Origin of the sequence: Polymorphobacter megasporae, assembly GCF_018982885.2 — a bacterium.
Classification (GTDB): Bacteria; Pseudomonadota; Alphaproteobacteria; order Sphingomonadales; family Sphingomonadaceae; genus Polymorphobacter_B; species Polymorphobacter_B megasporae.
The window spans coordinates 3,413,266-3,470,936 of sequence record NZ_CP081848.1 but is presented as its reverse complement, the minus strand read 5'-3'; the positions used below and the strand labels follow the sequence as shown (position 1 = coordinate 3,470,936).

At 66.6% G+C, this 57,671-nt stretch carries 49 protein-coding genes (1 of these 49 running past the window's edge); 28 read left to right on the top strand and 21 right to left on the bottom strand.

Features of this window, described 5'->3' with window-relative positions; translation table 11 throughout:
* From KTC28_RS16245 to KTC28_RS16220, 6 genes are all read right to left on the bottom strand, one after another.
* A protein-coding gene (locus KTC28_RS16245) for a PAAR domain-containing protein (protein ID WP_216709874.1) crosses the window boundary here: on the bottom strand, positions 1–186 show its 5' portion. Its footprint begins 102 nt before the window's first position; the window shows 186 of its 288 coding nt (coding positions 1–186); it begins with the start codon at positions 184–186; its stop codon lies beyond the left edge, outside the window.
* A gap of 11 nt (positions 187–197) precedes the next feature.
* Positions 198–1,766: a type VI secretion system-associated FHA domain protein TagH gene (gene tagH, locus KTC28_RS16240; RefSeq protein ID WP_216709873.1), complete on the bottom strand. Its 1,569-nt coding sequence runs from the start codon at positions 1,764–1,766 to the stop codon at positions 198–200.
* Positions 1,763–2,353 (bottom strand): DUF6931 family protein, encoded by a 591-nt coding sequence (locus KTC28_RS16235; RefSeq protein ID WP_216709872.1) that lies wholly within the window; start codon positions 2,351–2,353, stop codon positions 1,763–1,765. The genes tagH and KTC28_RS16235 overlap by 4 nt, the downstream gene beginning before the upstream one ends.
* 22 nt (positions 2,354–2,375) lie before the next feature.
* Positions 2,376–4,502, bottom strand: coding sequence for a type VI secretion system Vgr family protein (locus tag KTC28_RS16230; protein WP_216709871.1), 2,127 nt, complete (start codon positions 4,500–4,502; stop codon positions 2,376–2,378).
* 70 nt (positions 4,503–4,572) lie between these two features.
* Positions 4,573–6,357 carry an ATP-binding response regulator gene (locus KTC28_RS16225; protein ID WP_216709870.1) on the bottom strand — a complete coding sequence of 595 codons (1,785 nt, stop codon included), beginning with the start codon at positions 6,355–6,357 and terminating at the stop codon, positions 4,573–4,575.
* A complete protein-coding gene (locus tag KTC28_RS16220; protein ID WP_216709869.1) occupies positions 6,354–6,950 on the bottom strand; it encodes a response regulator transcription factor in 597 nt (198 codons plus the stop codon). Before KTC28_RS16220 ends, KTC28_RS16225 begins: the two co-directional genes overlap by 4 nt.
* A gap of 131 nt (positions 6,951–7,081) precedes the next feature.
* On the opposite strand from KTC28_RS16220, the gene KTC28_RS16215 reads away from it, so the two are divergent.
* From KTC28_RS16215 to KTC28_RS16170, 10 genes are all read left to right on the top strand, one after another.
* The gene (locus KTC28_RS16215) at positions 7,082–8,074 is read left to right on the top strand and encodes a PEPxxWA-CTERM sorting domain-containing protein (RefSeq protein ID WP_216709868.1); all 993 of its coding nucleotides are present in this window, start codon (positions 7,082–7,084) and stop codon (positions 8,072–8,074) included.
* 516 nt (positions 8,075–8,590) lie between these two features.
* Positions 8,591–8,680, top strand: a complete 90-nt coding sequence (locus tag KTC28_RS16210; RefSeq protein WP_216709867.1) for a potassium-transporting ATPase subunit F — start codon at positions 8,591–8,593, stop codon at positions 8,678–8,680.
* Between the two features lie 16 nt (positions 8,681–8,696).
* Complete coding sequence (gene kdpA / locus KTC28_RS16205) at positions 8,697–10,406, top strand: potassium-transporting ATPase subunit KdpA (protein WP_216709866.1); 1,710 nt, start codon at positions 8,697–8,699, stop codon at positions 10,404–10,406.
* A 14-nt stretch (positions 10,407–10,420) separates the two neighbouring features.
* On the top strand, positions 10,421–12,430 hold the full coding sequence (gene kdpB, locus KTC28_RS16200) for a potassium-transporting ATPase subunit KdpB (protein WP_216709865.1): 2,010 nt from the start codon (positions 10,421–10,423) through the stop codon (positions 12,428–12,430).
* A gap of 11 nt (positions 12,431–12,441) precedes the next feature.
* The gene (gene kdpC / locus KTC28_RS16195) at positions 12,442–13,032 is read left to right on the top strand and encodes a potassium-transporting ATPase subunit KdpC (RefSeq protein WP_216709864.1); all 591 of its coding nucleotides are present in this window, start codon (positions 12,442–12,444) and stop codon (positions 13,030–13,032) included.
* Complete coding sequence (locus KTC28_RS16190; protein WP_216709863.1) at positions 13,029–15,710, top strand: DUF4118 domain-containing protein; 2,682 nt, start codon at positions 13,029–13,031, stop codon at positions 15,708–15,710. Before kdpC ends, KTC28_RS16190 begins: the two co-directional genes overlap by 4 nt.
* Positions 15,707–16,378, top strand: a complete 672-nt coding sequence (locus tag KTC28_RS16185) for a response regulator (RefSeq protein WP_216709862.1) — start codon at positions 15,707–15,709, stop codon at positions 16,376–16,378. Before KTC28_RS16190 ends, KTC28_RS16185 begins: the two co-directional genes overlap by 4 nt.
* A complete protein-coding gene (locus tag KTC28_RS16180) occupies positions 16,375–17,172 on the top strand; it encodes a kinase (RefSeq protein ID WP_439650104.1) in 798 nt (265 codons plus the stop codon). Before KTC28_RS16185 ends, KTC28_RS16180 begins: the two co-directional genes overlap by 4 nt.
* A 75-nt stretch (positions 17,173–17,247) precedes the next feature.
* A complete protein-coding gene (locus KTC28_RS16175) occupies positions 17,248–18,924 on the top strand; it encodes a tetratricopeptide repeat-containing sulfotransferase family protein (RefSeq protein ID WP_216709861.1) in 1,677 nt (558 codons plus the stop codon).
* A 113-nt stretch (positions 18,925–19,037) separates the two neighbouring features.
* Positions 19,038–21,566: a TonB-dependent receptor gene (locus tag KTC28_RS16170; RefSeq protein ID WP_216709860.1), complete on the top strand. Its 2,529-nt coding sequence runs from the start codon at positions 19,038–19,040 to the stop codon at positions 21,564–21,566.
* 25 nt (positions 21,567–21,591) lie between these two features.
* On the opposite strand, the gene KTC28_RS16165 is transcribed toward KTC28_RS16170, so the two are convergent.
* Entirely contained in the window at positions 21,592–22,203 is a 612-nt protein-coding gene (locus KTC28_RS16165) for a TetR/AcrR family transcriptional regulator (RefSeq protein ID WP_216709859.1), read from the bottom strand.
* Positions 22,204–22,371: 168 nt separating this feature from the next.
* Positions 22,372–23,856, bottom strand: a complete 1,485-nt coding sequence (locus KTC28_RS16160; protein ID WP_216709858.1) for an ArnT family glycosyltransferase — start codon at positions 23,854–23,856, stop codon at positions 22,372–22,374.
* A gap of 174 nt (positions 23,857–24,030) precedes the next feature.
* Between KTC28_RS16160 and KTC28_RS16155 the strand changes: the two genes are divergently transcribed.
* Genes KTC28_RS16155 through KTC28_RS16145 form a run of 3 tightly spaced genes read left to right on the top strand, consistent with a single transcriptional unit; the run spans position 24,031 to position 26,120 of the window.
* Complete coding sequence (locus tag KTC28_RS16155; RefSeq protein ID WP_216709857.1) at positions 24,031–24,726, top strand: class I SAM-dependent methyltransferase; 696 nt, start codon at positions 24,031–24,033, stop codon at positions 24,724–24,726.
* A 3-nt stretch (positions 24,727–24,729) separates the two neighbouring features.
* Positions 24,730–25,116, top strand: a complete 387-nt coding sequence (locus KTC28_RS16150) for a GtrA family protein (RefSeq protein WP_216709856.1) — start codon at positions 24,730–24,732, stop codon at positions 25,114–25,116.
* Positions 25,113–26,120, top strand: a complete 1,008-nt coding sequence (locus tag KTC28_RS16145; RefSeq protein WP_216709855.1) for a glycosyltransferase family 2 protein — start codon at positions 25,113–25,115, stop codon at positions 26,118–26,120. The genes KTC28_RS16150 and KTC28_RS16145 overlap by 4 nt, the downstream gene beginning before the upstream one ends.
* Positions 26,121–26,130: 10 nt before the next feature.
* Here KTC28_RS16145 and KTC28_RS16140 read toward each other — a convergent pair whose 3' ends face one another.
* On the bottom strand, positions 26,131–27,507 hold the full coding sequence (locus KTC28_RS16140) for a glutamine synthetase family protein (RefSeq protein ID WP_216709854.1): 1,377 nt from the start codon (positions 27,505–27,507) through the stop codon (positions 26,131–26,133).
* An 18-nt stretch (positions 27,508–27,525) separates the two neighbouring features.
* Entirely contained in the window at positions 27,526–28,131 is a 606-nt protein-coding gene (locus KTC28_RS16135; protein ID WP_216709853.1) for a LysE family translocator, read from the bottom strand.
* A gap of 108 nt (positions 28,132–28,239) precedes the next feature.
* Here KTC28_RS16135 and KTC28_RS16130 point away from each other — a divergent pair, with 108 nt between their 5' ends.
* Entirely contained in the window at positions 28,240–28,659 is a 420-nt protein-coding gene (locus tag KTC28_RS16130) for an Lrp/AsnC family transcriptional regulator (protein WP_255602097.1), read from the top strand.
* Positions 28,656–29,810 carry a chromate efflux transporter gene (chrA, locus tag KTC28_RS16125; protein WP_216709851.1) on the top strand — a complete coding sequence of 385 codons (1,155 nt, stop codon included), beginning with the start codon at positions 28,656–28,658 and terminating at the stop codon, positions 29,808–29,810. Before KTC28_RS16130 ends, chrA begins: the two co-directional genes overlap by 4 nt.
* A 1-nt stretch (position 29,811) precedes the next feature.
* Here the strand turns inward: chrA and KTC28_RS16120 are convergent, their stop codons facing one another.
* Together KTC28_RS16120 and KTC28_RS16115 are read right to left on the bottom strand one after the other, a co-directional pair.
* Complete coding sequence (locus KTC28_RS16120; RefSeq protein WP_216709850.1) at positions 29,812–30,699, bottom strand: DMT family transporter; 888 nt, start codon at positions 30,697–30,699, stop codon at positions 29,812–29,814.
* A gap of 249 nt (positions 30,700–30,948) precedes the next feature.
* Positions 30,949–32,409, bottom strand: coding sequence for an exopolysaccharide biosynthesis polyprenyl glycosylphosphotransferase (locus tag KTC28_RS16115; RefSeq protein ID WP_216709849.1), 1,461 nt, complete (start codon positions 32,407–32,409; stop codon positions 30,949–30,951).
* 248 nt (positions 32,410–32,657) lie between these two features.
* Here KTC28_RS16115 and pgm point away from each other — a divergent pair, with 248 nt between their 5' ends.
* The gene (gene pgm / locus KTC28_RS16110; RefSeq protein ID WP_216709848.1) at positions 32,658–34,241 is read left to right on the top strand and encodes a phosphoglucomutase (alpha-D-glucose-1,6-bisphosphate-dependent); all 1,584 of its coding nucleotides are present in this window, start codon (positions 32,658–32,660) and stop codon (positions 34,239–34,241) included.
* Between the two features lie 26 nt (positions 34,242–34,267).
* On the opposite strand, the gene pyrC is transcribed toward pgm, so the two are convergent.
* The gene (gene pyrC, locus KTC28_RS16105; protein ID WP_216709847.1) at positions 34,268–35,284 is read right to left on the bottom strand and encodes a dihydroorotase; all 1,017 of its coding nucleotides are present in this window, start codon (positions 35,282–35,284) and stop codon (positions 34,268–34,270) included.
* A 108-nt stretch (positions 35,285–35,392) separates the two neighbouring features.
* On the opposite strand from pyrC, the gene KTC28_RS16100 reads away from it, so the two are divergent.
* From KTC28_RS16100 to KTC28_RS16080, 5 genes are all read left to right on the top strand, one after another.
* On the top strand, positions 35,393–36,691 hold the full coding sequence (locus tag KTC28_RS16100; RefSeq protein ID WP_216709846.1) for a cytochrome P450: 1,299 nt from the start codon (positions 35,393–35,395) through the stop codon (positions 36,689–36,691).
* A gap of 14 nt (positions 36,692–36,705) precedes the next feature.
* The gene (locus KTC28_RS16095; RefSeq protein ID WP_216709845.1) at positions 36,706–37,026 is read left to right on the top strand and encodes a 2Fe-2S iron-sulfur cluster-binding protein; all 321 of its coding nucleotides are present in this window, start codon (positions 36,706–36,708) and stop codon (positions 37,024–37,026) included.
* A gap of 274 nt (positions 37,027–37,300) precedes the next feature.
* The gene (locus tag KTC28_RS16090) at positions 37,301–38,929 is read left to right on the top strand and encodes a GMC family oxidoreductase (protein ID WP_216709844.1); all 1,629 of its coding nucleotides are present in this window, start codon (positions 37,301–37,303) and stop codon (positions 38,927–38,929) included.
* Positions 38,930–39,029: 100 nt separating this feature from the next.
* A complete protein-coding gene (locus KTC28_RS16085; protein WP_216709843.1) occupies positions 39,030–39,464 on the top strand; it encodes an ABA4-like family protein in 435 nt (144 codons plus the stop codon).
* On the top strand, positions 39,461–41,344 hold the full coding sequence (locus tag KTC28_RS16080) for a flavin-containing monooxygenase (RefSeq protein ID WP_216709842.1): 1,884 nt from the start codon (positions 39,461–39,463) through the stop codon (positions 41,342–41,344). The genes KTC28_RS16085 and KTC28_RS16080 overlap by 4 nt, the downstream gene beginning before the upstream one ends.
* Position 41,345: 1 nt before the next feature.
* Here KTC28_RS16080 and KTC28_RS16075 read toward each other — a convergent pair whose 3' ends face one another.
* From KTC28_RS16075 to KTC28_RS16065, 3 genes are all read right to left on the bottom strand, one after another.
* A complete protein-coding gene (locus KTC28_RS16075; protein WP_216709841.1) occupies positions 41,346–41,594 on the bottom strand; it encodes a hypothetical protein in 249 nt (82 codons plus the stop codon).
* Between the two features lie 61 nt (positions 41,595–41,655).
* Positions 41,656–41,916, bottom strand: coding sequence for a translation initiation factor IF-1 (gene infA, locus KTC28_RS16070; RefSeq protein WP_179870797.1), 261 nt, complete (start codon positions 41,914–41,916; stop codon positions 41,656–41,658).
* An 8-nt stretch (positions 41,917–41,924) separates the two neighbouring features.
* Positions 41,925–42,131, bottom strand: coding sequence for a cold-shock protein (locus KTC28_RS16065; protein WP_179870798.1), 207 nt, complete (start codon positions 42,129–42,131; stop codon positions 41,925–41,927).
* Between the two features lie 182 nt (positions 42,132–42,313).
* Between KTC28_RS16065 and KTC28_RS16060 the strand changes: the two genes are divergently transcribed.
* A complete protein-coding gene (locus KTC28_RS16060; RefSeq protein ID WP_216709840.1) occupies positions 42,314–42,625 on the top strand; it encodes a DUF952 domain-containing protein in 312 nt (103 codons plus the stop codon).
* Here KTC28_RS16060 and KTC28_RS16055 read toward each other — a convergent pair.
* Positions 42,594–43,205 (bottom strand): glutathione S-transferase family protein, encoded by a 612-nt coding sequence (locus KTC28_RS16055; RefSeq protein ID WP_216709839.1) that lies wholly within the window; start codon positions 43,203–43,205, stop codon positions 42,594–42,596. The two genes, KTC28_RS16060 and KTC28_RS16055, sit on opposite strands and share 32 nt — an antisense overlap.
* Positions 43,206–43,322: 117 nt before the next feature.
* Between KTC28_RS16055 and KTC28_RS16050 the strand changes: the two genes are divergently transcribed.
* The 3 genes from KTC28_RS16050 (at position 43,323) to KTC28_RS16040 (ending at position 47,192) form a co-directional block, all read left to right on the top strand.
* Positions 43,323–44,792: a Do family serine endopeptidase gene (locus tag KTC28_RS16050; protein ID WP_255602095.1), complete on the top strand. Its 1,470-nt coding sequence runs from the start codon at positions 43,323–43,325 to the stop codon at positions 44,790–44,792.
* A 229-nt stretch (positions 44,793–45,021) separates the two neighbouring features.
* On the top strand, positions 45,022–46,194 hold the full coding sequence (locus tag KTC28_RS16045; RefSeq protein WP_216709837.1) for a hypothetical protein: 1,173 nt from the start codon (positions 45,022–45,024) through the stop codon (positions 46,192–46,194).
* A 128-nt stretch (positions 46,195–46,322) separates the two neighbouring features.
* Positions 46,323–47,192 carry a transporter family protein gene (locus KTC28_RS16040; protein WP_216709836.1) on the top strand — a complete coding sequence of 290 codons (870 nt, stop codon included), beginning with the start codon at positions 46,323–46,325 and terminating at the stop codon, positions 47,190–47,192.
* A gap of 28 nt (positions 47,193–47,220) precedes the next feature.
* Here the strand turns inward: KTC28_RS16040 and KTC28_RS16035 are convergent, their stop codons facing one another.
* The 4 genes from KTC28_RS16035 to KTC28_RS16020 form a co-directional block, all read right to left on the bottom strand.
* Positions 47,221–48,189: a LysR family transcriptional regulator gene (locus tag KTC28_RS16035; protein WP_216709835.1), complete on the bottom strand. Its 969-nt coding sequence runs from the start codon at positions 48,187–48,189 to the stop codon at positions 47,221–47,223.
* 355 nt (positions 48,190–48,544) lie between these two features.
* Positions 48,545–50,563 (bottom strand): hybrid sensor histidine kinase/response regulator, encoded by a 2,019-nt coding sequence (locus KTC28_RS16030; RefSeq protein WP_216709834.1) that lies wholly within the window; start codon positions 50,561–50,563, stop codon positions 48,545–48,547.
* Positions 50,560–52,047, bottom strand: coding sequence for a DUF7125 family protein (locus tag KTC28_RS16025; protein WP_216709833.1), 1,488 nt, complete (start codon positions 52,045–52,047; stop codon positions 50,560–50,562). The genes KTC28_RS16030 and KTC28_RS16025 overlap by 4 nt, the downstream gene beginning before the upstream one ends.
* Positions 52,048–52,216: 169 nt before the next feature.
* On the bottom strand, positions 52,217–52,555 hold the full coding sequence (locus KTC28_RS16020) for a hypothetical protein (RefSeq protein WP_216709832.1): 339 nt from the start codon (positions 52,553–52,555) through the stop codon (positions 52,217–52,219).
* 215 nt (positions 52,556–52,770) lie between these two features.
* On the opposite strand from KTC28_RS16020, the gene KTC28_RS16015 reads away from it, so the two are divergent.
* From KTC28_RS16015 to KTC28_RS16005, 3 genes are all read left to right on the top strand, one after another.
* Complete coding sequence (locus KTC28_RS16015) at positions 52,771–54,549, top strand: SLC13 family permease (RefSeq protein ID WP_216709831.1); 1,779 nt, start codon at positions 52,771–52,773, stop codon at positions 54,547–54,549.
* Positions 54,550–54,598: 49 nt separating this feature from the next.
* The gene (locus tag KTC28_RS16010; protein WP_216709830.1) at positions 54,599–56,359 is read left to right on the top strand and encodes a chloride channel protein; all 1,761 of its coding nucleotides are present in this window, start codon (positions 54,599–54,601) and stop codon (positions 56,357–56,359) included.
* Between the two features lie 657 nt (positions 56,360–57,016).
* Positions 57,017–57,181, top strand: coding sequence for a tyrosine-type recombinase/integrase (locus KTC28_RS16005; RefSeq protein WP_216709829.1), 165 nt, complete (start codon positions 57,017–57,019; stop codon positions 57,179–57,181).
* Positions 57,182–57,671: the final 490 nt, after the last annotated feature.

The window sequence follows — 57,671 nt, the reverse complement described above, 5'->3', positions numbered from 1 at the left end:
CAGCGACCCCTTGGCGATCATGTCGGGGGGGCCGACGCAGACCGCCATGTCGGTGACGCGCGCCTGCGGCAGCATTCCGGTGATGACAGTGAAACAGCCGAGGATGATCGGGCCACCGACGTGCGGGACCGGGCCGGTGAACATCGGGCAGACGTGCATGTCGGTGATGCGGGATGCCGGCGGCATGGTCCAAGTCCTTACGGATTATCGGCTTTCTTGATATTGCGTTCGTAGGCCTTGCGGAAGTTCTTGGCGAACAAATCAAGGTACGCCGCCTCGCTTTCGTGCGCCAGCGCCTTGTATTCGCCCTCGAACGCGCGCCACAGCGCTGCCTCGCGACTGCCGGGCAGCAGGCCGCCCTTTGCCGTCACCCGTGCCTTGATTGCATCGGGGGAGAAGCGCTCGACGGTTGCGCCCAATGCCTCCTGCATCGCTGCGATCATCGCGACCTCGTGCGCCTGCAGATCTTCGAACGCCCCCTGGACCGCGAGCGGGCCGGGGAGGAACCCGGGGTCGGGCGAGCCGACGAGCTGCTTGAGCGCCTGTTCGGGCGACCGCGTCCATTTCAAGGGGTTGTTGCCCGCCCGCTGGAACGTCGTGACCTGCGCGCCGACCCCGAACTGGTGGCGGATACGCGCGCGCGCGTCGAGCAGGCGGATCAAGCCATCGGCGGTCTGGCGGAGTAACCGTGCGGCGGACTCGATCACCGCGACGGGGGTCGCTTCGCCAAGATCGGTCGGCTTGAGTCCGGCGGCGGCGAGGAAACGCGCGAACAGCGCATCTGCTGCTGGACTGGCGGGTGCTGGCGACGGCGGCGGGGCCGCAGCAGCGACCGGCTCGACCGCGACGGCTGCAGGAACATCGGGCGTGGCGGCGGTGGCGAAGTCGAGCGTGTCGAACTTGTGCAACTGCGCCCACGGATCGGCAGCTACGGGCGCAGCAGGGGCCGGTGCCGACGACGGGGATGGAGCTCCGAACGGATTGGCTGCGGCGGCGGGTTGCGCCGTGCCGAACGGATCGCCCGTGGGAGCCGGTGCCGCAAACGGATTCGACGGCTGCGGTGCCGGCGCGGCGACCCCGAATGGATCGGGAGCTGGGATGGCGCCGAATGGCGACGGCGCTGCGGCGGGCGCGCCGAATGGGCTCGGCGCAGGTGCCCCAGTGCCGAACGGATTGGGCGCTCCCGCAAACGGGGTGGGGGCAACGGGTGCGCTGAGTCCGAATGGGTCGGAGGCGGCAGGCGGCGGTGCCGGCGGGAAAGCTCCCGACGGCGGCGCGAAGGCGTTCATCAGCGGATCGCCGCCCGACTGGAATAGGGGCTTCGGCGGCTCGCGGCCGAACTTGTTGGTGTCGGCGGCCTTGGCACCGCCGGCCGAGCCGCTTCCCCAGTCGAGACCGCCGCCGAACGGGTCGGACGCGCCTCCGCTCGATCCGTTCGACACCGCGCTCCCGCCGCCGGTCACTGCAGCGCGGATTTCGTATTGGCCGATGGTGATCAGGTCGCCGTCGCGCATCACATGCGGCGCCGTCAGCCGTGAGCCGCCGTTGACGAAGACGCCGTTGGTGCTGCGATCGGTGAGAATGTACCGGCCGTCGGCGTAATCGATTTCAGCATGGAGCGACGAGATGTGATTGCGCGTGTCGGGCAGCGTCCAGTCGGCATGCGCCGCGCGTCCGATGACCAGACCATGTTCGTCCAAAACCATCGCCGTCGGATCGCCCGAGGTCAGCGACGCGACATTTTCGATCGTTAACCGCAACGTCATCCCTGCAGTGCCTCGCCCGCCGCCGCTTTTTCACCGAGATCGATATTCGCCGCCAGCCGTTGATCGAACGCCACGGCACCCTCGCCGAACGCCGTCATCAATACCGCACCCGCGACCGCTTGGCCGAACGCGCCCGGGGCGGGGGCGACGCCCTGTTCTTGTGCCTGGGGCGCGATGCTCCCCCCCGACAGGAAGACTGACAGGCACGCTGCGCCTTCGGCCGAGGCCCAGCCGACGATCTGACCGGCTTCATAAGCGATCCTGCGATTGGTGTCCGAAGGGTCGGCGAGCCAGCGGTTGACCGCCTTCTTGGCGACAAGCCGCTCAGGCTGTCCGGATGCGGGCATGGTGTTCAGGCACGCCGAAACCCAGCGGATCGCCTCCATGCGCGGCAGGCACTGCGCGAGGAAGCGCGCCGCCTGAGACAGGTCGACCTGTCGCAAGGCGGCGAATGCCTGCGGTGGCGGCTGATCGTACAGCGCCGCGAGATCGACAAGACCATCGAGCACGGCGGCAACCTGCCCCGCGCGGGTCCACTTCACGCGGCGCCATGCCCGCGGCACGGTCGCTGCATCGGCGTTGCTCATTCTTCCACCCCCGAATGCATCGTTAGTTGATCATGACGATGCCGCCCTTGACGATGTGTATCGCGGTCGCCTCCTGCTGCACCATCAGGCCCTTGGTCTCGAGCATGATCGATCCTTCGATCTTGACCATCAACGATTTCATCTCGATCTGGAACGGGTCCATCCTGAACGAGCTCGCCCCGCACGTGAGCTCGATCGACTGCAGCGCCTCGGTCTTGTGATTGCCGAGGTCGACCTTGATGTCGACATCGCCCAGCGACACCGTCAATTTGTCGTTGCCCAAGCTGACGGTCGCTTCGCGATTCCCCATCTTGAGCGTCGTCTTCTCGTCGCCGGTCTTGATCGTCTTGACGTCATCACCTGCGATTTCGGTGGTTCGCTTGCCCGCGGTGATTGTCCGCGTGACGTCGCCCTGGTCGACGGTGTGGGTGACGCTGCCCGACTGGATCGTCGTCGCTTCGTCGCCCTTGATCGTCGTCGTCCGCTTGCCGGTGGTGACCGTCATCGTCTCGTCGCCCTTGTGGATGACGGTGGTCCGGTTGCCGTTCAGCAGGTCGCGCGTTTCGTCACCTTGGTCGACGACCCACTTCAGGTCTTTCTGGGCGTGGAAGGAGAAGAGTTCGCTGTCCTTCTTGTCGTCGATCTTGATCTCGTTATAGCCGCCGCCGCCCTTTGAGCTGTTCGTCTTGATGCCCTGGATCGTGTTGTCGGCAGCGGTGCCGAACGGCGGCAGGTTCGAGCCATTATAGACCGCGCCGGTGATGATCGGCCGGTCGGGATCCCCGTCGAGGAACTCGACGATAACTTCGTGGCCGATGCGCGGGACCATGAATGACCCGAAGCCCGACCCTGCGCCCGACTGTCCGACGCGGACCCAGATGCTGCCGGTATCGTCGGATGGTGTTTCCTTATCCCAGAAGAACTTGACCTTCACCCGGCCGTATTTGTCGGTGTAGATTTCCTCGCCCGAAGGGCCGATCACGACCGCAGTCTGCGGGCCGTAGATCTTCGGGATCGGCGTCATCCGCGCCGGGCGATACTGCTTGCTGGCGGGCATCAGTTCGAGCTCGACGGTCAGCGATTCGTCGACCGTTCCCGAGCGGTCGTCGCCGCCGGTGTAGCGATGCGTCGTCGCGACGATGAGGAATTCGTCGTCGGTTGCGGTTGTGCCGCCCGCATTTGCCGTCGTGGCCCGGGTGTAATCGATCTTGATCGTCTTGCCGATCGCCGCGGCAAACAGCGTGCCCTCGGCAAACGAGCGCGACATGCGACGCTGTTCACGCTCGAGCCAGCGGTCGGCGTAGCGCGTTCCGGCGGCGACCGTCGGGTTATCGAAGCGCGCGGGGTATTCGTAAATCCCGGCGACCGCGGCGGTCGCATCGGCGGTCCCCGAGTTGAACCGCGGCGGAGGCCCCCCGAGCGTTTCGAGCACTTTTTCCTGCTTCAGCGCGACGGTCGGCGCGTCGTAATCATAATCGTCGACCGAGTAGCGGGTCGGCGCGATCGTCCGGCGCTCGACCAGCGACGTCAGCACTGCTTCGTCGGCCTGCTCGAGCGCCTGGCCGAGGTAGACCGATGCGGGGACCATCGCCGTATGATGATTTATCGCGTCCGCAAAGACGATCGTGTGCTGGCCGTCGGCGTGGACGTAATAATAATAGATGCCCTCTTTCTCGAGGTTCCGCGTCAGGAAGTCGAATTTACTTTCGCCGTACTGGACGCGGTATTCGACGGTCTCGTACGTCCCGCTCAGCGCCACCGTTTTCCACGGCCCGGCGTTGTCGGTGATGAGGTCGGTGATGCTCTTCTTGTAGTGGATCACACTCGTCTGGTTCTGCGTCCACAACAGGAGCGCCGGGCGCAGTGTCAGCCGGTAGAGAAATTGGTCGCCGGAAGCCGCCGGCCCGAGTTCGACATATTCCCACAGTACGCCATGGAACCAGCGGCTGTTGAAGTCGCTGGCATCGAACTCGACGCCGACCATCTTCGTCAGCGCGGGGTGCAGGTTGACCGGGCCGGCATAGCTCGTCGCGTCGATGACGATGGTGAACGGCTCGCTCATTCGCTCGACCGCGGTCATCCGCGTGAGGGTCAGCGGACCGACCCCATCGGGAAGATGAAGATTGCCGATTCTATTGGCCGTGGTCACGCCCGCGTCTCCCGCCCCGCCCGTCGAGCGTCACCCCACGGACGACTTGCCAATAGCAGTCGCGACCGCCTCATGACAACCGCACGGCACTTTCTCGCTCATCGAACGATTTAGTTGCGAGGTGGGCGATCAGCGCGCGCAGTCGAGCCGGCTGGAGCGGCTTGTGCATCAACGGTACGCCACGCGCGGCGGCGGCGGCGATCACGCCGGGATCGAGGTCGCCGGTGACAATGCAGCAGTTGAGTGATCGCCCAGCACAGTCCTCGAGTTGCGCGACGAGGTCGAGACCGGAAACCGTTCCCGGCAGGCGGTAATCGGTGAGGATGACGTCGTAGCAGGCTCCGCTGCGGATCAGTGCGCGCGCGGTGGCGGCGTCGGCAACCACTTCCACCTCGATACCCCATTGGCGGAGCAGCACGGCGATTGCATCACGAACCTCGGGGTCGTCGTCGATGATCAGGACGCGAAGCCCGGCGATCGGGTCGCCGGTGTCGGCGGCCAATTCATCCTGCCGCGCGACCGCGCCGTCAGCGAGCGGCTGCGTCAGCTGGAAGACGCTGCCGCGCCCGGGCTGCGACCTCATCTCGATCTGGGCGTCAAGCAGGCGCGCCGACCGGGCGGCGATCGCGAGGCCGAGCCCCATGCCCTTGCGCCGGTTGCGCTCGGGATTGCCGACCTGGATGAAGTCGTCGAAAATCCGGCCGATATCTGCGGCGGCGATGCCGATCCCGGTGTCCCAGACTTCGAAGCGAACTGCCCCGCCGCGGCGTCGCGCAGCGATCAAGACGCCGCCGTGGAGCGTATTGCGCAGCGCGTTCGACCCGAGGTTGAGCAGAATCTGTTCGAGCAGCGCCGGGTCGCTGCGAACCGCCGAGCCGTCCGACCGGTAGCGCAGGTCGAGCCCGTGCTCGGTCGCGATCGGCCGCAGATAATGATCGAGCCGGTCGAACAGCGTGTCGGTCGCGATTGTCTCGGGCTTGATCGTGATCACGCCCGCCTCGAGCCGCGAGATGTCGAGCAGCCCGCTGAACAGGCCTTCGAGCGCGTCGAGGTTGGTCTTGACGTGCCCGACGATCTCGCGCGCATCGGGCTTGAGGTCGAGCGACTGGAGCGTCGCCGAGAACAGCCCGAGTGCATACAGCGGCTGGCGCAGGTCGTGGCTCGCGGCGGCGAGGAATTGCGACTTGGCGAGGCTCGCCGTTTCGGCAGCAGCGCGAGCGGCGACCGCGACCTCGGTCTGGGCGCGCAGGGCATCGACGAGTTCGACATTCTCGTAGCGGATGCGGACCCCGGCGGCGAAGCTTTCGGCCTGGAGGCGGCACATCAGCACCAGCGCGCCGGCGAACGCTGCCAGCAGCACGCCGAACAAGTGATAGTCGGTGCCGGAGAAGGTCAGCAGCCGGATGACCATCGGGACGTAGGTCGTGAAAAGATAACCGAACAGCGCCGGTGGGTTGTACGACTGGCCGGGAACCGCGCCCGCCGTCAGCAGGATGATGACACACGCCGTCGTCGCCACCGATATCGGATCGGCCGGATGGGCGAACAGGAACATCGTCGCGCCCCAGACCACTCCCAGTGTCGTCTGGTAGATCGCGTGATGCCGCGACCAGTAAGCGGCGAAATTGACCGCGGGGATGCCTGCGGCATAGCGATGGAGCATCCGGAACTGGCGGTAGACCTGCGTGCCGACCTCGACCGCCGCCCATGCCGCGACGATCCGCCAGTCGGTGCGAAGCAACGCGGTGGCGACCATGAAGACGAGGCACGCGTTCTCGATGATGATGTTGTTGCGCGCCTGCCGATACTGCGTCTCCATCAGCTCGGCGTGGACGCGGTCGCTGCCGCCGTTCAATGGATCAAGCCGATTTCGCGGGCGCGGATAATCGCGTTGACCCGGGTCTGGACCCCCAGCGTGGCGAACAGCTCGGTCAGATGCGCGCGGACGGTGCGCTCGGCGATGTTGAGCCGAAAGCGGATTTCCTTGTTGGCGTGACCCTCGGCGAGCAAGGTCAGCACGTCGAGCTGTCGCGGCGACAGGCACGGCATTGCCGCCGCCGTCTCGGTCGCCGCGAACCCCGACCGCCCTGCCGCAACCTCGTCGATCACGGCGATCATCCGCTCGGCCGATAGGCTTTTGACGATGAAGCCGCTGGCTCCCCCGACCTGCGCGCGCATCCGCGCCGCCGCATCCTCGCGCCCCGAAATGACGAGGCGCGGCAGGTGCGGGCAGACCGCCGCGATCGCCGCAATCGTCGCGAAGCCGTCGCGGTCGGGCAATTGCAGGTCGACGATAACGAGGTCGAAATCGGGATCGGCGACGAGCCGCGCGACCCCGTCGATCGAGTTGTGCGCAAAGTCGAAACGCCAGTCGGGACGAACCTGCGCGATCATCGTCGCGAAACCGTCGACGAACAACGGATGATCGTCGATCAGCAGTAACCGCACCTGACTGTCCCCCGATCGCAAGCACTAACGGCAAAGTCGGGGCAAAGTCCACATGCCTCAATAGGCAATCGACGGCTGTCGCAGATGCCGTTAGCCGAACATGAAATCGTCGTCGTTCAAAGGGGCATAAAATGCGCGCGATGCTGTTGACTTCACTCGCCACGGTTGCACTTGTCGCATTTGCCGCGCCGACTGCCGCGCTCGCCGATGACTGCGAGACAAATCCCGACGGCTGCGGCGGCGGCGGCGGTCCGCCGCCTCAGCCGTCGCTCGGGGCGGCACAAAGCGTCAACGGTCTCTATTTCGTCTTGACCGACAGCTCCTACGATTACCGGTACGGTTTCGTGACCAACGGAACCACCGGCTTTAGCGGCGGCGGCCCGTTTCACCCGATTGGCGGCGATGGCACCGTGACCGACGGCTTCGCGGATTCGACCGTCTCGTTGCGGGCAACGAGCTCCCCCGACGATCCGTCGTCGGCAACGACTGCCACTGCCAGCGCCGCTTTTTCATCGCGCGCGAGCCTGACCAACGCGTATCTCGTCGAACTCCATGCGAGCAGCGCCGCGGCGTTTGCCGCGCTCGAACCAGCGCTTACGACGAGCGGCGCGATCGCCACCATCCACGGCCATTATTCTCTGGCGGCGACCGGCACCGCTTATTCGACGGCCAACGTTGTGACTGGCGTCGGGTTCGGCGGCGGCACCAGCCTCGACGACTTGCTGCAGAGCGGAGCCGGATCGACGTGCAACTTCACGGGGCCTCCGGGCACCGGCTGCGGTCCGGCGAATTATGACCTCGCTTTGAACTTCATCACAGGCTCGACATTTGCCAATGGTGATCCGCTGAGCATCTACGGCTTCATCTCGTTGTCGACTTCGGTTAGCGCCGGAGGGTTCGACGCCTCCGGGCTGGCCGGGACCGCGTCGGCGTTCATCGACCCGACGATCACGCTCAACTCACTCTTCAACAACCCGCTCTATTCGCTCAGCGTCGGCAACGCGATCACGCCGTATGTCGGCGGCGCAGTTCCGGAGCCCGCGAGCTGGGCGTTGATGCTCGTCGGCTTCGGCCTGACCGGCCGGGCTGCCCGGCGCGCGGCGCGGAAGACCGTCCTCGCTTAGACGAGGGGAGCGTCGGCTCCACATGATTTGATCCAGGCGAAGGCCGGAACCAATGAATTCAACCGGTTGTGTTCATGGGTTCCGGCCTGCGCCGGGATGACACCAGGCCTGACGCAGCCTTGCACCGCTCAGTCGTCGCCCAATCCAACGCTAAGTTCAAAATAAGTTCACACAAACGCGTACTGTTTTTCACTTCGCGTTTCTTGCGCGAAACGCGATCAGACGGACGTTGCCAACAATGAGAAAGAACGCGAGCCGCCCGGTGGCGGCTCGCGATCATCCTATGCCTGTTAGTCCACTGTAGGACAGGACGAACTGCGGCGATCTTTACGCCGCCTTTATGCGCCCAGCCCGCTATCGCATGGAGCGGCATGCGCCCCGCGCCTACCTCCGGCCTTCAATGTGCCGAGGAGCGTCATCGTGCAGGATTTGATCTGGATCGGCATCGCCGTCGGGCTGGCGTTGCTCAGCCTGCTCTACGTGTCGCTCGCCGACCGCGCCTGAGGGGCAATTCCCATGACATTCGCCATGTGGCTCAGCGCGGCGACCGCGCTCGGCCTTCTTTTGTATCTCGTCGCGGTGCTCACGCACCCCGAAGACTATTGATCGCCGGAGAGCGTCGATGACCTTCCAGGGCTGGCTCCTGATCGCGCTGTTTACGGCGTGCATCATCGCAATCACGAAGCCGATGGGCGCGTGGTTGTTCGCATTGTACGAGGGGCGGCGGACCCCGTTCCATGTCGTCCTCGGCCCGGTCGAGCGCGGCTTTTACGCGCTCGGCGGGATCGACCCCGACGAGGACATGACGTGGCGTCGCTATGCGGTCCACGTCCTGATCTTCAGCCTCGCCGGCGTGCTGCTGACCTATGCCTTCCAGCGGTTGCAAAACGTCCTGCCGCTCAACCCGCAAGCGTTTCCCGCGGTCGACCCGCATCTCGCGATGAACACCGCGATCAGCTTCATCACCAACACCAACTGGCAGTCGTATTCGGGTGAGTCGACGATGAGCCACCTGACGCAGATGGCGGGCCTTTCAACGCATAACTTCCTGTCGGCGGCGACCGGCATCGCGGTCGCCTTCGCGGTGATCCGCGGCTTTGCCCGTCGCGAGAGCAAGGGGCTCGGCAATTTTTGGGCCGACATGACGCGTGTCACGCTCTATCTGCTGCTCCCCGTTTGCATCGTCTATGCCGTCGTCCTCGTCGCGGGCGGCGTGCCGCAGACCTTCGCCGGGACCGCGGTCGCGACGACGCTCGAAGGCGCCAAGCAGACCCTCGCGCTCGGCCCGGTGGCGAGCCAGGAAGCGATCAAGATGCTCGGCACCAACGGTGGCGGCTTCTTCAACGCCAACTCGGCGCACCCGTTCGAAAACCCGAGCGCGTGGACCAACTTCCTCCAGATGGTGTCGATCTTCGCGCTCGGCGCCGGGCTGACGTGGACCTTCGGCAAGGCGGTCGGCAACACGCGGCAGGGCTGGGCGATCTTCGCCGCGATGCTGCTGCTGTTCCTCGCCGGGACGACGGTCGCCTATTGGGCCGAAGCCGCGGGCAACCCCAACCTCCACGCGCTCGGCCTCCATGCCGCCGACGGCAACATGGAGGGTAAGGAAGTTCGCTTCGGCATCGCCGCGTCGGCATTGTTCGCCACCGTCACCACCGACGCGTCTTGCGGCGCGGTCAACGCGATGCACGACAGCTTCACCGCGCTCGGCGGGATGGTGCCGCTGTTCAACATCCAGCTCGGCGAGATCATCTTCGGCGGCGTCGGGTCGGGGCTGTACGGCTTCCTGATCTACTGCATCGTCGCGGTCTTCGTCGCCGGGCTGATGGTCGGACGATCGCCGGAGTATGTCGGCAAGAAGATCGAGAGCCGCGAGGTCAAGCTCGCCGTCCTCGCGATCGCCGTCCTGCCGCTGATCATCCTGTCGTGCACCGGCATCGCCGCAATCGTCCCCGCCGGGCTCGCCGGCCTCAACAACAAGGGCCCGCACGGCTATTCGGAGATCCTCTACGCCTTCTCGTCGGCCGTCGGGAACAACGGGTCGGCGTTCGCCGGGCTGACCGCGAGCACGCCGTTCTACGATGGGTTGCTCGCCGTCGCGATGTGGTTCGGGCGCTTCTTCGTGATCATCCCAGTCCTCGCGATCGCCGGCAGCCTCGCTGCCAAGCGCGTCGTCCCTGAATCGTCGGGCTCGTTCCCGACGACCGGCCCGCTCTGGGTCGGCCTGCTGATCGGGATCATCCTGATCCTGGGCGGCCTGACCTTCCTGCCGTCGCTCGCGCTCGGACCCATCGCCGATGAACTGGCGATGGTTCACGGCCAGCTGTTTTAATCGGAGTCACGTCAATGGCCCGCGCCGTCGCCCCCTCATTGTTCACGCCTGCCCTGATCGGCCCGGCGGTGATCGATGCCTTCCGCAAGCTCAACCCCGCGCAGCTCGTGCGCAATCCGGTGATGTTCACCACCGGCGTCGTCGCGCTGCTGCTGACGATCCTGCTGTTCGCCGGTGGCACCGGCCTCGCGGTCGGCTTCCAGATTCAGCTCGTCGTCTGGCTGTGGCTGACTGTCCTGTTTGGCAACTTCGCCGAAGCCATCGCCGAGGGGCGCGGCAAGGCGCAGGCCGCCTCGCTCCGCCAGACCAAGGGCGAATTGACCGCCAAGCGCGTCTCGGGCGAACAAGTCGCGGCATCGGCGCTTAAGGTCGGCGATCTTGTGCTCGTCGACACCGGCGACCTGATCCCCGCCGACGGCGAAGTCGTCGAGGGCGTCGCCTCGGTCAACGAAGCCGCGATCACCGGCGAAAGCGCCCCCGTCATCCGCGAGGCCGGCGGCGACCGCTCGGCGGTCACGGCGGGGACGCGCGTCATCTCCGACAAGATCACCGTCCGTGTCACCGCCGGTCCGGGCGAAGGCTTCCTCGACCGCATGATCGCGCTCGTCGAAGGCGCGTCACGGCAGAAAACGCCGAACGAGATCGCGCTGACGATCCTGCTCGTCGGGCTGACGATCATCTTCCTGATCGCGGTCGGGACGATCCCGCTGTTCGCGACCTATGCCGGGGGAGCGGTGTCGGTGGTGCTACTCGCAGCGCTGCTGATCACGCTGATCCCGACGACGATCGCGGCCTTGCTGTCGGCGATCGGCATCGCCGGGATGGACCGGCTCGTCCGCTTCAACGTGCTGGCGAAGTCGGGCCGCGCGGTCGAAGCGGCGGGCGATATCGACGTGCTGCTGCTCGACAAGACCGGGACGATTACCGTCGGCGACCGCCAGGCGACCGAGTTCCGCAGCGTCGCCGGCGTCCAGATGGGCGAACTCGCCGAGGCGGCGTATCTGTCGAGCCTCGCCGACGAAACTCCCGAGGGTCGCTCGATCGTCGTCCTCGCCCGCGAGAAGCACGGGCAGTCGGCGACGATGCCGGTCGGGGCTGAAGTCGTGCCGTTCTCGGCGTCGACCCGGCTGTCAGGGCTCAAGTTCGGCGCGACCTTCATCGAGAAGGGCGCAGTCGACTCGGTCCTCAACAAGCTCCCCGACAGCGCCTCGGCGAGCGAGCTGCGCCGGATCACCGACGAGATCGCGCGGTCGGGCGGCACCCCGCTCGCCGTCGTCCGCGACGGGCGCATCCTCGGCGCGGTCCATCTGAAGGACATCATCAAGGCGGGTATCCGCGAGCGCTTCGTCGAGCTGCGCCGGATGGGTATCCGCACGGTGATGATCACCGGCGATAACCCGCTGACTGCCGCGAGTATCGCCGCCGAGGCCGGGGTCGACGACTTTCTCGCGCAGGCGACGCCGGAGGACAAGCTCGCGCTGATCCGCAAGGAGCAGACCGGCGGCAAGCTCGTCGCGATGTGCGGCGACGGCACCAACGACGCTCCGGCGCTCGCACAGGCCGATGTCGGGGTGACGATGAACACCGGGACGCAGGCGGCGCGCGAGGCGGGCAACATGGTCGACCTCGACAGCGACCCAACCAAGCTGATCGAGATCGTCGGGCTCGGCAAGCAACTGCTGATGACGCGGGGAGCGCTGACGACCTTCTCGATCGCCAACGACGTCGCCAAGTATTTCGCGATCCTGCCGGCGATCTTCGTCGTGCTGTATCCGGGTCTCGCGGTGCTCAACGTCATGGGGCTGGCGTCGCCGCAGAGCGCGATCCTGTCGGCGATCATCTTCAACGCGCTGATCATCCCGGCGCTGGTGCCGCTGGCATTGAAGGGCGTGAAATACCGCCCGGCGGGGGCGGGGACGCTGCTCGCGCGCAATCTCGCGGTCTATGGGCTGGGCGGTATCGTCGCGCCGTTCATCGGCATCAAGCTGATCGACATCGCCGTTTCCGGCCTCGGTCTGGTCTAAGGAAGTTCACCATGAACGCTGATTTCCGTTCCGCAATCCGCCCTGCGCTGGTCATGCTGGTGCTGTTCACCATCCTGACCGGGCTGGCCTACCCCGCGCTCATCCTCGGCATCGGCCAGCTGGTGTTCCCGAGCCAAGCGAACGGAAGCCTCGTCCGCGACGGTGATCGGGTCGTCGGCTCCGAGCTGATCGGGCAGAATTTTGCCGCGCCGAAATACTTCCACGGACGCCCGTCGGCGGCGGGCAAGGGGTATGACGGGCAAGCGTCGTCGGGGTCGAACCTCGGCCCGACGTCGAAGGCGCTGGTCGATCGCGTCCGCGCTGACGTCAAGGCCGCGCGCGCCGACGGCCTGACCGGCGACGTCCCCGGCGACCTGCTGACGACCTCGGCGTCCGGGCTCGACCCGCACATCTCGCCGGCGTCGGCAAGGGTCCAGATCGCCCGCGTCGCCAAGGCGCGCGGGATGACCGAGCCGCAGGTGCAGGCGATCGTCGAGGGTGCTGTCGAGGCTCCGCTCGCGGGGATTCTCGGTGAACCGCGGGTCAACGTGCTGATGCTCAATCGACAGCTCGATGCGTCGGGCGCTAAACCCGCCGGGTGACCGCCCGCGATCCCGACCGCCCGGCTCCCGAGGCCTTCCTGCGCGCCGCCGCGCAGGAAGGCCGCGGCCGTTTGAAGGTCTTCCTCGGCGCAGCCCCCGGCGTCGGCAAAACCTATGAGATGCTGACTGATGCCGCGGCGCGGGTCCGCGAAGGGGTCGACGTCGTCATCGGCGTCGTCGAGACCCACGGCCGTGCCGAGACCGAGGCGCTGACCCGGCCGTTCGAGATCATGCCGCGCCGCCATACCGAAGGCTCGGTCCGCGCGCTCGACGAGATGGACATCGACGCGATCCTCGCGCGCCGCCCGCGCCTCGTGCTGGTCGACGAACTCGCGCACACCAACGCCCCGGGGTCGCGCCACCCCAAGCGCTACCAGGACGTCGACGAACTCCTCGCCGCCGGGATCGACGTCTTCTCGACGGTCAACGTCCAGCACATCGAGAGCCTAAACGACGTCGTCGCTTCGTTCACCCGGGTCCGGGTGCGCGAGACGGTGCCCGACCGGATGCTCGACGACGCCGATATCGAGGTCGTCGATATTCCCCCCGACGAGCTGATCGAGCGATTGAAGGCGGGCAAGGTCTATGTCCCCGACGAAGCCGCACGCGCGCTCGGGCATTTCTTTTCGCGGACCAATCTCCAGGCGTTGCGTGAGCTGGCGCTGCGGCGTGCGGCGCAGGCGGTCGATGCCGAGATGCTCGGCGACCTGCGCGCGCGGGCGCTCGCGGGGACCTTCGCGGCGGGCGAGCGCGTTCTCGTCGCGGTCGACGCCGCCGCCAGCGCCGCCGAACTCGTCCGCGCCGCCAAACGCTTGGCCGATGCCCTGCGCGCGCCATGGACCGCTCTCCACGTCGAGACCGAGCGGACCCGCCGCCTCGATGCTGCCGGGCAGTCGCGGCTGGCGGCGACGCTGGCGCTCGCGGTCCAGCTCGGCGGCGGGACCGCGACAATCCCCGCGGCGAACGTCGTCGACGGGCTGTGCGACTTTGCTGCCGAGGCGCGGATCACGCAGATCGTCGTCGGCAAATCGCTCCGATCGTGGTGGTTCGAGCGACGCTACGGCTCGGTCGTCGACGCGCTGGTCCGCGGCATCGACGGCGTCGCGGTCCACGTCCTGCCGACCGGCAAGGGCGCCGCACAAGCCACCGCACCGCGGCGAACGATCACCCGCCCGATGGACTATCTATTGACGCTCCTGATGGTCGCGGGCGTCACCGGCATCGCCGAGATCGTCACTGGGCCGAAGACGGTCAACAGCGTCGACATGATGTACCTCGTCCCGGTGCTGACCGCCGCGACGATCTGGGGGCTACGCGCCGGGGTCTTCGCCGGGGTGCTGTCGGCGCTGGCGTACAACTTCTTCTTTCTTCCGCCGCTCTACACCTTCACGATCGCCGATCCGGCGAACCTCGTCACCGTCCTCGTCCTGCTGGTCGTCGCGGTGATCGTCAGCCAGCTTGCAGCGCGGACGCGGGTCCAGGCCGATCTTGCCGCGTCGGGCGCGCGCGCCAATGCCGCGCTCGCGGGCTTCTCGCGGCAGTTGACCGGGGTGACGACGGTGCCCGAACTGGCGCAGTCGATCTGCGCCGAGATCGCGCGGTTGTTCGACGTCCGCGCGGTGATGATGCTGCCCAAGCGCGGTGACCTGATTCTCATCGCGGCGGTGCCCCCCGGCGACGAGCTCGGCGCGGTCGAGCTCGCGGCGGCGCGCTGGGTCGCCGACAAGGGGCGTCCGGCGGGGCGCGGGTCGGACACGCTGACGGCAGCCGACTGGCTGTTCCACCCGCTCAACACCGGGCGCGGGACGATCGCGGTGATCGGCATGGCGCGCGACGACGGGCGCGATCCGCTGCGTCCCGACAGCCTCGCGCTGCTGACCAGCGTCCTCGACCAGTCGGCGCTCGCGCTCGACCGCATCCAGCTTGAGGCCGAGATGGCCGATGTCGCCCAACTCCGCGAGCGCGACCGCCTTCGCGCGACGCTGCTCGCGAGCGTCAGCCACGACCTGCGGACCCCGCTGACGAGCATCGTCGCCGCCGCGAACGAACTTCGCGCGACCGCGGCGACGACGTCGAACACCCCGTTGTTCGACACGCTCGACGCCGAGACCCAGCGGCTTCGGCGCTTCGTCGCCAATCTGCTCGACATGGCGCGGATCGAGGCGGGGGCGCTCAACCTAAATATCCAGCCCACCGACCTGACCGATGCGGTTGCGGGCGCGGTCCACGACGTCCGCCGCGCGCTCGCCGACCATCCGATCGCCCTTGCCGTGCCGCCCGACCTGCCGCTGGTACGGATCGACCCGCAGCTGTTTCACCACTGCCTGATCAACCTGCTCGACAATGCCGGCAAATATGCCGACCCGGGGACCACCGTGACGATCGCCGCGACGCGCCGCTACGACGGCATCGAGCTAACCGTGACCGACGAGGGGCCGGGCTTGCCGCCGGGGAGCGAGGCGCGCATCTTCGACACGTTCCTGCGCGTCGAGGGGTCCGACCGGACCAAGGACGGCACCGGGCTCGGCCTCGCGATCGTAAAGGGCTTTGCCGAGGCGATGGGGCTGACCGTGGCCGCCGGCACGCGCAGCGATCCCCGTGGCGCACGCTTCGCGGTCCAGTTCCCCGAGGCGCTGCTCGTCCGTGCCCCCGCCGTCGCGACCGAGGCCGCAGAATGAGCGCGGCGACGATCCTCGTCGTCGACGACGAAGCCGCGATCCGGCGGCTGGTGCGCGGTACGCTGGCCCGCGCCGGGTACGACGTCGTCGAGGCCGATACCGCGCGCGCGGCGCTCAACGCGATGACGATCGACAAGCCCGACCTCGTCCTGCTCGACCTCGGCCTGCCCGACCGCGACGGGCTCGAACTCATTCCGCTGATCAAGGGCAAGGCGGCGCTGATCGTCGTCTCGGCGCGCGACCAGACCGGCGAGAAGGTCGCCGCGCTCGACCTCGGCGCCGACGATTTCGTCACTAAGCCGTTCGATAGCGACGAACTCCTCGCGCGCATCCGCACCGGCCTGCGCCACCGGCTGGCGAGCGAGGCCGAGGCCGAGGTCGTCACCGTTGGACCGATCACGATCGACCTCGCGCTCCGCCGGGTCCGCCGCGGCGAGGAGGAGGTGCGGCTGACGCCGAAGGAATATATCTTCCTCGCCGAACTCGCCAAGCATCCCGGGCGCGTTCTGACCCACCGCCAACTGCTCCGCGCCGGCTGGGGGCCGGCGCACGACGACGACGTCGAATACCTCCGCGTCGTCGTCCGCAGCCTGCGGCAGAAGCTGGGACCTGAGGGGATGACGCTGATCCGCAGCGAGCTTGGCGTCGGCTACCGGTTGGGCGGTTGACCGCCGCCGACCTTGTCGAGACGGTCGTTCGCGGAGCGCTGGACGATGTCACCCGCCGCCCCTTGGTGATCGGCGTCTGCGGCGCGCAGGGGAGCGGCAAGTCGACCGTGGCGACAGCGGTGGTCGCGCGGCTATCCCTAAGCGGGCTCCGGGCGGCGACGCTGTCGCTCGACGACTTGTACCTGACTCGCGCCGATCGCTTGCACCTAGCCGCGACGGTCCATCCGCTTCTTGCGACGCGGGGCGTGCCAGGAACCCATGATACCGCACTCGGACTGGCGTTGCTTGCCGCGCTCGACTTGGGCGCGGCAGTCCGCTTGCCGCGCTTCGACAAGGCGAGCGATGACCGCGCACCCGAGGGTGACTGGACGCCGATCGCTCCCGCGCTCGACGTCCTGATCTTCGAGGGTTGGTGTGTCGGCGCGATGCCGCAACCTGCCGCCGACCTCGGCGCGCCGGTCAACCCGCTCGAACGTGACGACGACCCAGACGGTCGCTGGCGGGCGTACGTCAACGCCTCGCTTGCGGGCCCCGGCTACCGCGCGTTATTTGCCCGGATCGACCGGCTGATCCTGCTTGCTTCGCCGGGGTTCGAGGTCGTCCGCGATTGGCGCGTCGAGCAGGAACGTCGTGGAGCAGCGGTCATGACCGATGCCGAAGTCGCGCGCTTCGTCGCGCACTACGAGCGGCTGACGCGGCACATTCTCGCCGAGATGCCCGACCGCGCCGACGTCGTCATCCGCCTCGCGCCCGACCGCTCGGTCACCTTCGCCGAGCGCGGTTCGACAAGTTGAGCCGAGGACGCGCTTCGAAGCCAGGTGGCTGCGGTCGCCATTGACAGTATCGCCGCATCCCGGGAGTTATCGGCGATGGCAAACTTGCGACCACTGACCGCGGAGGCGTGGCAGGACCGCGGCGACCGCGCCATCGCCGCTGGCGACCGCGCTGGTGGAGATGCCGCGCACTGCCACGCGGTCGCAGCATCGGTACACGACAGCGAACTGATCGATGCAGCGATGGCGCTGGCCGAGGCACGGCTTGCAGTCGCCGAGCGGATCCTGAGACCCCGGCTCAAGCGGCGGCCGACCGACGTCGCGGCGATGCGGATGCTCGCCGAACTTGCCGGGAGGTTGGGGCGCTACCGCGATGCCGAGACGCTGCTGCGCCGCGCGCTCGACCTCGCGCCGTCGTTTCGCGAGGCGCGGTTCAATCTCGCGACGATCCTCCATCGGCGCACCCGCTCGACAGAGGCATTGGACGAAATCGCCCGGCTGCTCGCGCTCGACCCCGGCAATCCGAGCTATCGCAACCTGCGCGCGGCGGCGCTCGCCCGGCTCGGCAACTTCGACGCGGCGCTGACGGTCTATGCGACGCTGCTCGTCGATCATCCGCGCCAGCCGAAGGGGTGGATGAGCTATGGCCATGCGCTCAAGACCGTCGGGCGGCAGGGAGAGGCGATCGCGGCGTATCACGAGGCGATCGCGCAGGCCCCGGCGCTCGGCGAGGCGTATTGGAGCCTCGCCAACCTCAAGACCGTCGCATTTTCGGACGAGGACGTCGCCGCGATGACGCTCGCGCTGGCCGATGCGCGGCTCGCGGCCGAGGACCGGCTCCACCTCCACTTCGCACTCGGCAAGGCGCTCGGCGACCGTGGCGACCCTGCGGCGAGCTTCGCGCAATACGTTGAGGGCAACGCCATTCGTGCAGGCCAGCTCAAATACGATGCCGCCGAGACGACCGCCGCGGTGGCCCGGGCGCGCGCCTTCTTTACCGCCGAGATGTTCGCCGCCCGCGCCGGGCAGGGCGACCCCGCCACCGACCCGATCTTCATCATCGGCATGCCGCGGTCGGGCTCGACGCTGATCGAGCAGATCCTGAGCAGCCACCCAGCGGTCGAAGGCACGTCCGAACTTCCCGACATTCCGGCGCTGGCGTGGCAGGTCGGCGAGCGCGACGGGGCGAGCAGCGTGACGGCATATCCCGAGGCGCTGGCGACCACAGACCTCGCCGCTCTCGGGGCCGATTATCTCGCGCGGGCGAAGGTCCAGCGGAAGACCGCGCGACCGCTGTTCATCGACAAGCTGCCGAACAACTGGCTCCACGCCGGGATGATCCGGCTGATCCTGCCGAACGCAAAGGTCATCGATGCGCGACGGAGCCCAATGGCGTGCGGCTGGTCGAACTTCACCCAGCATTTCGCGCGGGGGCAGGGGTTCAGCTATTCGCTCGCCGATATGGGGGCGTACTATCGCGACTATGTCGGGCTGATGGACCATTTCGACGCGGTTCAGCCGCGCGCGATCCACCGCCTCGACCACGAAGCTCTCGTTGCCGATCCCGAGCGCGAGGTTCGGCGGCTACTCGACTATTGTGGCCTCGATTTTGACCCGGCGTGCCTGCGCTTCTGGGAGACCGAGCGCGCGATTCGGACGCCGAGTTCAGAACAGGTCCGCCGCCCGATCAGCGCCGCCGGGCTCGACCAGTGGCGCGTGTACGACCAATGGCTCGGCCCCTTGCGCGAAGCACTCGGACCGCTCGCCGACTGACCGACTGACGCGAAAATGCAACAGTCGCGCAACCGTTTTGCCGCGATGCAGCACGCCGCTTGACGTCGGCGATGCCGGGGACGACCCTTCGATCGCAGCCGGGGGATTGGTTCATGCTTAACAACGAGCCTAGATTGATCGTCGCGATGCTGCTGGCGACGACCGCGCTCGGCGCGCCAGCACTGGCGCAGGACGCTCCGGCGCAGGTCGCTGCCGCCGACATTCCCGTCGCCGACGAGATCATCGTCACCGCGCAGAAGCGTTCCGAGAATTTGCAGAACGTGCCCATCAGCATCCAGGTGCTCGGCACCAAGAAGCTCGACCAGCTCGATGTGTCGAATTTCAACGACTTTACCAAGTTGCTGCCGAGTGTGACGTTCCAGACACTCCAGCCCGGGCAGACCACGGTCTATATCCGCGGCGTCGCCAGCGGTGGCGACGGCAACCATTCGGGCCCGCTGCCGAGCGTCGGCGTCTATCTCGACGAGCAGCCGGTGACAACGATCGGCGGCACGCTCGACATCCACATCTACGACATCGCCCGGATCGAGGCGCTCGCCGGGCCGCAGGGCACATTGTATGGCGCGTCGTCGGAAGCGGGGACGATCCGTATTATCACCAACAAGCCCGATCCGGGCGGTTGGGCTGGGGCGATCGACGTCGAGGGCAATACCGTTTCGCACGGCGGGATCGGTGGCAAGGTCGAGGGTTTCGTCAACGCGCCGTTGACCGACCGGTCGGCTCTGCGCGTCGTCGGCTGGTACCAGCACAACGCCGGCTTCATCGACAATGTCGCGGGGACGCGCACCTTCCTCCCCGCGAGCGACGGCAGCGTCATCACCAAGAACAATGCCGCCTTCGTCAAGAACAACTACAACACCGTCGACATTGCCGGGGGCCGCGCCGCGCTCAAGATCGACCTCGACGATAATTGGACGATCGAGCCGACGGTGTTCGGCCAGACCCAGATCAACCACGGCGCGTTCGGCTTCGACCCGAGCCTCGGCGACCTCAAGGTCCAGCATTTCTCGCCCGAATATTATCGCGACCGCTTCATTCAGGCGGCGCTGACAGTCACCGGCAAGATCGGCAATTTCGACCTGACCTATGCGGGGGCGTATCTCGACCGCAAGATCCACAGCTCGCAGGACTATACCGACTATGCCGAGCAGTATGATTCGCTCTACGCCGGATCGGGAGGCATCGCCCAGTATTTCAGCTTCCACGACGCCTCGGGAAAGATAATCGACCCGTCGCAAACGATCGTCGGGGCCGACCATTTCACCAAGGTCAGCCAGGAACTGCGCCTTGCGTCGCCGGTCGACCAGCCGTTCCGCATCGTCGGCGGGCTGTTCTATCAGCGCCAGACGCACCTGATCCATCAGGACTATCAGGTCGCCGGTCTCGCCGCCGACGTCTCGGTCAACGGCCATCCGGGGACCCTGTGGCTGACCCAGCAGGACCGCGTCGACCGCGACTATGCGGTGTTCGGCGAGGCGAGCTACGACGTCGTTCCCGCCGTTACGCTGACCGCTGGCGGACGTTTCTTCAAGTACGACAACAGCCTGATCGGTTTCTTCGGCTTCGGCCGTAATCCGGCCGCGACCGCTGACAATGGCATTCCGTACAACGCCGCGGGCAGCTCAAAGACCGGCGTCGCCGGCTGTTATACTTCGACCGGCGCGTCGGTCCGCGATAATCCGACGGGCACGATCCTGCCTGCGAACGTCCCCGGCGGGCCGTGCACCAACCTCGGTGACTTCAAGAACGGCACCGTCGTCCCGAAGGACGCGAGCGACACCGGCTTCACGTGGAAGGGTAACGCGACGTGGCGGATCGACTCCGATCACCTCGTCTATGCCACCGCGTCGCGCGGATTCCGCCCCGGCGGCATCAACCGCCGCGCCGGCATCGCGCCCTACGCCTCGGACTTCCTGACCAACTACGAGCTCGGCTTCAAGACCAGCTGGTTCGACCGCGCGGTCCGTTTCAACGGCGCGTTCTTCTGGCAGGACTGGGACAAGTTCCAGTTCGCCTTCCTCGGCGCGAACAGCTTCACCGAGGTCCACAACGGGCCGAACGCGCGGATCAAGGGGATCGAGGCCGATCTCAACTGGATCGCCGCGCCGGGCCTGACCTTCGTCGCAGCGGGCGCGTATACCGACGCCAAGACGCGCAAGAACCTCTGCGGCATCGACGACCCGACCTACACCTGCAGCGCCGACAGCGGGAACTACATCGCCGCACCGGCGGGAACCCGCCTGCCGATCACGCCGCAGTTCAAGATCAACGGCACCGCGCGGTACGAAGCGCCGCTCAACGAGACACTCAAGGGGCATGTCCAGGCGGTCGTCGCTCACCAGAGTTCCGCGGCTTCCGATATCCGGTCGGTGGCGTTCACCCCGACCGCGGTCGCCTATGATCCCGCAACCTCGCTCGGGCGGCTTTCGGCGTACACGACCGTCGATTTCGCGGTCGGCGTCAACTGGCCGTTCCTGTCGGCGGAGATCGTCGTCGAGAATGCCTTCGACGAGCGTGCGCAGCTGTCGCGCTACGCCGAATGCGGCTCATGCACGATCCGCCCGTACATCGTCACCAACAACCCGCGGACGATCGGCCTGCGGCTGGGGCATAATTTCTAGCCGGCACCGATGTGACGCCAGCGATTCACGCCGCGCGGGCTTGAGCCGATAGGACGTGCTCGACCTGGCGTTCGATGATGCGACGGGCGTTCTCCGGGCTCAGCGCCTGCACCAGCCGCAGGCGTTGCCACGTTTCGGGGCTGACCAGTAGGTCGAGCGCTTCGAACCCGTCGGCGTCATCGACGAAGGCATTGTCCACGACCATCGCAAGCCGCGCCCGCATGACCGCGCGGATCCGGCCATGCTCCTCGTAGATCGATGCCGACCGGTGCCGGTGGACGTCGGCGGCGCGCATATACGGCAGAAGCTGTTCGTAGGTGCTAAGACGGCGGTCGATCAATTCGTCGAGCTGTCCGCGCCAGCCGACCGCCGAAAATGGGATCAGCCAGACCTGATAAATCTGGGCAAGCCGCATCTGCATCGCCTGGAACAGGCTTTCCATGTCGCGGAAGTGCCGAAAGACGCTGCGTAGGCCGACACCCGCGCGCGCCGCGACTTCCTCGGCGCTCGGGCTGATCGCGCCCGCCGCGACAAGGTCGAGCATCGCGGTGACGATGCTGTCGCGCGACCGTTCGGACCGGCGATGGCGGCCGTCGGTGGCGCGCGCGGGAACGGCGGAAGCCGGCGACGACGCCATCAGGCGATGACCGACGTGGGGCGCGCTGCCGGCATCTTGGGCACGTCCGCACATAACTGAGACGAGCCCCGCGGCCCATAGTTTATCGAAAGCTGCATGAACCTCCCTCCCGAAGGTCGAGGATCAATGCAGTGCGGAACATCGGTCGTCCAGTCTTGATACGGTCGCTCAGTGCTCGGCAAGGATGCAGCCCGCCCCCGACCAGACCACCCGCCCGTATTCCGCGACGTGATCGCGGACGGCGGGGTCGCAGCTCCCGAAGGATCGCGCGCCGCCAAGCCGATCGAAGTCGGTGGCCTGACTGACCGTCACTCCCGCCTGCGCCGCCGCAAGCGCATAAAAGCGCAGCGTCGGAGCGTAATGGGTCATCCCGGCGTCGTTCGCAAAGCCGGTGTCGACGACGATCAGCGGAACCATCTTGCGCTCACTCGCCGCTGCAATCAGCGTTCCAAAGTCACGAGGCGGCGTCGCCGGAATAAACGGCCTGGTATAGCGATGCCGGACGGCGTCGACCGCACACAGGACAACGACGGCGGCGAGGGCGATCTGGACGCCGGTCCGGACGGCAGGGGGAAAGCGCCGCGCGCCGTGGATGAGGCCAAGTCCGGCGAGCGCGATCGCGGTGGCGACAAAAGGCATGGCGGGGACGAGATACCAGGCGATCTTGGTCGCGGCGCTCGAGTAGACGATCAGGACGCAGGATATCTGGCACAAGGCGAAGATCGCCAGCCGTCGTGGCGGCCCGGCGGCGAGCAGCGGCAAGGCAATGATCGCTGGCCATAATTTGCCCGGGAAATAGATCGTCAGTTCACGGACGTAGAACCATTTGCTCCCGGCATGCTGGTCGAGGGCAGTTTCGAAGCGGCCGCCGAGTTCGTTCAAGGCGACGGCGGCGAGGTAACCGTCCCCCGCCGACCCCCGCAGCCAGTAGAACACACCGCCGATGACCCCGGCGGTCGCGGCGACGATGGCATAGTCGGCGATCTTTCGGGGCAGTGTCCAGAACCCGAAGACCAGCGCATAGACCGCGATGCCGACCCCGGGGATGATCCCGGCGATGCCTTTCGTCAAAATTGCGAGCCCCACGAGCACACCTGCGCCGAGGGCGAGCCCCGCCGCCGGGCGATTTCGCTCGATCAGATCGAACAGGGCGAAGCCGTAGGCGGTCGTGAATAATGTCAGGATCGCGTCGTAATCCCCGGTCTGGCCGGCATGGTAGCCGTAGAACGACGGTGCCGCCGCGAGCAGCGTCCCGGCGGCGATGCCGCAGCCGAACGAGCCGGTGATCCGGCGAACGGCGAAGACCACCAGCGCTACCGTGGCGCACGCCGCCAGCGCCGCCGGCAGGCGTGCGGCAAGGGGCGTCGGGCCGAGCAACTCCATCGACCACGCCATCAGGTTGATCGCCAGCGGTGGCTTGGTGTTCCACAAGTCGGGCCGATAACCGTACGTCGTAATGAAATGCCGGCCGCTGTGCATCATCTCATAAGCGTTGACCGCAAGGCGTGACTCGTCCCACGCCTGGAGCGGAGCCCAGCCGAGATCGAGCAGCTGGAATATCGCCACCGCGACGGCGAACGCGACGAGCACGACGACGGTCGCGACACGCGACAGTCCGGCCCGGCGATCGGTCGGCGCGAGGGTGGGGGGCATGGCGATCCTGTCCGGGGACGAGTGCGGGGGCGAGAACGCAACAAGCTCGCGTCGCTTAGCGGGGTCACCACGCGAAGTCACGCCGATGCTGCAGTGCAACCGTGACAACGTTAGCCCCGCCGCCTATACGCTGGCGGCAGGCGCGGCCGGGGCCGCGAATGCGGGAGTGACGCGATGGACCGGTCCGAGTTCGATCAGTACGCCGACGAGTATCTCGCGCAGCACCAGGCCAACATCGCCGTCACCGGCGAGAACCCCGAATTCTTCGCTCGCTACAAGATCGCACTGACTCGGCAATTCGCGGACGCCGCGCGGCTGGCGGTCCGCCGCACGCTCGACTTCGGCTCGGGGATCGGCGCGTCGGTGCCGTGGTTCCGCCACTATTTCGACGGTGCCGAACTGACCTGTGCCGACGCCTCGCCGCGCAGCCTCGCGCTGAGCCAGTCGCGCTTTCCCGGCGGGGGGGAGCGCTATCTCGAGGTCGATGGCGACGCGCTTCCGCTGGACGACGCGAGCGTCGACCTCGGCTTCTCGGCATGCGTCTTCCACCACATCGGCCATGACGAGCACGTCGGCTGGCTGCGCGAGCTGCGCCGTGTCATCGCGCCCGACGGCCGCCTCGTGATCTTCGAGCACAACCCGTATAACCCACTCACCGTCCGCGCGGTCAACACCTGCCCGTTCGACGCCAACGCCCGGCTGATCACCGCGCGCAAGCTCGCGGCGGCGATGGTTGCCGCGGGCTGGAAGACGGTCGAGACGCGCTACCATTTGTTCTTCCCCCACGCGCTTGCGGCGCTGCGCCCGGTCGAGCCGGCGCTGGCGTGGCTGCCGCTCGGCGGCCAGTATTCGCTCGTCGCGAGCCGATAGCGCGTGCAGCTTCTCCGCTTCCTGACGGTCGGCGTCGCCAACACGCTGCTGACGCTCGCGATCATCTACTTGCTGATGCACCTTGGCGTCGATTACCGGGTCGCCAATGCGGTCGGCTATCTCGTCGGCTTCGTCGTGTCGTTCGTCCTCAACCGCAACTGGACCTTCGCCCATGAAGGCCACTGGGTCGCAAGCCTCGCGCGCTGGCTCGTCGTTGCCGCGGTCGCGTATGGCGGCAACCTCCTGACCGTCGTGGTTCTCCACCAGTGGCTCGGGGTCGATGCGCGGCTGGCGCAGCTCGGCGGGATGCCGGTCTACACCCTGATCTCCTACGCCGGAGGGCGCTTTTTCGCCTTCACGCCGTCGCCGATGTCCGAGGAGACGCGATGACGCTTCGAGCCGCCCCGTCGCTCGATATTGTCGTCCCCTGCTATAATGAGGAGGAGGTGCTCCCCGAGACGGCACGCCAGCTCACCGCGCTGCTCGACAGCCTGCTCGCGGCGGGGAACGTCACCTCCGCGCAGGTGCATTTCGTCGACGACGGCTCGCGCGACCGGACGTGGGCGCTCATCGAGCAACTCCACCAGGCCGACCCGCGGCTGTGCGGGATTAAGCTGTCGCGCAACCGCGGCCACCAGAATGCGCTGATGGCGGGGCTCGGCGCCTCGACCGCCGCCGTCGTCGTGTCGATCGACGCCGACCTCCAGGACGATCCGGCGATCATCGCCGACATGGTCGATGCCTATCGCGGCGGCGCCGAGATCGTCCTCGGCGTGCGCAGCGACCGTGGCACCGACAGCGCGTTCAAGCGGCTGACCGGGCAGGGGTTTTACCGCTTCCTCAAAGGTATGGGGGTCGAGATCGTCTACGACCATGCCGACTACCGGCTGATGAGCCGCCGCGCGTTGAACGCCCTCGCGCAATATACCGAGACCAACCTGTTCCTCCGCGCGCTCATCCCCCAGCTCGGTTTCAGCGTGGCAACGGTCCCCTACCGCCGCGCCGAACGATTTGCCGGTGAGTCCAAATACCCACTGAGCAAGATGCTCGCCTTCGCCCTCGACGGGCTGACGTCGTTCTCGACCCGCCCGCTGCGGCTGATCACATTGCTCGGCTTCCTCGTCTCGACCGTGTCGTTCGCGCTCGGCCTATGGGCGCTGTCGGTCGCAGTGTTCACCACCCAGGGCGTTCCCGGCTGGGCGTCGACCGTCGTGCCGATCTATTTGATCTGCGGGGTCCAGCTCCTGTGCATCGGCATCATCGGCGAATATGTCGGCAAGATTTATTTCGAGACCAAGCGCCGCCCGCGCTTCATCATCGACCAGATGCTCGGGGACGACGAGGTGGTCGTGCAGTCGGCGAAAATGTCTGCCATCCACACGATGGCCGACTGAACCCCGGCCGTCACGCCGACCGGAGCACCCAGTCATAGTCGAGCGGGGTCACGACGGCGGTGTAGCGCTCGTGCTCGACGCGCTTGACCGTGGCGAACATCTCGACCGCCTCCTCGCCGAAATAGTCGATGAGGACCTCGGACCGGGCAAGGCGTTCGATTGCATACGCCCAGTCGGTCGGTAGCCGCTCACCGGTCTCGCCGTAGCCGTCGCCCGCGATCGGCGGTCCCGGATCGGCGCGGCGGGTCAGGCCGTCGTGCATGCCGGCGAGCACCGCCGCGACCGCGAGATACGGGTTCGCGTCGGCCCCGGCGACGCGATGCTCGACATGGCGGCTCGGCGGCGGCCCGGCGGGGATACGCAGCGGGACGGTGCGGTTGTTGAGCCCCCAGCCGGCGCGGACCGGAGCATAGCTGTTGCGGCGGAAGCGGCGGTAGCTGTTCGCGTTCGGCGCGAAGATCGCCATGCCGTCGGCGATCAGGTCTGCCGCTCCGCCGACCGCGTGGCGCATGGCGGGCGTTCCGGTCAGCGCCGGGTCGGCGAAGATGTTCGCCCCGTGAGCGTCGTCGATGCTGACGTGGATGTGGAGCCCGCTGCCCGAGCGGTCGGGGTAGGGCTTGGCCATGAAGGTCGCGACCTGCCCTCGCGCCGTCGCGCACCCCTTGGCGGCGAGCTTGAAGCGGACCGCGTCGTCGCACGCCGCGAGCGCATCGGGCTTGTGCGCGAGGGTCAGTTCGAACTGGCCGGGGGCATATTCGGAGATCGCCGCGCCCGCCGGCACCCCCATCGCGTCGCAAGCCGCCCACAGGTCGCGGAGGAACCCGGCGTCGGCGTCGAGCTGGTCTATCCCATAAACTCGCGGGTGGGGATCGCGGCGGCCGTCGGGACCGGGCGGAGGCTGGATGCCGCCGTCTGCGGTCCGTGTCGCGTCGAGCAGGTAGAATTCGAGCTCGCACGCGACGACCGGGGTCAGGCCGTCGGCGGCGAAGCGTGCGAGGACGCTGCGGAGGATTTCGCGCGGGTCGAGCGCGCATGGACGGCCGTCGAGCTCGTGCATCCCAAGCATCACGCTCGCGCTGTCGTCGCCCTGCCACAAGGCGCGGGCGAGGCTCCCCGGCACCGGCCACGCCGAGCGGTCGGCGTCGCCGTCGGCCCAGACCATCCCCGATTCTTCGATGTCGAGCCCGGTGATGTCGACCACCAGCACCGATCCCGGCAGGTAGCGGCCGATGTCATAGGCGCTCTCGATTTCATGCCGCCGCAGCCGCTTGCCGCGCGGGACGCCGCTCAAGTTAGTGTAGAACAGGTCGAAGAACGCCACGCCCGGGTTCGCCGCGAGAAAGGCAGCGAGCTCGGCGGGATTTGCGGCAGTGGCGGGGCGGGTCATCGCCCCGGCGTACCCGCGCTAATGCCCGAATACCACCGGATAGAGCGTGGCGACCAGCGTCAGCGCGGCGACGACGTTGAACACACGGAGCCGCCGCGGGTCGCTGAGGAAGCGCCGGAGCGATACCCCCATCGCCGCCCACAGCCCGACGCTCGGCAGGTTGATCGCGCCGAAGACGAGCGCGACGATCAGCAATCCGACGCGCGGATTGTCCGCCGGGATGTACGCCGACACCGCGGTCAGCGCCATCGTCCACGCCTTCGGGTTGATCCACTGGAACAGCGCCGCCTGGACGAAGGTCATCGGCTTGCCGCCAGCCTTGCCCGCGACGAGCGGCTTCGGCACCGCGGTCGCGATCTTCCATGCGAGGTAAAGGAGGTAGGCGATGCTCAGCCATTTGATTGCGACCAGCGCGCCGGGGACCAGCCCGATCACCGTCACCAGCCCCGCGCCGACGAGGACGATCATCAGCGTGAAGCCGATCACGACGCCGAGCATGTGAGGGACCGTCCGGGCGAAGCCGAAGTTGGTCCCCGACGCCATCAGCATCAGGTTGTTCGGCCCTGGCGTGATCGACGAGACGAGCGCGAAGGCGACGAGGGCGAGGAACAGCGATTGTGTCATGGTCCGCGCAGTATAAGCGAAGGCGTAACGAACGTCATTGCGAAGATCGTTGTGAATACGCTATCTCTGCAACTTATGACCGATATTGACCCGATAAACCGCAAGATATTGCGTACATTGTCCGAGGATGGACGGATCAGCAATCTCGACCTTGCGAGCAAAGTCGGGCTGTCGCCGTCGGCGTGCCTGCGCCGGGTGCAGGATCTCGAGCGGTCGGGGACGATCACCGGCTACCGCGCGGTGATCGATCCAGCAGCGCGCGGAGCGGGTTTCCTCGCCTATCTCACCATCGGGCTCGCGACGCATACCAAGGCGGCGCAGGCGGGGTTCGAGGCGGCGATCGCCGACGCCCCCGAGGTTCGCGAATGCCACAACGTCACCGGCGGCATCGAATATCTGCTCCGCGTCGAGGTCCGCGACCTTGCCGCGTACAAGTATTTCCACACCGAGGTTCTCGGCGTGATCCCGGGCCTCGCGAGCATAACCTCCTACATCGTCATGGATTCTCCGAAGGACGAGCGGGCGTGATCGAGGTCTTTATCGCCTTCCTGCGCCTCGGCTTGACCTCGTTCGGCGGGCCGGTGGCGCACCTCGGCTATTTCCGCCGGGCGTTCGTCGGGCGGTGGCTCGACGAGGCGCGGTTCGCTGAGATCGTCGGCTTGTGCTCGTTCCTCCCCGGGCCGACGTCGAGCCAGGTCGGCGTTGCGATCGGACTCGACCGCGCGGGGGTGAAGGGAGCCTTCGCGGCGTGGCTCGGCTTCACCCTGCCGTCGGCGATCCTGATGATAGCGTTCGCCTTTGTCGCTGGCAGCCTGCACGGCCCGGTCGCGGCGGCGGCGATCCACGGGCTCAAGCTCGCGGCGGTGGCGATCGTCGCGCAGGCGGTCGTCGGCATGGCGCGGAGCCTGACGCCCGACCTCAAGCGGCTCGGTATCGCGGTCGTCGCGGTGGCGATCGTCGCAGTTGCCGGGCGCTTCGGGCAGCTTGCGGCGATCGCGGCGGGAGCGCTGCTGGGCTTAATCCTGACACGCGAATCCGAAGCGCACTCGCTTGACGTGACCGCACCGCGCCGCTTCCCGGTGTCGCGCCGGACCGGAGGTGTGTGCCTCGCGGTCTTCGCGATTTTGCTCGCCGGACTGCCACTCCTCCGCGCCGCCACCGGCGACTTGGGCGTCGCGGTCGCCGACAGTTTCTACCGGTCGGGCGCGCTGGTTTTCGGCGGCGGTCACGTCGTCCTGCCGCTGCTCCGCGCCGAGGTCGTGCCCCCTGGCTGGATCGGCGGCGACGCGTTCCTCAGCGGCTACGGCGCGGCGCAGGCGTTACCGGGGCCGCTGTTCGCTTTCGCGGCGTATCTCGGCGCGGTGATCGGCGGGGCGGGGGTCGCGGTGCTGGCGCTCGTCGCGCTGTTCGCGCCGGGGATGCTGCTGCTGTTTGGCGCGCTGCCGTTCTGGTCGGCGCTCTCCGCCCAGCCGCTGGCGCGCGCGGCGCTGCGCGGGACCAACGCCGCGGTCGTCGGCATTCTCGCGAGCGCGCTATACGACCCGGTCGGGACCGGAGCGATCGGGTCGTGGCGCGACGCGGTGATCGCGGTCGCCGGGTTTGCCGCGCTGACCTTCGCCAAGGCGCCTCCGCTCGCGGTGGTCGCGGCAACCGTGGGCGCGGCGGTCATATTCGGCTGACTTATGGATGCTCGGTGCGGATCAGCATCGGAGTCACCGGCGTCCGCCGCAGCGCGACGATCAGCACGCCGGTCAGCGCGAGCACCGTCCCCGCGATCATCCGCGCATCGAGCCGGTCGCCGGTCAGCATCACCCCGAACGAGATCGTCGCCAGCGGCGTCATCAGCGTCAGCGGCGCGAGCAGGTTCGCCTCATAGCGCGCGATCAGCCCGTAATAGGTCGTGTGCGCGATCAGGCTGACGACATACGCCGAGAACAGCATCGTCAGGACGAACGGCCAGCCAACGGCGACCGCGCTCGCGACCTGGCCGTGCTCGAACAGCGCCGACGCCACGGCGAGCGGGGCGAACGAGACGAGCGCGACCCACGCCTGGAAGCGCAGCGGCGCGACATTCTCCATCTGCTTCATCAGGATCGCGCCGAGCGACCCGGCGGCGGCGCAGGCGACGATGAACCACAACCCGGTCGACATCGCGATCCCGTTCGGGTTCCACACGACGAGGATGACGCCGGCGAGCGTCAGGCTGATCCCGAGCCCCCGCCGCCAGTGGATCCGCTCGCCGAGGATGACGACCGACAACAAGGTCGTGAACGGGACGCCGAGTTGGATGACCACCGCCGACGCCGACGGTGTTGCCGTCTGCAGCCCGATAAACAGCAAAGCGAAGTTGCCCGCTCCCATCAGTAGCCCGACCGCGACGATCCGCCAGAACGGGCGCGGCACCGGGCGGAGCCACGGCAGGGTGACGACCGCGACCATGACAAAGCGCAGCGCGGCGAAGAACAGCGGCGGGACGTGCCACTGCCCGACGACGATCTTCGACACGACGTTGCTCAGGCCCCACGTCAGGCAGACGGCGACGAGGAGGAGGAAATCGCGGGGGCGCATCGGGAGGGTCCTACGCGTGCTGTTACGGCGGCGAAACCCGTGGTGTGATTATCACGCGTGAAGGGGCGTCGTTGGAGCGGGGGGAGTGGATAGAAGCGACCCCTCTCTAAATTGTCATCCCCGCGAAAGCGGGGACCCAAAGTCACCGACGGCAGTGAGCTTGGGTCCCCGCGTTCGCGGGGATGACAAGATTGAGATCGGCTACGATTAAATGGATCGGGCGGCGACCGCGCAAAGCGCTCCTCGTCCTCAATAAGCCCCCGATTGGAACAGGAACACCGCCGCCGTCCGCGCGATGATCTGGATGTCGAGCGCGGGGGTCCAGCGGTCGATATATTCGATGTCGCTTTCGACGCGGTTGACGATGTCCTTTTCCTCCTCGGTGTTGCCGCGGAAGCCGCGGACCTGGGCGAGGCCGGTGATGCCGGGAAGGACGCGGTGGCGCGCCGGGTAGCGCTTGACGACTTCCTCGTACAGCCGCGCGTCGGCCTTTGCGCCATAGGCATGCGGACGCGGGCCGACGAGCGACATCTGCCCGAACAGCACGTTGACCAGCTGCGGCAGCTCGTCAATGCTCGTCTTGCGCAGGAACGCGCCAACCTTGGTCACCCGGCTGTCGTTCCGCGTCACCAGTTTGTCGGCATTCGCATCGGCGCTGGCGACATACATGCTGCGGAACTTGAGCATGTCGAACGCCTCGTTGTTCATGCCCCGGCGCTTCTGGCGGAACAGCATCGGCCCCGGCGAATCGAGCTTGATGATCAGGCCGACGATCAGCAGCGGCAGACCGATGATCAGCAGGCCGATCGCGGCGGCGGTGCGGTCGAACACGACCTTGGCGAGTGCCTGACCGCCGGTCATGCGGCGGCGATACAGCGACAGCGTCGGCCGCCCGCCGACATAGGTGACCGACTGCTTCGCATTCTCGAGGTCGAGCGTCGCCGGTGCCATCGAGATGTTGACGCTGATCTGTTCGAGCGACTGGACGACATCGTCGATCCGCGATCCCGCCGACCACGGCAGGTCGATGATCACGGTGTCGATCTTCTTCGCCTTGATCTGGCTGACGAAGTCGTCGAGGTCGTGGCCGACGACCATGCCGTTGTAGCTGGTCTTGCCGCCGCGATTGCGCCGGTCGGACATCAGCAGCACCTTGGCGACCGGCCCCGAGCCGTTCTCGATCAGCGAGATCAAGGCTTCGGTCTTTTCGGTGCAGCCATAGATCGCGATGCGCTCGCCGAGCGACCCCTCGCGCGACCGCTCGGCAATTCGATACCGCGCGACCGCGCCCGTCACGCTGATCGTCACGATGCCGGCGACGAAGGTGGTGAAGACCCAGGCCCGCGAGGTGACCTTGAGTTCGGCGAGCATGAAGCCGACGACCATCGTGATGATGCTCGCCTTCGTCCAGTCGTAGAATGCCTGCTTGAGCCGGTCGGTCCGGACGACCTGCGCCTCGATCGACCGGTGATATAGCGACAGCAGCGCGAAGGCGGCGATCCAGCCGACCGCAATCGGAAGATGCGACGTCCCCGGCAGCCGCCCGCCGAGGTCGGTCGACGCCATCGACACGACAACGACAGCGAGCCACAGCAGCTCGGCGACCATCCAGAGATCAAGGGCGACGTTCCAGCTGAGATGGCCCTCGACGGCCGGCTCCGCGTCGGGCGGAGACTCTTTTGCGAGACGTTGGTCAAAGATTACGCCCAAGCCGCCGTCCTTCGCTACACACCGATACACGCCGATGCCATATTGCAGGCACCGAGCCAATTTGGCTTGCGCCCAGAAGGTTAAGGTCTGGTATTAAACGGCAGGGAAACCGCCGCGTTAACGTTCATTTCCCAACAGTCATTACGTTGTCGATGTGCGGAACGCTCCAGAAACGATATTCGCGCGCCAGTTGTTCGGGAGCGGCTGTGCTCTTTCGCCGCGGCCACCGGTCACGTAAAGGGTGGCGCATGACAGCTCCGATCGACATCGCCGCCCTGCTTGCCGCGTATTCCGCGCAGGTTCCCGATCCGGCGATCCCGGCCCAGCGCGTCGCCTTCGGCACCTCGGGTCATCGCGGCTCGGCGTTCGATACCGCGTTCAACGAGGCGCATATCCTCGCCGTGACGCAGGCGGTGTGCGACTGGCGCAGCAGCGAAGGACTCGACGGGCCGCTGTTCGTCGGGCGCGATACCCATGCGCTGTCCGAACCCGCGTTGGCCTCGGCGCTCGAGGTGTTTGCGGGCAACGGCGTGACGGTGATGGTCGATTCCGCGGGCGGCTACACCCCGACCCCGGTGATCAGCCACGCAATCCTGACGTATAATGCCGGGCGCAGCGATCACCTCGCCGACGGCGTCGTCATCACCCCGTCGCACAACCCGCCGCGCGACGGCGGCTTCAAATATAACGGCCCCGACGGCGGCCCCGCCGACACCAACGCGACCGGATGGATCGAACGCCGCGCGAACGACCTGCTGGCGGCGAAGCTTGTGGGGGTCCGCCGCGCCGCGCCCGCCGGAACGCCGTTCGACTACGTCGGCCATTATGTCGGCGACCTCGGCAACGTTATCGACATGGACGTCATCGCGCGGTCGGGAATCCGCATCGGCGTCGATCCGCTCGGCGGGGCGGGGGTCGGCTATTGGGGGCCGATCGCCGAGCGCTACGGGCTCGACCTGACAGTGGTCAACACGGTCGTCGACCCGGCGTTCGGCTTCATGCCACCCGATTGGGACGGCAAGATCCGGATGGACTGCTCGTCGCCGTTCGCGATGGCCGGGCTGATCGGGATGAAGGACCGATACGATATCGCCTTCGCCAACGATCCCGACGCCGACCGCCACGGCATCGTCACCCCGGCGGGGCTGATGAACCCGAACCATTATCTCAGCGCTGCGATCGATTATTTGCTTGAGGCGCGGCCCGGCTGGAGCGCGACCGCCGCGGTCGGCAAGACCGTCGTCACCAGCGCGATGCTCGACCGCGTCGCCGCCGCGCACGGCCGGAAGGTCGTCGAGGTGCCGGTCGGCTTCAAATGGTTCGTCGGCGGACTGCGCGATGGCACCATCGCGTTTGCGGGCGAGGAGAGCGCGGGGGCGTCGTTCCTCCGCCGCGACGGCAGCGTCTGGACGACCGACAAGGACGGGCTGATCCTCGGCCTCGCCGCCGCCGAGATGACCGCCGCGACCGGCGAGAGTCCGAGCACACGCTATGCGCGGCTGACCGCGGCACTCGGCGAGCCGTTCTACGCCCGCACCGACGCCCCCGCGAGCCCGGCGCAAAAGGCCGCGTTCAAGACGCTCGACGTCGCCGCGTTCGAGGGCAACCTCGCGGGCGATCCCGTCACCGCCGTCACCACCACCGCCCCCGGCAACGGCGCGGCGTTCGGCGGGGTCAAGGTCGCCACCGCCAACGGCTGGTTCGCCGCCCGCCCGTCGGGAACCGAGAACGTCTACAAGATCTATGCCGAAAGCTTCGTCGACGCTGGACATCTCGCGCGAGTCCAGGACGAGGCGCAGGCGAAGATGGCGCGGGTGTTCGCCACCGCTTAGATGCTCCCCCGAAGACGGGGGAGGATTTAGACGGCGATCCGCCACGCCAGCGTCTCGCCCGCATGGAACGGTACCAGCTCGCCGAACCGCTCCGGCACCACCACCGCCGCGCGCTCAAGCGTCATCCGCGCCTCGTTCACCGGCAGGCGGTAGAATGCCGGACCGTTGAGCGAGGCGAAGGCCTCGAGCCGGTCGAGCGCCCCCTCCTCGTCGAACACCGCGGCATAGCTTTCGATCGCGAACGGCGCATTGAACACCCCCGCACACCCGCACGCGGCTTCCTTGGTGTCGAGCGCGTGCGGGGCCGAATCCGTGCCGAGGAAGAACTTTGCACTCCCCGACGTCGCCGCCGCGCGCAGCGCCAGCCGGTGCGTCTCGCGCTTCAATATCGGCAGGCAGTACAGATGCGGGCGGATGCCCCCGGCGAATAGCGCGTTGCGGCTGTGGTGGAGGTGGTGCGGGGTGATCGTCGCGGCGACGTTGGGGCCGCTCGCGGTGACGAAGTCGGCGGCTTCGCGCGTCGTGATATGTTCGAGGACGACCCGCAGCTCGGGCAGGCGCGCGACGAGCGGGGTCAGGATGCGGTCGATGAACACCGCCTCGCGGTCGAAGATGTCGATGTCGGCGCTGGTGACCTCGCCGTGGATTAGCAGCGGCAACTCGGCATCGGCCATCGCTTCGAGCACCGGCATGATCGCGGCGATATCGGTAACCCCGGCGGCGGAGTTGGTCGTCGCGTTCGCCGGGTACAGCTTGGCGGCGGTGAACACGCCCGCAGCGGCACCCGCGATCAGGTCGGCGGCGTCGGTGGTGTCGGTCAGGTACGCGGTCATCAGCGGGGTGAAGCCCGGCGCGGCGGCGGCGATGCGTTCGCGGTATTCGCGGGCGAGCACGGTGGTCGTCACCGGGGTCTTGAGGTTGGGCATGACGATCGCGCGGGCGAACTGCGCCGCGGTGAAGCGGGCGACAGCGGCCAGCATCGCGCCGTCGCGGAGGTGGACGTGCCAATCGTCGGGGCGGGGGATCGTGATGCGGTCAGTCATCGGCATTGGTTAGGGTCTCGGCCGCTCCGGCGATAGTCCATTGCGCTTTGCGTAGTGGTAGTGCACGTTCCTGAGTGAGACTCGATAACGGGCGCTTGGGAGACGGACATGGCGACACGGGCGATCGATTTCGCGGCGGCGCGCGCAAACGAGCCGCCGCACCTCGCTGCGGCGCGCGCGCGGGCGTATGCGATGCCGCTCGACGATTTCGACATGCTCGACCCCGATCTGTGGGTGAACGACACGCACTGGCCTTATTTCGAGCGGTTGCGCGACGAGGACCCGGTCCATTATCACGCCAACGGGCGCTTCGGGCCGTATTGGTCGGTCACGCGCTACGCCGACATCATGGCGGTCGACACCAATCATGCCCAATTCTCGTCGGACGCGCACCTCGGCGGGATCACCGCGAAGGACATGGACAAGGATTTCATCCTGCCGATGTTCATCGCGATGGATCAGCCCAAGCACGACGTCCAGCGCAAGGCGGTGTCGCCGATCGTCTCGCCGGGCAATCTCGCCAACCTCGAAGTCCTGATCCGCGAGCGCGCGCAGGCGATCTTCGACGGGCTGCCGCGCGGCGAGGTGTTCGACTGGGTCGACCGCGTCTCGATCGAGCTGACGACGCAGATGCTCGCGACGCTGTTCGACTTCCCATGGGAGGACCGCCGCCTGCTGACCTATTGGTCCGACATGGCGACCGCCGACGAGACGATTCCGGGCAACCCGACCAAGGCCGAGCGCGAGGCGATCATGCTCGAATGCCTGATCTATTTCACCGGCCTGTGGAATCAGCGGGTCAACCCGGTCGAGGGGGCAGCGCCGGGCAACGACCTCGTCTCGATGCTCGCGCACAATCCGGCGACGCGTGACATGATCCCGATGGAATATCTCGGCAATCTGCTGCTGCTGATCGTCGGCGGCAATGACACGACGCGCAATTCGATCACCGGTGGGCTGACCTTCATGGCGGCCAACCCCGGCCAGTGGGCCAAGCTCAAGGCGAACCCGGCGCTGATCGAGTCGGCGGTGAGCGAGATCATCCGCTATCAGACCCCTCTCGCGCACATGCGCCGGACCGCGCTGGTCGACGTCGAACTGGGCGGCAAGACCATCCGCAAGGGCGACCGCGTTGTCATGTGGTACGTCTCGGGCAACCGCGACGAACGCTCGATCGCCGACCCCGACAGCTTCATCGTCGACCGCGCCCGCCCGCGCCAGCATTTGTCGTTCGGCTTCGGCATCCACCGCTGCGTCGGCAACCGGCTGGCGGAAATGCAGCTCAAGATCGTTTGGGAGGAGATTCTCAAGCGCTTCCCCACGATCGAGATCATGGGACCGCCGGCGCGGGTTCCGTCGGCGTTCGTCAAAGGCTATGCCAGCCTGCCGGTCCGCATTCCGGCCTGAAGCGAGGACGAGCATTGGCGAAGATCACCTACGTCGCGGCCGACGGTAGCGCGCGGACGCTCGAGGTCGAGGACGGCTACTCGCTGATGGAGGCTGCGGTCTCGAACGGCATCCCCGGGATCGACGGCGATTGCGGCGGCAACTGCGCGTGCGCGACGTGCCATGTCCATGTCGACGCCGCGTGGCTCGTGCTGGCGGGGACGAAGTCGGACATGGAGGAGTCGATGCTCGACTTCGCCGAGGGGGTCACCGCCGACAGCCGCCTCGCGTGCCAGATCTACGCGTCGCCCGCGCTTGATGGGATGATCGTCCGGACGCCGGTTTCGCAACACTGAGCGGCGTCGCGTCGAAATAGGAAAATCACGGAAGTCAGGTTAGAGCCGTCATCCCGGCGAAGGCCGGGACCCACTGTCGAGCGCAACGCGAATTTCGGAGCTTGCCACGACCGTGGGTCCCGGCCTTCGCCGGGATGACGGCTGAGGGGGGATTGCTCCCCGCCGACGGTCAATCGCCCCCGCAACCATGGCCATCTGGGGGTCTAGCCTCGCCGCACAACCTCCCGCATACTCGCCCCGTCGACCGGCAAAAGCCGGCGTGGGGAGAGAGCGCATGGAAGTCGATTACATCATCGTCGGCGCGGGCAGTGCGGGGTGCGTCCTCGCCAATCGGCTGACCGAGGACGGCACCGCGACCGTCCTGCTGCTCGAGGCGGGCGGCAAGGACTCGAGCCCGATGATCCATATCCCGGTCGGCTACGCGCGCACGCTCAAGGACCCCAAGGTCAATTGGCTATACCAGACCGAGGAGGACCCCGGCAGCGGCGGGCGTCCGCACGTCTGGCCGCGCGGCAAGGTGCTCGGCGGATCGTCGTCGATCAACGGGCTGCTCTATGTCCGCGGGCAGGCGGCGGATTACGACAATTGGGCGCAGTCGGGGTGCACCGGCTGGAGCCACACCGACGTCCTGCCGTACTTCAAGCGCGCCGAGCATAATGAGCGCTTGAGCGACGACCACCACGGCACCGACGGGCCACTGAACGTCTCCGACATCACCGAGCACCACCCGGTTTCGGACGCGGTCATCGCTGCCGGGACCGAGGCGGGGCTGCCGTTCAACGACGACGTCAACGGCGCTAGCCAGGACGGCATCAGCTATTTCCAGCTGACCGTGAAGAATGGCCGCCGCTGGTCGGCGGCGATGGCGTATCTCCGCCCCGCGCTCGACCGGGCAAACCTGACCGTCGTCACCGAAGCGCACGCCGAGCGCGTCATTATCGACAACGGCCGCGCGACCGGGGTTCGCTTCCGCAAGGACGGCGCGAGCGTCAAGGCGACCGCGCGGCGCGAGGTGATCCTGAGCGGCGGTGCCGTCAACTCGCCGCAACTGCTTGAACTGTCGGGGATCGGCGATCCCGAGGTGCTGCGCGCCGCCGGGATCGATGTCCGCGTCGCTGCCCCCGGGGTCGGGACGAATTTGCAGGACCATTATGTCGTGTCGATGCAGTACCGGCTGAACAACTGCGTTTCGGTCAACGAGCTCAGCCGCGGCTGGCGCTTGGTCCGCGAGGCGGCGCGCTATGCCGCGTCGCGCAAGGGGCTGCTCACCATGTCGGCGGCGCATGTCCAGGCGTATGTCAGGACGCGGCCGGGGCTCGACGGGCCCGACGTGCAGTTCCACATCCTGCCCGCGACGGTCGACGTCGAGAAGTTCGTCGCGAAGCAGATCTGGGAGCTCGAGAAAAAGCCCGGCCTGACCTTCGCCGCGTGTCAGCTTCGCCCCGAAAGCCGGGGGACGATCCACGTCAAGTCCGCCGACCCGTTCGCCCCGCCGTCGATCCGCCCGAACTATCTCGCCGACCGGCTCGACCAGGACACGATCGTTGCCGGCCTGCGCTGGGGGCGGGTGATCGCCGGGCAGCAGGCGCTGTCGCCGTACATGGGCGACGAACTGCTGCCGGGGACTGCGGTCGAGTCCGACGCCGACCTGCTCGAATTCGCCCGCCAGTCGGGGAGCACGATCTACCACCCGGTCGGGACCTGCGCGATGGGCCGCGCGGGCGACCCCCGCGCCGTCGTCGACCCCGAATTGCGGGTGCGCGGGGTCGAGGGGCTGCGTGTGGTCGATGCCTCGGTCATGCCGCGGCTGGTCAGCGGGAACACCAACGCGCCGACGATCATGATCGCGGAGAAAGCGAGCGACATGATCCGGGCAAGCGCGCGGGCAAGGATGGCAGCGTGACTTCTCTGAATTGTCATCCCCGCGAACGCGGGGACTTAAAGTCGCTGCCGTTGGTGACCTTGGGTCGCCGCGATCGCGGGGATGACAATTAGGCGTGACGATGCCCCTCGACCTCCTCTTCCGCATCGCCTCGACGATCGCGCTTGCCGGGTGGATTATCCTCGCCCTCGCTCCGTTGCAGCGTCCGCTCGCAGTGCTGGTGGCGCGCACCCTCGCAGCGGTCCTGTGCGGCGGTTATCTCGCGGTCCTGATCCACGCGCTGAGCAATGGTCCGCCGATCCCGGGGGCGAGCTTTAATTCGCTCGACGGGGTGATGGCGCTGCTCAAGACGCGCGAAGCGTTCCTCGCGGGCTGGGTGCATTACCTCGCGTTCGACCTGTTCATCGGGGCGTGGGAGGCAGAGACCGCGCCCGCCGCGCGCGTGCCCCACTGGCTGCTGCTGGTCTGCCTCGCGCTGACCTTCCTCGCCGGGCCGATCGGGCTGCTGACTTATCTCGTGCTGCGCGCGGCGCGGCAAAGGAGCCGCGGATTATGACCGACGCAGACATCGATGCCGCGCTCGAAGGCGCGCATATCCCGTCGCTGCTCGTGGCGATCGCGCATCTGACCGGCAATGCCGATCACCTCCGCGACTTCGACCGCCCGGTGTACGAGTTCTTTGGCGACGGGCAGGGCAATCTTCCCCCCGAGCAGCAGGCACGCGCGCGGTCGCTCGCGGCGGAGGCGATGCGTGCGCATCGCGACCGCGGCGCGAAGCTGCCGCCCCGTCCGTCCGAGGCGGCGATCCGCGCCTGCATGGATTTCATCGCCGGGGCCGACATTCCCGAGCCGTACGTCCCGTTCCTGATCGAGGAACTCGCGCTCGATGGTCCCGAGGCGCGCGAGCTGCGCGTGACGATCGATGCCCCCGCCGCAGCCAAGGCCGACTTCCCCGTCGTCGTCATCGGCGCGGGCATGTCGGGGCTGCTGATGGGGCTCTCGCTCGTTCAGGCCGGGCTGCCGTTCACGATCGTCGAGGCGAACGCCGACGTCGGCGGGACGTGGCTGGCGAACCAGTATCCGGGAGTCCGCGTCGACACGCCCAATCACCTCTACAGCTATTCGTTCGCGGACGATCACGCTTGGCCGAAGTTGTATTCGACCGGTGATGTCCTCCATGGCTATTTCGCGAAAGTCGCGGATGCCCACGGCCTCCGCGAGCACATCCGCTTCAACACAAAGGTCGAGGCGGCGACTTGGGACGCGGCGGCGTCGGTCTGGCGCGTCCGGCTGAGCAGCGGCGACGTGCTCACCGCGCGCGCGGTCGTCAGCGCGGTCGGGCAGTTGAACGTCCCCAAATATCCCGACCTGCCCGGCATCGGCGACTTTGCCGGACCGGCGTTCCATTCGGCGCGCTGGGATCACGGGGTCGACCTGACCGGCAAGCGTGTCGCGGTGATCGGCACCGGCGCGAGTGCGTTCCAGTTCGTCCCTGAAATTGCAGGCGACGTCGGCCATCTCAGCGTCTTCCAGCGGACCCCGCCGTGGCTGGGGCCGACTCCGGACTATCACGACGCGGTGCCGGCGGCGACGCAGTGGCTGATCGACCATGTCCCGTTCTACGCCAACTGGTGGCGCTTCTGGCTGTTCTGGATGCTGACCGACGGCATCCTCGGTGCGGTGACGCGCGACGCCGAGTGGGCGGGCGAGGGGGCGATTTCGGCGGTCAACGACGAACTGCGGCAGGCACTGACCGGCTATATCGCGAGCCAAGTCGAGGACCGTCCCGACCTGCTGCCGAAGCTGATCCCCGCCTATCCGCCGGGGGCGAAGCGGATGCTGCGCGACAACGGCGTCTGGATCGGCGCGCTCAAGCGCCCGAACGTCGACCTGATCGACGAGCCCGTCGCACGGATCGTGCCCGAGGGAGTCGAACTGGCGAGCGGGTGCGTGGTCGGCGCCGACGTGCTGATCTACGGCACAGGATTCCACGCGAGCGATTTCCTGATGCCGATGACGGTGATGGGGGAGGGCGGGCGCGACCTCCACGCGACGTGGGACGGCGATGCGCGCGCGTATCTCGGGATGACGATGCCGGGCTTCCCGAACTTCTTCACGATCTATGGGCCGAACACCAACATCGTCGTCAACGGCAGCATCATCTTCTTCTCGGAATGCTCGGTGACGTACATCCTCGGCGCGCTCAAGCTGCTGATCGAGACGGATGCGAAGGCGATGACGCCGAAGCAAGATGTCCACGACGCGTTCAATACGCGGGTCGATGCGGCGAACGCGGAGATGGCGTGGGGGTCGCCCGGCGTGTCGAGCTGGTACAAGTCGAAGTCGGGGCGGGTGTCGCAGAACTGGCCGTTCGCGCTGGTCGATTACTGGAACGCGACGCGGGCACCCGATCCGGCGGATTTCGAACTGCGCTAAATTAGCGGCGCTTTTCCTGGACGCGGAGGCTCGACCCATCCGGCATGCGGACGAGGACGTGGTCGCTGAAGCGATTGATCACCGGGGCTTCGACGTCGCGGCTCGACACGCTGCCGGTGCGGTAGTCGGTCTCGCGGAAGGGCACGATGCGGTAATCGAGCGCGCGGTCCTCGATCAGCTTGGCGTCGGCGATCTCGATTTCGGCAACGTCGGTTACCGGTACGGCGTTCGTGACGATGGCGTCGCTCATGGCACGAACCCTCGGAGAAAGAGTGTGCCCCGGGGCATTGCTGCCCCGGGGCGGGTTATCGTCAGCGGCGGAAGAAGCGGCGCTGGTTCATCGGCGGATTGACCGTCTTTTCGCGGAACACGATACGCCCCTTGTCGAGGTCGTAGGCGGTCATTTCGACATGGACCCGGTCGCCAACGATCGAGCGGATACGATTCTTGCGCATCTTGCCCGCCGTGTAGGCGATGATCTCATGGTCGTTTTCAAGCTTCACGCGGAACCGGCCATCGGGCAGGATCTCGGCGATCGTGCCCTCGACCTTGAGTGCTTCTTCCTTCGCCATACGGGCTGTTAAGCCAGCTGGAGGTTGACGGCCGAGCTGCGGCCCTGGCGGTCGTTCTCGACGTCGAAGCTGACCTTCTGGCCTTCGTTGAGACCGTTGAGGCCCGAACGCTCGACTGCCGAAACGTGGACGAAGACGTCCTTGGAAGCGCCGTCCGGAGCGATGAAGCCATAGCCCTTGGCGCTGTTGAAGAATTTGACGGTACCGATCGCCATGTAGAAAAGTCCTTAGATCGTTCAAGAGGTCCGGACGCAAAACCGCGCCCGAACGCCTCGGCAGCAAGAAAACGAAAGAGGGGGCGTGAAGCGCCGCTCGACGGTTGCAGGCAACTTCGGCTGGCTGCTATGTGCGCGCTTTGCCGGGCAAATGCAAGGCAGAGCGTAAATCGGGACTAACCATGCTCGTCTACAAGATTTTGCGCAGCCCCGAATGGGTGGCGTTCGAGCGCGACGGGGTGTTCGCCGGATCGGCCGACGATCTCCGCGACGGCTACATCCATATGTCGACCGACGCCCAGACGGCGGGGACCATGGCGAAGTATTTCGCCGGCGAGGCGGTGACGGTGGTGACGCTCGACACCGACGCGCTCGGCGACGCGCTGCGCTGGGAGGAGTCGCGCGGCGGCATGCTGTTCCCGCATTTATACCGCGCGCTCGACCGCCGCGACGTGATCGCGGTCAGCGACGCTCCGCCGCCACCGCCCGCGTGAAGCCATCGCGCGCCTGCAGCCGCGCCCAATAGGCGATCAGCGACGGCGCGAGCCCGGCGAGCAGATCGAGGCGCTCGGCGAGAAGCAATGCATAGCCCACCGAGATATCGGCGGCGGTAAAGCGCCCGGCGCAGAGATAGTCGCGGGTTTCGAGCGCTGCGGCGGCGAGCACCGTCCGCTTGGCGAACCACTTGGCATAATCGTCCGCCGCCGCCTGCAGCCCCTTCGCGGGTTCGAACACCCGATAGCGAAGCACGAGCGTCTGCGGAAACGTCAATGTCGCCTCGCCGTGGTGGAGCCAGTTGAGATACGCGCCATAATTCGGCTCGTCCGGCGTCACCGCGAGCGAGGTCGAACCGTATTTCGTGACGAGATATTCGCAGATTGCCGCCGACTCCGTCATCGCCGCCGGCCCGTCTGTAAAGAACGGGATCGTCCCCAGCGGATTGATGTCGAGGTAGCCGGGAACCGTGAAGCGCGGCGGGAACGGCATCGTCTCGAGGGAGTAGTCGAGGCCGAGCTCCTCGAGCGTCCACAACGCGCGAAACGATCGCGCCCCGGCGCAATGGTAGAGTTTCATCTGGCAGCCCCTCGCGCAGTTCATTGCGGCTTCAGCGATCTAGTCCCACATGCACAGCGAGGAAATCCTCGCTCGCGTGCGGGGGAGTATCGAGAACGCGGAGAGACTATGCGACCGATGATGCGAACTGCAATCCTGCTTGGCGGGGGCGCTATCGGTGGACTGGCCCTTGCGCTCGGGATCGAGAACGGCGTCGGTCACGCGCCCGTCAGCGCCGATGTCCTCGCGCCGCCGCCAGCCGTCGCCGTCACGCGTGCCGCCCCCGCCGACCTTGGCCAGGTCCAGCTGTCATTCGCCCCCGTCGCCAAGCGCGCCGCCCCGGCGGTCGTTAACGTCTACTCCGCTCGCGTCAATCGCAGCCGCGCGACGATGATGGACGACCCGTTCTTCCGGCAATTCTTCGGTGGCGGCGCGCCGCAACCGCGTGTCGAGCAGTCGCTCGGGTCGGGCGTCATCGTCCAGTCCGACGGGTTGATCGTCACCAACAACCACGTCGTCGCCGGTGCCGACGAAATCCTCGTCGGGCTCGCCGACCGCCGCGAATATAAGGCGAAGCTGGTGTTCGCCGACGCCAAGTCCGACCTCGCCTTGCTACGGATCGACACCAAGGGCGCGAAGCTGCCGGTGATCAAGCTCGGCGACAGCGACCGCGCCGAGGTCGGCGATGTCGTCCTCGCGGTCGGCAATCCGTTCGGCGTCGGCCAGACGGTCACCCACGGCATCGTCTCGGCGGTCGCGCGCACCGGCGTCGGCGTGTCGGACTATCAGTTCTTCATCCAGACCGACGCGGCGATCAATCCGGGCAATTCGGGCGGCGCGCTGCTCGACCTGCGCGGCGACCTCGTCGGCATCAACACCGCGATCTACTCGCGCAGCGGCGGGTCGCAGGGCATCGGCTTCGCGATCCCGGCAAACATCGTCCGCGTCTTCCTTGCAGCCGCGGGGACCGGCAAGCTCGTCACCGGCTGGATCGGCGCCGAGGGCGAGACCGTCACCGCCGACAGCGCGCGGCTGGCCGGGCTCGACCGTCCGGGCGGGGTGCTGGTGACCGCGGTCACGCCGGGGTCGCCCGCCGCGAACGCAGGGATCAAGGTCGGCGACGTGATCTCCGGGATCGACGGCAAGGACGTCGCCGATCCGGGGATGCTGCGCTACCGCATCGCGACGCAGGGGGTGGGGACCAAGCTCGATGTGACGCTGCTCCGCGCCGGGAAGACCGAGCGGGTCGCGCTGACGCTGGCCAAGCCGCCCGAGAACCCGCCGCGCGCGCTGTCGACGGTCGGCGGCGACAACCTGCTGACCGGGGTAACCGTCGGCAACCTGTCGCCCGCCTTCGCGCAGGAACTCGGCGCTGGGCTGCCCGAGCGCGGCGTCGTCGTCACCGCGATCGACCCGGGCGCTCCCGCTGCGCGCTTTGGTTACCTTCAGCCGGGCGACGTGATCGAGGCGCTCAATGGCGTGACGGTCGGAACCGTCGCGGCGATTCCGCAAGCTGCGCGCTCGGCCCCGGCGAGCGTCCGCATCAACCGCGGCGGTCAAAGATCGGAGTGCGGAGTGGTGCAAGGGCAGTTGGCCTGCCGGTCGTAAAGGAAGCGTGGCCCTATTATTCCCGCGCAAGCGGGGACCCGCCGACGATACTCGCGAGTTGATGTGCATCTCGCGCCGAGCGCACGCCCTGTGCGTGGCACGATTGGACCGATATATACGTAGGGTCATAGCGATACCCTATCGAACCGATAGCGCTTAGGTATTTCCGCCGGTCGAGGCATCGGCCTACCCATCATCGCAGGACATGGAACCTGATGGGAATATAGCTATGAATTTAAAGACATTGGCCCTCGCTTTCGCCGTACTGGCGCCGGTTGCTGCCGGAGCGACGACGACCGACGACATTCGGTCGATCCAAAGCGAAGCCGCCAAGGAATCGGGCCGCCAAGCTTATACGATCGGTCACGGTACCAAGTTCAAGCCGACCGATCACGTCTTCGTGAAAAGCGCGCTAGCAATCGATTTTACCTTCCGTAAGGCGAGCGTCACGCTGCCGCTTTACCGCGGCATCGGTCCGAGCGGCGAGCCGACGTTCTTCATCATCACCGAATCGTCCGACTTTGACGTCGCTCGTTCGATGGGTATCAACTACGCCCCCAAGCTCGCCAAGGGCGCGCAGTCGGACGGCGCGATGCAGGTGACGATCGTCAAGGGCGTCGTGCATCTGCCGGGTGACGTCGACTTCTCGCCGGTCTATGCGGTTGCTCCCGGCGCCGGCGACAAGCCGTTCCCCCCCAGCTTCGCAACGCCGGGTGCGCTCGGTGATGCGAACTACTCGTCGCTCGCGGTTCTGCCGAGCGGTGTCGTCCTCAATATCCAGGTCGTTGCCAACGCGAGCGGGCAGCACGACCGGGCGGTCGCCGTCGATCTCAAGAAGCGGACGATCACGATGTCGCTCCTCGACGGAATGCACGACGGCAAGCAGTGGTTCTACCACATGGTGACCGACGTCTCGGCGGCTGTGCCGTCGGTGCTGGAGAAGGGGGTTTATGCGCCCCGCCTCGAAAAGCTGCCGACGTTCGGGAGCTCGACGCCCGAGGACAATTCGGCTTTGCTGGGCTTCTCGCCGGTGCTCAACGGGCCGCGTGATGCGAACTCGAACCAGTCGCAGGGTTTCGAGATGTCGCTCGCCAACGGTGGCGTCGATCCGATCAACGTCTTCCCGGTCGGGCCGCAGAATGACGACCGGTCGGCATCGAACAACTACAGCCCGATGTGGGACGCCCACGTCAGCCAGTGGACCGCCGCCGCAATTCGTGATGGCAAGGTTCGCCGCATCGTCTCGTTTGCCGATCTCAAGGAACTGATCGGCGCGGGTCTGGTCGAAAGCGCATTCATCAACCCCCCCGGTTCGGGCAATGCGTTCGTCGGCGGCCTTCGCCCGACGCGTGCGATCGTCAATTGCCCGGTCATCGCCCAGCCTGAGCTCGCCTCTCGCTGAGTCGCCTTCAGGGCCGGGCGCCCCCTCCCGGCCCTGATTGCCATCCCACACGCCACTCGCGGACGGCCTGCCGAATGCGGTGCGGCGTACCCGGCGGCAATTGCAAAGGCTCGAGCATGATTCCGTCGGTGAAAATCCCGAAACCGGCACTAACCCGCCGCGTCGCCTTCCTCGCTGCCCTCGCAGTTCTGCCCGTAGCGGCCGCAGCGCAGGAGGCCCCCTCGCTCGCCGCGTCCGCCGATCCGGCCTGGTCGCCATTGAGCTCGACCGCATTCGGTTCGGAATTGTTTGAAAAATGGATCCCGGTGCCCAACGGCGATGGCGGCGCTCCCCGGCAGGGCTGGCTAGCGACCGCCGATGGCTTCTTCACCCGTGAAGTCCACCTCGCCTATGACTACACCGATGCCAAGGGTCCGGACACGCACGAGGGTCTCGCCCGCTTCAACTATCCGCTGTCGCGGCGCCTGTGGGCTGGCCTTGAGGTCCCGTTCTATCAAGAGTCGGGAGGCCGCAGCAATTTTGGCGACATCACGCTGACGACGCAGCTGATGATCGCGGAAACCAAGAACCTGTCGATCAACACCGGCGTCGGCTGGCGGCTCCCGACGGGGTCGAGCCGCCTCGGGAACTCAGTGTTCGCGGCGCAACCGCAGATTAATTTCTGGAGCGACGTCGGCAAGGGCTTCTCGCTCCGCGGCCGGGTTGCCTACGAGTTCGCCGATGGCCGCCTCCCCGATTCCTTCGCGCTCAACGCGGCGGTCGGCCGGACGATCACGCCGCACAGTGACGCTCCCTTCGGCGACCTTACACTCTATGTCGCGGGTAACTGGCGCGAGCCCACCACCGGCGTCGGCAAAAGCTTCGTCAGCATCACCCCGGGTATGCGGACCCACGTCGGCGGAAACCTGTTCCTGCTTTCCGGCGTCGAGTTCCCCGTCACGGACAACCGCAACTCATTCCGGGAAAAATACATCGTTCAGCTCGTTCAGGGCTTCTGACCGTCGGCGGTTGAATAATCGAGGCGTGTCAAACCGGAACGCGGCGGCGGCGATGGGGCAGTGCGACACCACCAGGGCAGACTCGTGCGCGGGTTTCCCGATGGTACTCGACCGCCTTGTCCCGCCCTCGTGGCCACACGAAGGCGCGAGCCTCGGCAACGAAGGCGCCGACCGCAGGTGAATGCGGTCGGCCGCGAACGGTGACAAGCTGGACGCGACGCTGGAAGCTCGGCTCGATGAGCGGTTTTACGACAAGGCTCGGATCGGTCACGCTGAACTCGGGCAAAAACCCGAGGCCGACCCCGGCCTTGATCATCCCCTGGACCCAGTCGTCGCGTTCGCTGGTGAAGACCTGATTTAATTTCACTCCCATCGCGGCAAATTCGAGCTTGGCGATGTCGGCATATTCGCAGCTCGCCCGATTGACGTATTTTTCGCCGTGCAAATCCTTGCCCGTGACGGCGAGCCGATCCGTCAGCGGATGATCCTCCGGTAGCGCGATGACGAAGCTTTCTTCGAACAACTCGACCGCGTGGAAGCGGTGGTCGAGCTTTTCCGGCATCCCGAACAGCGCCAGATCGAGCTCGCCGCCGGTCAGCATGTCGATCAGCGACTGCGCCGTGCAATCTTGTACGCAGAAACTCACGGTCGGATAGTCGTGGCGAAACTTAATGATGAGGTCGCAGATAATCGCCGGCCCGACAGTGCACATCGCCCCAATTCTGAGCGGAACCGAACCCAGCCGACGATAGGCGTCGGCGGCAAGCTTTGCAGTCGCAGTCTGCTCGGCGGCGGCTGCGAGGAAGGGCGACATGATGCGCCCGAGCTCGGTCAGATGCGTATTTCCCCGCTCGCGATGGAACAGCGGGCCGCCGAATTCAGCCTCGAGTGCCTGGATGGCCCGGGTCAGCGAGGGCTGAGACACGTTGCATTGCTTCGCGGCACGCGTGAAATTCAGCGTTCGTGCCACGGCTAAGAAGTAGCGAACCTGCTGCATTTCCACGCGCTTTACCTTCTATCGCAGGCGCAGCGAGCGGCGTGCCGAATTGGAAAGACCCCGCCCGCAATCGTCGCCAGCTTTTTGCACGAGTTAACTTTAGACCACCGACGCATGCCGTGCTTAGCACTTTGGCAGTAGAGCGTCTCGATAAGGCCAAGTCCGCCGCGGGTGCGCGAAAGCGTACGTGGTATCTTCCGTCCGGTTCGCGCTCATGCCGCCAATAATTCGCCCATCATCATGGCAGCTTTCGGCAGGGTGCACCGCCGAGTTACACACGATAACATATCGACCTCGACGATCGGAGGGTCGAGCAAGTAACCGTCAACGCATTCGAGTGCGCGTCGCTGAGAAGCTAAGATGCAGGCTGCGCCCGGTCGCCGACAACGTCGAGCAGGGCTGCGGCGAGCTCCGACTGCCGGAACGGCTTGGCGAGGACGCGTATTCCCGCCACTTCATACGCGTCGCCGATATATCCAGTGACGATCAGGAGCGGGAGGTCGGGCCATTTCTGATAGACCTGCTCAGCCAATTGCGCGCCGCTCATCCGCGGCATCTTGAAGTCGGTGATCAGCACGTCCGGCATCAGCCCGGCGTTAAGCTTTTCCAGCGCTTCGGAGCCACCCGCAGATTCGGTCACGCCGTGGCCCATGTCCTTGAGCATCGCCTTCGTTGCGCGCCGAACCACGTCCTCATCGTCAACGAGCAAAATGCTCAACGGCGACATGGCGATATCCGCTGCGTCACCCGATGGGCGCCGAATGCCGGGAGCATCGGCATCGGCCAGCGCGAGATAGAAAGACGCAGTCGTGCCCGTGCCAGGCGTGCTTTCCAGTTTGAACGCTCCGCCAAGCTGCGCCGCAAGGCCGTGGACCATCGACAGGCCGAGACCGGTTCCGCGACCCTGTTCCTTGGTCGAGTAAAATGGCTCGACCGCACGCGCCAATATTGCTGGATCCATCCCCATGCCGGTGTCGGCGACCGCCAGGTGAATATACTGGCCGGGCGTCAGCCCGGCGATGGTCTCGCGCGCTGCGTCGATTATCTCGATCGTTATCGTGATCTTGCCGCCTTCAGGCATCGCATCGCGCGAGTTGATGCAAAGGTTCAGGATCGCGAGCTCGAGCTGATTGGGATCGGCGAGCGCAAGGGGAAGGTCATGCCCGGCCTCCACGATCAATTCGCTCGTCGCGCCGATCGAACTGCGGATCAGATCGCTCATGCCCGTGATCAGGTCGGCGACGTCGACCGCGCGGGTTTCGAGGACCTGGCGGCGGGCAAAGCCGAGCAGGCGCTGGACGAGAACGCGCGCGCGTTCGGCGGATTGAATTGCCCCGTCGAGGAGGCGGAGCGTCCGGGCGTCGTCGCCCTGGGTCTTGCGCTGGAGAAGATCGAGCGCACCGATAATCGGGGTGAGCAGGTTGTTGAAGTCGTGCGCGACCCCGCCGGTCAACTGGCCGATCGTCTCAAGCTTCTGCGCCTGATGCAGCTGGTCGAGCGCTTGTTCGTGCGCTTCGGTGCGCTCGGCGACCCGATGTTCGAGATCGGCGGCAAGCTCGCGGAGCGCGGTTTCGGCGGCCTGCTGGGTCGCGATATTAGTATTTGTCCCGAACCAGCGGACGACGGCCCCGCTCGTGTCGCGCACCGGTCGCACCCGGGTCAGGAAGGGTTGATAGACGCCATCGCGCGAACGCAGCGGGAAGGTCATGTCGAGCTCTTCACCGCTCGCGATCGAGTGCTTCCAGCGCGTCAATACGTCGGGCAGGTACGACGGTTCATGGACCGATTGCCAGCCCCAGCCGTCCATCTCGACCGGCGTGGTCCCGGTGTAATCGTACCACTGCTGATTGTACCAGAAGATGGTGCCATCGGCGTCAGCCATCCAGCACAGGGTGGGAATCGAGTTGGCCAGCGTGCGAAATTGCTGCTCGCTCTCGTTGAGAGCGAGCAGGCGGCTGCGCGCCTCATACTGGCGGCGGCGGCCGCGCAGTGCCGAGTGCGTCAGGGTCACCAGCGTGGTCGGGTGGAACGGACGCTCGATCACGGTCACATTACCGAGCAGCTCGAGGTAGCGCGCGGCCGCAGGGTTGCGCTCGATGCCGCCGCCGCGTTCGGTTAGCAGGATGAAGGGGAAGTCGGACCACTCCGGCTGCGCTGCGAGGAAGTCGCTAAGCGGGCTCAGGTCGGTCGATCGAAGTGCTTCTTCGGTCACGAGCGCGAAGCCGGCCCCTGCCTCGATCTGCGCAACAAGGTCGGCAACCGTATCGCAGATCGCACTCGGCACCCGTGCCTCGACCAAGATGGCCTGCGCCAGCACCGCATCGCGGCCGCGCGGCGCGAGCACCAGCCCGCGTTCAGGCGCGGCGGCCGTCAAATTGAGTTATCGAGCAGGATGTTTTCCGTGCCCACGAGGATCGGCACGCCGCGCAGGACCCCCTGAAAATTCGTGAGCGGCTCGCCGAGGGTGATGCCTCGGTGGTCAATCCGGAATTCGCGGATCGAGTCCTCGTGAAACCCGGTTCGTTTCTTGACCACCGACACCGCGCGCCGGACACGGCCAGTCGCTTCGAAATAGCGGAGCAGAATCACCGTGTCGGCGAGGTATGTCACGTCGACCGGCGACTTCATGTCGCCGACAAGCCCATGTTGCGCGACGGTAAGGAATGTCGTCGCGCCCTGCCGGTTCAAATACTGGAGGAGCTCGTGCATGTGAAGGATGAGCGCATTCTCTTCCGGCATCGATGCCTGATAGCCGTTGAGGCTATCGATCACGACAGTGCGAGCCTGATTGACCTCGACGCAACGACGTACCCGCGACGTCAGTTCCCCGGGCGACAGTTCGGCGGCGTCGATCTGCTCGATCAGCAAATTCCCGCTGTTGACCATCTTCTCAAGATCGATGCCGAGGCCGAGGGCCCGCGCGAAGAGAAGGCCGAGCTCCTCGTCGAAGGCGAACATCACTGCCTTCTCGCCGCGGGCTATTGCGCCGACGACGAACGTCAGGGCGAGCAGCGATTTTCCGGTGCCTGCCGGTCCGAGGATCAGCACGCTCGACCCACGCTCCACCCCGCCGCCCAACAGGAGGTTCAGCTCAGGTGACGCGCTGGCCAGCTGATTGCGCTCGAATTCGGACTTGTGCTCGGCAGCCACCAGCCGCGGAAAAACTTCGATGCCGCCGGTGCGGATGACGAAGTCATGGTAACCGCCGCGGTAACGTTGGCCGCGATATTTGACGACGCGGAGCCGCCGCCGCTCGGCGCCGTAATCGGGGGCGAGTTCCTCCAGTCGAATGACCCCGTGAGCAACGCTGTGGACGGTCTTGTCGTTAGCATCCGTGGTCATGTCGTCGAGCAGCAGGACCGTCACGTTTTGCTTCGCGAAATAATGCTTGAGCGCGAGAATTTGCCGCCGGTAGCGTAGCGAGCCTTGAGCAAGCAGGCGGATCTCCGACAGGCTGTCAAGAACCACGCGCGACGGACGGACGCTCTCGAAAGCCTCGAAGATCCGCCGCGTCGTTTCACCGAGTTCGAGATCAGACGAATACAACAGGCTTTGCTGCTGCTGCTCGTCGAGCAGGTTCTCCGGCGGAATGAGCTCGAAAACTTCGATCCCGTCCATCGTCCAGCCATGCGACGCGGCGCTGGCGCGAAGCTCGTCTTCGGTCTCGGACAAGGTGATGTACAGGACCGTCTCGCCGCTCGCGGCTCCAGCCGCGAGGAACTGGATCGCGATCGTCGTCTTGCCGGCGCCCGGGCTTCCCTCGAGCAGGAAGATGCGCCCTCGGGCGAGACCGCCGCCGAGGACATCATCGAGGCCGGTCACTCCGGTGGCAGCGCGGTCAATTCTCGGTATGTCCATTGCCCGGGCCCCGCTCGTTCGATGTTCGTGATCGCTAAGCGAAACCATTGACTTTCGCTAGCGGTGGCCAAGCCGGAACGGCACTGCGTTCGTAATACGCGCGCCGGGCACAATTGGTTCACCGAAACTCATCGGGCACCTCTGGGTGCTGTCACGCTATCGAGATCGATCAGCGCTGTTTCTTTGTCGTCGCGGCGGTAAAATCGGGGTCTTTCTTCGCGATCCAGGCGACGAATTTGCTTACGGCATCGTTTGCCAGCAGGCCGGTCACGTCCATCCCATGCCGCTCGAGTTCGGAGTTCGTGAAGTTGGCGGTCACCGTCTGCTGGCAGATCGGGTGCATCGGCACGACATCGCGTCCGCCACGGCTTTTCGGAACGGGGTGGTGCCATACGATCGTCTTCCCGGTCGGCCGGCCACAGAGCCAGCAGGGCGCCAACACCACCGGCGTCTCGTCTTCGGAAGGACGGGCATCATCCGCGGCGTATTTTGAGTGCTTTCGAGCCATGCTGTTTTCTGGTTCCGGTATTCGGTCGGCCACCACGGACGGTGACGCCGGTAGCGTACACGTGCACCCGGTCGATACCGAGCGAGAATGACCAGCACCGCAATTGCACGTCGTCGTGCCAAGGCGCGGCATGATGACGTCGTGCCTGTACAGAGTGCAATCGCGGCGTCGATCTGTCATCTGAGGACGATGCTTCATGTCCCGCCGATGCCCCGATGACCGCTGCACAGGCGCTTTCCTTTGCCGTAATCGGCGGGGCCGTCGTCGCATTTGCCAGCGGCCGGTTCCGCTACGATGTCGTTGCGCTGGTCGCGCTGGTTATTGGCGTCCTGACGCGCGACGTACCGTATTCCCAGGCGTTTACCGGCTTCACCAGCGACGTCGTCGTGATCATCGCCTCAGCGCTCGTTATCAGTGCCGCCGTAGCGCGCTCGGGGGTCGTCGAGCTCATCGTCACGCCGGTGCTGCCATGGCTGACCACGATTCAGCGCCAGGTCCCCGCGCTCGCCGGTGCGACTGCACTCCTGTCGATGCTGACGAAGAACGTCGGTGCGCTCGCCATCCTGATGCCGACCGCGATCCGCCTCGGACGTGAGCGCAACAGCAGTGTGTCGGCGTTGCTGATGCCGATGGCGTTTATGTCGCTGCTCGGGGGGCTCGTGACACTCGCCGGCACGTCGACCAACATCATCGTCAGCCAAGTCCGCCAGGAGACGCTCGGCAAGCCGTTCCAATTCTTCGACTTCGCGCCGGTCGGCCTTGGCCTGACCGCGGTCGGCCTTCTCGTCGTCTCGGTTGCGTGGCGACTGCTGCCGCGCGACCGTACCGGCAAGGAGCCGCTGAGCGAGGTCGCGGCGCAAACCAGCTATGCGACCGAGGCGACGGTACCGGCGGGCTGGCCGGTGGCGCTCGCGACGGTCGCCGCGCTGGGGCTCGCCCAGGACGGCGTCGCTCTTGCCGCCGTGGTCGGCACCGATGGCGTGCGGCATGAGCCTGACGACGACCTGCCGCTCACTACCGGAACGGTGCTGGTGCTCGAGGCAGACGACGCCGCGCTCGACCGGCTGTTCGCCCGCGTGCCGCTCGCCGGCGCGCGCGCCGCCCGGCCGGTCGAGACCGAGTCGACGCACGAGGAGCTGCGGTCGATCGAGACCGTCGTTCAACCCGAGTCGCTGCTGATCGGCCAGTCGGCGGCGCGGACGGCGTTGCAGGACCGCTATGGTGTGAAACTTCTCGGCGTCGGCCGCAGCGGCACGCGCATCGTCGATCGCCTGCGCGATATCCGTTTCCGCGCCGGCGACGTTCTCATCCTGCAGGCGGGCGAGCGCGCGCTGCCCGACATCCTGCGCGAATTGTCGCTGCTGCCGCTCGCCGAGCGAACCGTGAAGCTGGGCAGCCGGCGGCAGCGCTTCGGACCTGCCGCGATCCTCGCCATCGCCATCATCCTCATCGCGCTCAAGATCGTGCCAGTCGCGCCGGCGTTCTTCGCGGCGGCGGTGGCGATGCTCGTCGTCGGGTCGCTGTCGATGCGCGAGGCGTACGGCGCGCTCGAGCCCGAGGTGCTCATCCTGATCGGCGCTCTGACGCCTTTAAGCGAGGCGGTGCGGCATACTGGGGGCACCGACCTGATCGCGCATGCGCTCGCAGCTGCCCTCGTCGGCGTAACGCCCATGCTCGTTCTCGGGGCGTTGATGCTCGCGTCGATGGCGTGCGCGCCGTTCCTCCACAATGCGCCGACAGTGCTCGTTCTCGGGCCGATCAGTGTCGCGGTGGCGCGCGCGCTGCACCTCAGCCCTGACCCGCTGCTGATGGCGGTCGCCACCGGGGCAGGGTGCGACTTCCTCACGCCGATCGGGCATCAGTGCAATACGCTGGTGATGGGTCCGGGCGGCTACCGCTTCGGCGACTACTGGCGGCTCGGATTGCCGCTGTCGCTGGTGGTCGTCGTGCTCGGCGTGCCGCTAATCGCGTGGTTCTGGCCGCTGACCGGCTGAGCCGCACGACGCCTTCCGCAAACGCAAGGCTTTGCCTATGGCGCACGGCATGGTGACCGTCGCTGCCCCCGTCCTTGCTCTTGGCAACCCGCTCGCGTGGGTCCGGCAGCAGTTTCGCGCGAGTGAGGCGTGGTTTATCGGCCTCGCAGTCATTGTCGGCTGCCTCGCCGGGGCGGCGACCGTGGCCCAAGGCGCGATCGCCCGCACGCTGCAGCACATCCTGTTTTCCCTGCCCTCGTCGACCCGCCTGAGCGGGGTTCCGACGCTTGGGATATTGCAGCTGCTTGTCTTGCCGATCGGCGGTGCGGTGCTGGCGGGGTTCAGTCAGCTCGTCCGGGCACGCCGCCGCCCGCTGGTCGACGCGGTCGAGGCCAACGCCCTCCACGGCGGCCGGATGACAGTGCCGGATTCGCTCGTGGTTGCCGCCCAGACGTTGATCTCGAACGGCTTCGGTGCTTCGGTCGGCCTCGAAGCGGCGTACGCCCAGACCGGCGGTGCGGCGGCCTCGTTCATCGGCCGCAGGCTCAAGCTGCGTCGGGCCGATCTCCGCGCGCTTGTTGGCGCGGGGGCAGGGGGCGCGATTGCGGCAGCATTCGGTGCGCCGCTGACCGGAGCCTTCTACGCCTTCGAGATCGTCATAGGGGCCTATACCCCGTCGACCATCGCGCCGGTCGCAGCGGCGACGGTGGCGGCGACGCTGACCGGACAGGCGCTCGGCTCGACCCCGTACCTGATCGCGTTCGCCAGCGGGGCGCCGGTCCACACCATCGACTATGCCGTCTTCGCCGGGCTCGGTAGCCTGTGCGCAGTGCTCGGCATCGTCCTGATGCGCGGCGTCGCGTTGGTCGAAGCAGCGCTGCATCGGACGCGGGTCCCTATTTGGGCGCGCCCAATGATCGGCGGCTTGTTGCTGATGCCGCTCGCAGCAATTTCGCCGCAGGTCCTGTCGGCCGGACACGCTGCGCTGCGGCTCGACCTCGCCGCCGGCGCGACTTTGGGGTTCATCCTGATCGTCATCCTCGCCAAGAGCCTGGCGTCGATCGTCTCGCTCGGGTTCGGTTTTCGCGGCGGATTATTCTTCGCCTCGCTGTTTCTCGGCTCGCTCGTCGGCCACGCCTTCGCCGACATCGTCAACAGCCTGAGCGGGTACGTCGTCGTCGATCCGACCGGCGCCGCGCTCGTCGGCATGGCAGCGCTCGCCGTCACAGTCGTCGGCGGCCCGATGACGATGGCGATGCTGGTGCTCGAGGCGACCAGCGACTTCGCCCTGACCGGAGCCGTGCTGGCGGCCGCGCTAGTCGCGTCGCTGATCGCACGTGAGACATTCGGCTATTCGTTCTCGACGTGGCGGCTGCACCTCCGCGGCGAGACGATCAAGAGCGCGCGCGATGTCGGCTGGATGCGCACGCTCACCGCTGGCCAGATGATGCGGCGCGAGACCGTGGCGACGTCGCCCGAAATGACGGTCGCCGCATTTCGCGAGCGCTTCCCGCTGGGGGCAACCAGCCGGGTTGTGCTGACCCGCGGCGACGGCACCTACGCCGGCATCGTCGTCCCGGCGCTGGCCTACGGTGCCGACGTGCCCCTCGACGCCCCGGTCGGCACCCTCGCCACCGCCACCGACATCTCGGTCCCGGCGGATGCCGACGTCCGCCGGGTGATGCAGACCTTCGAAGTCACCGAAAGCGAGCAACTCGCGGTCGTCGACCGCGACTGCCATGTCCTCGGCCTCCTGTCCGAGGCCTACGTCCGCCGCCGCTACGCCGAGGAACTCGAAAAGGCCCAGCGCGACATCTTCGGCGAGAGGTAGGGAGCGTCGCGGCCGAAGATCACGACGCTGCAACCCCTGTGATTACACCCGTACCTTATTCTGGTTTCCAGCATCTTCGACTGATTTCCCGCGGCTTGCGTCTTGATGAGCGTGATGAGGAATGCTCATCGATTTGACGTGCTAAAAACCGCTGATTTCAAGGGCGATGCGGTGGGAAAAGATGGGCACACCGTACGCAGCCAGCATTTGGAGACATTATTAAGCAAATAAATGCCGCGAATCGCGACCGGACGGGGAAGTTGGGGTCTGTTCGACGCTATGTGGTCCCCGAAAGTACTGATGCCGCAATGGCTTGGCCACCGCCAAACCAGTCCTCTGCTTGCTAGTTGCAATCTGCACCCTCGAAAGCCGCCAATCACGCTCATCTGACGTACACGGTCGCGCGCAGACGCAACAGCTCGACATCGGGAGACCGCATCTTGTGGGACGATGAGCTGGCCGGGTTCGGCTCCGTTTGCGCAAGCAGGCTGGGGTCACCGGCAGCTGGATCGTCACGCTCAGAAGCTGCGGCGATACGCGTCGCGTGACCTTTGGTTGGACCGAAGACATGGATGCGAGCGGGGCGCGGCGAGGCCGCGACGGCTACTCGCTAGTGCTGCTCTCGACGGGTTGCTCAAGTGCCCGGAGACGCCGGAGGTGCAAACCTTCGAGGCCTATTTCGCCGAACTCTGGCACGACTATTCACGCGATTGGAAGCCCGCGACGCAGAAGACATCGGCGGGTGCTCTCCGCCGCGATCTGCAGCCTTTTTTCGGCGCGATGAACCTCGCCGAGATCGGGAGGAGTAACGTCGTCCGTTGACGCAACGCTTTGCCGGATCGCACGAAGTCGTGTTCAATCGGGCTGTCCCGATCTGCCCGTAATGCTCAACCATGCCGAGCTTCTCGGGTGTCGGCGCAAGGGCGCCAAGGCATTGCTCGGTACAAGCGCGAACTTCCTGAACGTTACCGATCGTCACTCGAATATCTACGGCCAGCGTGTCGGCGTACTCGAGCTAACCGGGAACATCGCGATCTCGCTCCTGTCGAGCTCGAGCCCCAACTGCGACTTTACCGTGAATACTCCGCGTCGACCTCGGCGCGGCGACGCTCAACATAGCCTAGGTCGCTCAGGCGGCAGCAATATTCCAGTCGCAGCTCCTTGTTCGTCCATGAGATCGCCCCGAGCCAAGCCTGCCTCCAAGAAACAGGCTTGAAACAGAGATCATGCCGAACGGGAAATATACGATGTCAGCCGGCCCTAGATGTACTAAGGTTCTATATCGACCTACGGAGCGGCTCGTGTCTCAGAG

Coding starts and splice junctions, on each gene's coding strand:
- infA (WP_179870797.1), bottom strand. CDS start 41,916: ATGGCGAAGGAAGAAGCACTCAAGGTCGAGGGCACGATCGCCGAGATC.
- KTC28_RS16140 (WP_216709854.1), bottom strand. CDS start 27,507: ATGACCCGCCCCGCCACTGCCGCAAATCCCGCCGAGCTCGCTGCCTTT.
- pyrC (WP_216709847.1), bottom strand. CDS start 35,284: ATGACTGACCGCATCACGATCCCCCGCCCCGACGATTGGCACGTCCAC.
- KTC28_RS16235 (WP_216709872.1), bottom strand. CDS start 2,353: ATGAGCAACGCCGATGCAGCGACCGTGCCGCGGGCATGGCGCCGCGTG.
- KTC28_RS16175 (WP_216709861.1), top strand. CDS start 17,248: ATGGCAAACTTGCGACCACTGACCGCGGAGGCGTGGCAGGACCGCGGC.
- KTC28_RS16185 (WP_216709862.1), top strand. CDS start 15,707: ATGAGCGCGGCGACGATCCTCGTCGTCGACGACGAAGCCGCGATCCGG.
- KTC28_RS16055 (WP_216709839.1), bottom strand. CDS start 43,205: ATGAAACTCTACCATTGCGCCGGGGCGCGATCGTTTCGCGCGTTGTGG.
- kdpA (WP_216709866.1), top strand. CDS start 8,697: ATGACCTTCCAGGGCTGGCTCCTGATCGCGCTGTTTACGGCGTGCATC.
- KTC28_RS16165 (WP_216709859.1), bottom strand. CDS start 22,203: ATGGCGTCGTCGCCGGCTTCCGCCGTTCCCGCGCGCGCCACCGACGGC.
- tagH (WP_216709873.1), bottom strand. CDS start 1,766: ATGACGTTGCGGTTAACGATCGAAAATGTCGCGTCGCTGACCTCGGGC.
- KTC28_RS16045 (WP_216709837.1), top strand. CDS start 45,022: ATGAATTTAAAGACATTGGCCCTCGCTTTCGCCGTACTGGCGCCGGTT.
- KTC28_RS16035 (WP_216709835.1), bottom strand. CDS start 48,189: ATGCAGCAGGTTCGCTACTTCTTAGCCGTGGCACGAACGCTGAATTTC.
- KTC28_RS16020 (WP_216709832.1), bottom strand. CDS start 52,555: ATGGCTCGAAAGCACTCAAAATACGCCGCGGATGATGCCCGTCCTTCC.
- KTC28_RS16060 (WP_216709840.1), top strand. CDS start 42,314: ATGCTCGTCTACAAGATTTTGCGCAGCCCCGAATGGGTGGCGTTCGAG.
- KTC28_RS16050 (WP_255602095.1), top strand. CDS start 43,323: ATGATGCGAACTGCAATCCTGCTTGGCGGGGGCGCTATCGGTGGACTG.
- KTC28_RS16085 (WP_216709843.1), top strand. CDS start 39,030: ATGCCCCTCGACCTCCTCTTCCGCATCGCCTCGACGATCGCGCTTGCC.
- kdpB (WP_216709865.1), top strand. CDS start 10,421: ATGGCCCGCGCCGTCGCCCCCTCATTGTTCACGCCTGCCCTGATCGGC.
- KTC28_RS16145 (WP_216709855.1), top strand. CDS start 25,113: ATGACGCTTCGAGCCGCCCCGTCGCTCGATATTGTCGTCCCCTGCTAT.
- kdpC (WP_216709864.1), top strand. CDS start 12,442: ATGAACGCTGATTTCCGTTCCGCAATCCGCCCTGCGCTGGTCATGCTG.
- KTC28_RS16135 (WP_216709853.1), bottom strand. CDS start 28,131: ATGACACAATCGCTGTTCCTCGCCCTCGTCGCCTTCGCGCTCGTCTCG.
- KTC28_RS16065 (WP_179870798.1), bottom strand. CDS start 42,131: ATGGCGATCGGTACCGTCAAATTCTTCAACAGCGCCAAGGGCTATGGC.
- KTC28_RS16210 (WP_216709867.1), top strand. CDS start 8,591: ATGACATTCGCCATGTGGCTCAGCGCGGCGACCGCGCTCGGCCTTCTT.
- KTC28_RS16120 (WP_216709850.1), bottom strand. CDS start 30,699: ATGCGCCCCCGCGATTTCCTCCTCCTCGTCGCCGTCTGCCTGACGTGG.
- KTC28_RS16025 (WP_216709833.1), bottom strand. CDS start 52,047: ATGGACATACCGAGAATTGACCGCGCTGCCACCGGAGTGACCGGCCTC.
- KTC28_RS16075 (WP_216709841.1), bottom strand. CDS start 41,594: ATGAGCGACGCCATCGTCACGAACGCCGTACCGGTAACCGACGTTGCC.
- KTC28_RS16090 (WP_216709844.1), top strand. CDS start 37,301: ATGGAAGTCGATTACATCATCGTCGGCGCGGGCAGTGCGGGGTGCGTC.
- KTC28_RS16215 (WP_216709868.1), top strand. CDS start 7,082: ATGCGCGCGATGCTGTTGACTTCACTCGCCACGGTTGCACTTGTCGCA.
- KTC28_RS16155 (WP_216709857.1), top strand. CDS start 24,031: ATGGACCGGTCCGAGTTCGATCAGTACGCCGACGAGTATCTCGCGCAG.
- KTC28_RS16170 (WP_216709860.1), top strand. CDS start 19,038: ATGCTTAACAACGAGCCTAGATTGATCGTCGCGATGCTGCTGGCGACG.
- pgm (WP_216709848.1), top strand. CDS start 32,658: ATGACAGCTCCGATCGACATCGCCGCCCTGCTTGCCGCGTATTCCGCG.
- KTC28_RS16160 (WP_216709858.1), bottom strand. CDS start 23,856: ATGCCCCCCACCCTCGCGCCGACCGATCGCCGGGCCGGACTGTCGCGT.
- KTC28_RS16010 (WP_216709830.1), top strand. CDS start 54,599: ATGGTGACCGTCGCTGCCCCCGTCCTTGCTCTTGGCAACCCGCTCGCG.
- KTC28_RS16100 (WP_216709846.1), top strand. CDS start 35,393: ATGGCGACACGGGCGATCGATTTCGCGGCGGCGCGCGCAAACGAGCCG.
- KTC28_RS16015 (WP_216709831.1), top strand. CDS start 52,771: ATGACCGCTGCACAGGCGCTTTCCTTTGCCGTAATCGGCGGGGCCGTC.
- KTC28_RS16080 (WP_216709842.1), top strand. CDS start 39,461: ATGACCGACGCAGACATCGATGCCGCGCTCGAAGGCGCGCATATCCCG.